Origin of the sequence: Pseudomonas moraviensis subsp. stanleyae (genome assembly GCF_036283065.1) — a bacterium.
GTDB classification, from domain to species: Bacteria; Pseudomonadota; Gammaproteobacteria; order Pseudomonadales; family Pseudomonadaceae; genus Aquipseudomonas; species Aquipseudomonas stanleyae.
Map to the genome: position 1 here is coordinate 286397 of NZ_JAADJI010000008.1, position 57671 is coordinate 344067.

Annotated in this window: 50 protein-coding genes; 25 read left to right on the forward strand and 25 right to left on the reverse strand. The window is 61.1% G+C overall.

Going from position 1 to position 57671, the window contains the following annotated elements; translation table 11 throughout:
- Positions 1-55 precede the first annotated feature (55 nt).
- Positions 56-2347, forward strand: coding sequence for a beta-glucosidase BglX (bglX, locus tag GXB78_RS16645; RefSeq protein WP_329516167.1), 2292 nt, complete (start codon positions 56-58; stop codon positions 2345-2347).
- 98 nt (positions 2348-2445) lie between these two features.
- On the opposite strand, the gene GXB78_RS16650 is transcribed toward bglX, so the two are convergent.
- The 5 genes from GXB78_RS16650 to GXB78_RS16670 form a co-directional block, all read right to left on the reverse strand.
- Positions 2446-3603, reverse strand: a complete 1158-nt coding sequence (locus GXB78_RS16650) for a phospholipase D-like domain-containing protein (protein ID WP_329516168.1) — start codon at positions 3601-3603, stop codon at positions 2446-2448.
- Position 3604: 1 nt separating this feature from the next.
- A complete protein-coding gene (locus tag GXB78_RS16655; RefSeq protein ID WP_329516169.1) occupies positions 3605-4195 on the reverse strand; it encodes a YceI family protein in 591 nt (196 codons plus the stop codon).
- A 171-nt stretch (positions 4196-4366) separates the two neighbouring features.
- A complete protein-coding gene (locus GXB78_RS16660) occupies positions 4367-4663 on the reverse strand; it encodes an amidase (RefSeq protein ID WP_136492115.1) in 297 nt (98 codons plus the stop codon).
- Positions 4660-5739 (reverse strand): serine hydrolase domain-containing protein, encoded by a 1080-nt coding sequence (locus GXB78_RS16665; protein WP_329516170.1) that lies wholly within the window; start codon positions 5737-5739, stop codon positions 4660-4662. The genes GXB78_RS16660 and GXB78_RS16665 overlap by 4 nt, the downstream gene beginning before the upstream one ends.
- Before the next feature lie 167 nt (positions 5740-5906).
- Positions 5907-6785: an acyl-CoA dehydrogenase middle domain-containing protein gene (locus tag GXB78_RS16670; protein WP_329516171.1), complete on the reverse strand. Its 879-nt coding sequence runs from the start codon at positions 6783-6785 to the stop codon at positions 5907-5909.
- A 153-nt stretch (positions 6786-6938) separates the two neighbouring features.
- Between GXB78_RS16670 and olsB the strand changes: the two genes are divergently transcribed.
- Both olsB and GXB78_RS16680 read left to right on the forward strand, forming a co-directional pair.
- A complete protein-coding gene (gene olsB / locus GXB78_RS16675) occupies positions 6939-7694 on the forward strand; it encodes an L-ornithine N(alpha)-acyltransferase (RefSeq protein ID WP_042608179.1) in 756 nt (251 codons plus the stop codon).
- Complete coding sequence (locus GXB78_RS16680) at positions 7694-8488, forward strand: lysophospholipid acyltransferase family protein (protein ID WP_329516172.1); 795 nt, start codon at positions 7694-7696, stop codon at positions 8486-8488. The genes olsB and GXB78_RS16680 overlap by 1 nt, the downstream gene beginning before the upstream one ends.
- 104 nt (positions 8489-8592) lie before the next feature.
- Here GXB78_RS16680 and GXB78_RS16685 read toward each other — a convergent pair whose 3' ends face one another.
- Positions 8593-9177: an acyl carrier protein phosphodiesterase gene (locus GXB78_RS16685; protein WP_329516173.1), complete on the reverse strand. Its 585-nt coding sequence runs from the start codon at positions 9175-9177 to the stop codon at positions 8593-8595.
- A 168-nt stretch (positions 9178-9345) separates the two neighbouring features.
- Here GXB78_RS16685 and GXB78_RS16690 point away from each other — a divergent pair, with 168 nt between their 5' ends.
- The 3 genes from GXB78_RS16690 to GXB78_RS16700 are packed head-to-tail and all read left to right on the forward strand — an operon-like array spanning position 9346 to position 11930.
- Positions 9346-9648: an ArsR/SmtB family transcription factor gene (locus tag GXB78_RS16690; protein ID WP_016771327.1), complete on the forward strand. Its 303-nt coding sequence runs from the start codon at positions 9346-9348 to the stop codon at positions 9646-9648.
- Positions 9649-9682: 34 nt separating this feature from the next.
- On the forward strand, positions 9683-10849 hold the full coding sequence (locus GXB78_RS16695; protein ID WP_329516174.1) for an MFS transporter: 1167 nt from the start codon (positions 9683-9685) through the stop codon (positions 10847-10849).
- Positions 10850-10880: 31 nt separating this feature from the next.
- Positions 10881-11930, forward strand: a complete 1050-nt coding sequence (locus tag GXB78_RS16700; RefSeq protein WP_329516175.1) for an alkene reductase — start codon at positions 10881-10883, stop codon at positions 11928-11930.
- A gap of 480 nt (positions 11931-12410) precedes the next feature.
- Here the strand turns inward: GXB78_RS16700 and emhR are convergent, their stop codons facing one another.
- Positions 12411-13043, reverse strand: a complete 633-nt coding sequence (gene emhR / locus GXB78_RS16705; RefSeq protein WP_329516176.1) for an efflux system transcriptional repressor EmhR — start codon at positions 13041-13043, stop codon at positions 12411-12413.
- 267 nt (positions 13044-13310) lie between these two features.
- Between emhR and emhA the strand changes: the two genes are divergently transcribed.
- The 4 genes from emhA to GXB78_RS16725 all read left to right on the forward strand — a co-directional run bounded on the left by emhA (position 13311) and on the right by GXB78_RS16725 (position 20794).
- Positions 13311-14468 (forward strand): efflux RND transporter periplasmic adaptor subunit EmhA, encoded by a 1158-nt coding sequence (gene emhA, locus GXB78_RS16710; protein ID WP_329516177.1) that lies wholly within the window; start codon positions 13311-13313, stop codon positions 14466-14468.
- Positions 14469-14471: 3 nt separating this feature from the next.
- A complete protein-coding gene (emhB, locus tag GXB78_RS16715; RefSeq protein ID WP_329516178.1) occupies positions 14472-17636 on the forward strand; it encodes an efflux RND transporter permease subunit EmhB in 3165 nt (1054 codons plus the stop codon).
- Positions 17633-19093 (forward strand): efflux RND transporter outer membrane subunit EmhC, encoded by a 1461-nt coding sequence (emhC, locus tag GXB78_RS16720; protein WP_329516179.1) that lies wholly within the window; start codon positions 17633-17635, stop codon positions 19091-19093. The genes emhB and emhC overlap by 4 nt, the downstream gene beginning before the upstream one ends.
- A 441-nt stretch (positions 19094-19534) precedes the next feature.
- A complete protein-coding gene (locus tag GXB78_RS16725) occupies positions 19535-20794 on the forward strand; it encodes an OprD family porin (RefSeq protein ID WP_329516181.1) in 1260 nt (419 codons plus the stop codon).
- A gap of 158 nt (positions 20795-20952) precedes the next feature.
- Here the strand turns inward: GXB78_RS16725 and pcaC are convergent, their stop codons facing one another.
- The 11 genes from pcaC to pcaR form a co-directional block, all read right to left on the reverse strand.
- Positions 20953-21345 carry a 4-carboxymuconolactone decarboxylase gene (gene pcaC, locus GXB78_RS16730; protein ID WP_024011942.1) on the reverse strand — a complete coding sequence of 131 codons (393 nt, stop codon included), beginning with the start codon at positions 21343-21345 and terminating at the stop codon, positions 20953-20955.
- 10 nt (positions 21346-21355) lie between these two features.
- The gene (gene pcaD, locus GXB78_RS16735) at positions 21356-22147 is read right to left on the reverse strand and encodes a 3-oxoadipate enol-lactonase (protein ID WP_329516182.1); all 792 of its coding nucleotides are present in this window, start codon (positions 22145-22147) and stop codon (positions 21356-21358) included.
- An 11-nt stretch (positions 22148-22158) separates the two neighbouring features.
- Entirely contained in the window at positions 22159-23523 is a 1365-nt protein-coding gene (locus GXB78_RS16740) for a 3-carboxy-cis,cis-muconate cycloisomerase (RefSeq protein WP_329516183.1), read from the reverse strand.
- A 45-nt stretch (positions 23524-23568) separates the two neighbouring features.
- Positions 23569-24864, reverse strand: coding sequence for an MFS family transporter (locus GXB78_RS16745; RefSeq protein WP_329516184.1), 1296 nt, complete (start codon positions 24862-24864; stop codon positions 23569-23571).
- A gap of 191 nt (positions 24865-25055) precedes the next feature.
- Positions 25056-25622, reverse strand: a complete 567-nt coding sequence (gene pcaG / locus GXB78_RS16750) for a protocatechuate 3,4-dioxygenase subunit alpha (RefSeq protein WP_329516185.1) — start codon at positions 25620-25622, stop codon at positions 25056-25058.
- A 1-nt stretch (position 25623) separates the two neighbouring features.
- Entirely contained in the window at positions 25624-26328 is a 705-nt protein-coding gene (gene pcaH / locus GXB78_RS16755; protein WP_042608189.1) for a protocatechuate 3,4-dioxygenase subunit beta, read from the reverse strand.
- A gap of 36 nt (positions 26329-26364) precedes the next feature.
- Complete coding sequence (gene pcaF, locus GXB78_RS16760) at positions 26365-27570, reverse strand: 3-oxoadipyl-CoA thiolase (RefSeq protein ID WP_329516186.1); 1206 nt, start codon at positions 27568-27570, stop codon at positions 26365-26367.
- Positions 27567-28349, reverse strand: coding sequence for a CoA-transferase subunit beta (locus tag GXB78_RS16765; protein WP_329516233.1), 783 nt, complete (start codon positions 28347-28349; stop codon positions 27567-27569). The genes pcaF and GXB78_RS16765 overlap by 4 nt, the downstream gene beginning before the upstream one ends.
- Positions 28346-29203 (reverse strand): CoA transferase subunit A, encoded by an 858-nt coding sequence (locus tag GXB78_RS16770; protein WP_073475850.1) that lies wholly within the window; start codon positions 29201-29203, stop codon positions 28346-28348. The genes GXB78_RS16765 and GXB78_RS16770 overlap by 4 nt, the downstream gene beginning before the upstream one ends.
- 266 nt (positions 29204-29469) lie before the next feature.
- Positions 29470-30816, reverse strand: a complete 1347-nt coding sequence (locus GXB78_RS16775) for an MFS transporter (RefSeq protein ID WP_329516187.1) — start codon at positions 30814-30816, stop codon at positions 29470-29472.
- A 293-nt stretch (positions 30817-31109) separates the two neighbouring features.
- Positions 31110-31952 (reverse strand): pca regulon transcriptional regulator PcaR, encoded by an 843-nt coding sequence (gene pcaR, locus GXB78_RS16780; RefSeq protein WP_016771343.1) that lies wholly within the window; start codon positions 31950-31952, stop codon positions 31110-31112.
- 630 nt (positions 31953-32582) lie between these two features.
- Between pcaR and GXB78_RS16785 the strand changes: the two genes are divergently transcribed.
- Positions 32583-32783 carry a hypothetical protein gene (locus GXB78_RS16785; RefSeq protein ID WP_008080067.1) on the forward strand — a complete coding sequence of 67 codons (201 nt, stop codon included), beginning with the start codon at positions 32583-32585 and terminating at the stop codon, positions 32781-32783.
- A gap of 371 nt (positions 32784-33154) precedes the next feature.
- Entirely contained in the window at positions 33155-34630 is a 1476-nt protein-coding gene (locus GXB78_RS16790) for an inorganic phosphate transporter (RefSeq protein WP_329516188.1), read from the forward strand.
- Between the two features lie 1582 nt (positions 34631-36212).
- Here GXB78_RS16790 and ccoM read toward each other — a convergent pair.
- The 3 genes from ccoM to GXB78_RS16805 form a co-directional block, all read right to left on the reverse strand.
- Entirely contained in the window at positions 36213-36326 is a 114-nt protein-coding gene (gene ccoM, locus GXB78_RS16795) for a cytochrome c oxidase subunit CcoM (protein WP_329516189.1), read from the reverse strand.
- A gap of 144 nt (positions 36327-36470) precedes the next feature.
- A complete protein-coding gene (locus tag GXB78_RS16800) occupies positions 36471-36695 on the reverse strand; it encodes a hypothetical protein (protein WP_329516234.1) in 225 nt (74 codons plus the stop codon).
- Between the two features lie 32 nt (positions 36696-36727).
- On the reverse strand, positions 36728-37069 hold the full coding sequence (locus tag GXB78_RS16805) for a hypothetical protein (protein WP_024011931.1): 342 nt from the start codon (positions 37067-37069) through the stop codon (positions 36728-36730).
- Between the two features lie 252 nt (positions 37070-37321).
- Between GXB78_RS16805 and rapA the strand changes: the two genes are divergently transcribed.
- Positions 37322-40168, forward strand: coding sequence for an RNA polymerase-associated protein RapA (gene rapA / locus GXB78_RS16810; protein WP_329516190.1), 2847 nt, complete (start codon positions 37322-37324; stop codon positions 40166-40168).
- A gap of 154 nt (positions 40169-40322) precedes the next feature.
- On the opposite strand, the gene GXB78_RS16815 is transcribed toward rapA, so the two are convergent.
- Entirely contained in the window at positions 40323-41672 is a 1350-nt protein-coding gene (locus GXB78_RS16815) for a spinster family MFS transporter (protein ID WP_329516191.1), read from the reverse strand.
- Between the two features lie 301 nt (positions 41673-41973).
- Between GXB78_RS16815 and GXB78_RS16820 the strand changes: the two genes are divergently transcribed.
- Both GXB78_RS16820 and GXB78_RS16825 read left to right on the forward strand, forming a co-directional pair.
- A complete protein-coding gene (locus GXB78_RS16820; RefSeq protein WP_329516192.1) occupies positions 41974-42342 on the forward strand; it encodes a YkgJ family cysteine cluster protein in 369 nt (122 codons plus the stop codon).
- A 150-nt stretch (positions 42343-42492) separates the two neighbouring features.
- Positions 42493-44775 (forward strand): putative bifunctional diguanylate cyclase/phosphodiesterase, encoded by a 2283-nt coding sequence (locus GXB78_RS16825; RefSeq protein WP_329516193.1) that lies wholly within the window; start codon positions 42493-42495, stop codon positions 44773-44775.
- On the opposite strand, the gene GXB78_RS16830 is transcribed toward GXB78_RS16825, so the two are convergent.
- On the reverse strand, positions 44666-45562 hold the full coding sequence (locus GXB78_RS16830) for an NAD(P)-dependent oxidoreductase (protein ID WP_329516194.1): 897 nt from the start codon (positions 45560-45562) through the stop codon (positions 44666-44668). The genes GXB78_RS16825 and GXB78_RS16830 overlap by 110 nt on opposite strands.
- A gap of 196 nt (positions 45563-45758) precedes the next feature.
- Between GXB78_RS16830 and GXB78_RS16835 the strand changes: the two genes are divergently transcribed.
- Positions 45759-47957, forward strand: coding sequence for a hypothetical protein (locus tag GXB78_RS16835; protein ID WP_329516195.1), 2199 nt, complete (start codon positions 45759-45761; stop codon positions 47955-47957).
- Between the two features lie 282 nt (positions 47958-48239).
- Here GXB78_RS16835 and GXB78_RS16840 read toward each other — a convergent pair whose 3' ends face one another.
- On the reverse strand, positions 48240-48545 hold the full coding sequence (locus tag GXB78_RS16840; protein ID WP_329516196.1) for a DUF2288 domain-containing protein: 306 nt from the start codon (positions 48543-48545) through the stop codon (positions 48240-48242).
- Between the two features lie 351 nt (positions 48546-48896).
- Between GXB78_RS16840 and GXB78_RS16845 the strand changes: the two genes are divergently transcribed.
- The 9 genes from GXB78_RS16845 (at position 48897) to GXB78_RS16885 (ending at position 56634) form a co-directional block, all read left to right on the forward strand.
- Positions 48897-50024, forward strand: a complete 1128-nt coding sequence (locus GXB78_RS16845; protein WP_329516197.1) for a branched-chain amino acid ABC transporter substrate-binding protein — start codon at positions 48897-48899, stop codon at positions 50022-50024.
- Positions 50025-50253: 229 nt separating this feature from the next.
- On the forward strand, positions 50254-51177 hold the full coding sequence (livH, locus tag GXB78_RS16850; RefSeq protein ID WP_016771355.1) for a high-affinity branched-chain amino acid ABC transporter permease LivH: 924 nt from the start codon (positions 50254-50256) through the stop codon (positions 51175-51177).
- On the forward strand, positions 51174-52430 hold the full coding sequence (locus GXB78_RS16855) for a high-affinity branched-chain amino acid ABC transporter permease LivM (protein ID WP_016771356.1): 1257 nt from the start codon (positions 51174-51176) through the stop codon (positions 52428-52430). The genes livH and GXB78_RS16855 overlap by 4 nt, the downstream gene beginning before the upstream one ends.
- Positions 52427-53194: a high-affinity branched-chain amino acid ABC transporter ATP-binding protein LivG gene (gene livG, locus GXB78_RS16860; RefSeq protein WP_016771357.1), complete on the forward strand. Its 768-nt coding sequence runs from the start codon at positions 52427-52429 to the stop codon at positions 53192-53194. Before GXB78_RS16855 ends, livG begins: the two co-directional genes overlap by 4 nt.
- Positions 53195-53896, forward strand: a complete 702-nt coding sequence (locus tag GXB78_RS16865) for an ABC transporter ATP-binding protein (RefSeq protein ID WP_003222380.1) — start codon at positions 53195-53197, stop codon at positions 53894-53896.
- 291 nt (positions 53897-54187) lie between these two features.
- A complete protein-coding gene (locus tag GXB78_RS16870; protein ID WP_329516198.1) occupies positions 54188-54493 on the forward strand; it encodes a BufA1 family periplasmic bufferin-type metallophore in 306 nt (101 codons plus the stop codon).
- A 25-nt stretch (positions 54494-54518) separates the two neighbouring features.
- A complete protein-coding gene (gene bufB / locus GXB78_RS16875; protein WP_329516199.1) occupies positions 54519-55406 on the forward strand; it encodes an MNIO family bufferin maturase in 888 nt (295 codons plus the stop codon).
- A complete protein-coding gene (locus GXB78_RS16880) occupies positions 55403-56161 on the forward strand; it encodes an HvfC/BufC N-terminal domain-containing protein (protein WP_329516200.1) in 759 nt (252 codons plus the stop codon). Before bufB ends, GXB78_RS16880 begins: the two co-directional genes overlap by 4 nt.
- Positions 56158-56634, forward strand: a complete 477-nt coding sequence (locus GXB78_RS16885) for a DoxX family protein (RefSeq protein ID WP_329516201.1) — start codon at positions 56158-56160, stop codon at positions 56632-56634. The genes GXB78_RS16880 and GXB78_RS16885 overlap by 4 nt, the downstream gene beginning before the upstream one ends.
- 98 nt (positions 56635-56732) lie before the next feature.
- Here the strand turns inward: GXB78_RS16885 and GXB78_RS16890 are convergent, their stop codons facing one another.
- Complete coding sequence (locus GXB78_RS16890) at positions 56733-57647, reverse strand: LysR family transcriptional regulator (protein WP_329516202.1); 915 nt, start codon at positions 57645-57647, stop codon at positions 56733-56735.
- Positions 57648-57671 lie beyond the last annotated feature (24 nt).

The window sequence follows — 57671 nt, forward strand, 5'->3', positions numbered from 1 at the left end:
CTACATTTTGGCTGGCCGGTGTTGCATCACCGTTTGGGCCCTTGAGAAAAAATTCATGAAGAAGCTGTGTTTGCTGGGTCTGTTCGTCAGCCTGGCCAGTCATCAGGTACTGGCCGCCACGACCCCGGTACCTCTGGAGAACAAGGACGCTTTCATCAGCAACCTGATGAAACAAATGACCCTCGACGAGAAGATCGGCCAGTTGCGCCTGATCAGCATCGGCCCGGAAATGCCCCGCGAGCTGATCCGCAAGGAGATCGCCGGCGGCAACATCGGTGGCACGTTCAACTCGATCACCCGCGCGGAAAACCGTCCGATGCAGGACGCGGCCATGCGCAGTCGCCTGAAGATTCCGATGTTTTTCGCGTACGACGTGATCCACGGTCACCGTACGATTTTCCCGATTCCGCTGGCCCTCGCCTCGAGTTGGGACATGGACGCCATCGGCCAGTCCGGTCGCGTCGCGGCTAAAGAAGCCGCCGCCGACAGCCTCGACATCACCTTCGCGCCAATGGTCGATATCTCCCGCGATCCGCGCTGGGGCCGCAGCTCCGAAGGTTTCGGTGAGGACACCTACCTGACCTCGCGCATCGCCGGCGTCATGGTTCGCGCCTATCAGGGGGCCACGCCGAGCGCTGCCGACAGCATCATGGCCAGCGTCAAACACTTCGCCCTGTACGGCGCGGTCGAGGGCGGTCGCGACTACAACACCGTCGACATGAGCCCGGTGAAGATGTACCAGGATTACCTGCCGCCCTACCGCGCCGCGATCGATGCCGGCGCTGGCGGTGTAATGGTCGCGTTGAACTCGATCAACGGTATTCCGGCCACCGCCAATACCTGGCTGATGAACGATCTTCTGCGCAAGGACTGGGGCTTCAAGGGCCTGGCGGTCAGCGATCACGGCGCGATCTTCGAACTGATCAAGCACGGTGTCGCCCGCGACGGTCGCGAAGCGGCGAAGCTGGCGATCAAGGCCGGCATCGACATGAGCATGAACGACACGCTCTACGGCAAAGAGCTGCCGGGGCTGCTCAAGTCCGGAGAGATCGAACAGAAAGACATCGACAACGCCGTGCGCGAAGTGCTCGCGGCCAAGTACGACATGGGTCTTTTCAAGGACCCGTACCTGCGCATCGGCAAGGCTGAAGATGACCCGGCCGACACCTACGCCGAAAGCCGCCTGCACCGCGCCGAAGCTCGCGAAGTGGCGCGGCGCAGCCTGGTGCTGCTGAAGAACCACAACGAAACCCTGCCGCTGAAGAAAGACGCGAAAATCGCCCTGGTCGGCCCGCTGGCCAAGGCGCCGATCGACATGATGGGCAGTTGGGCCGCCGCCGGGCGTCCGGCGCAATCGGTCACCTTGTTCGATGGCATGAGTGCGGTGATCGGCGACAAGGCCAACCTGATCTACGCCCGTGGCGCCAACATCACTGGCGACAAGAAGGTCCTCGATTACCTGAACTTCCTCAACTTCGATGCCCCGGAAGTGGTCGATGACCCGCGCCCGGCCAACGTGCTGATCGACGAAGCGGTGAAAGCTGCGAAAGACGCTGACGTGGTCGTTGCAGCGGTGGGCGAGTCCCGTGGCATGTCCCACGAATCCTCGAGCCGCACCGACCTGAACATCCCGGAAACCCAGCGCGAACTGATCCGTGCGCTCAAAGCCACCGGCAAACCGCTGGTGCTGGTATTGATGAACGGCCGCCCGCTGACGATTCTCGAAGAGAACCAGTCGGCCGACGCGATTCTGGAAACCTGGTTCAGCGGCACCGAGGGCGGCAACGCCATCGCCGACGTGCTGTTCGGCGACTACAACCCGTCGGGCAAACTGCCGGTGACCTTCCCGCGCTCCGTGGGCCAGATCCCGACCTACTACAACCACTTGAGCATCGGTCGGCCGTTCACGCCGGGCAAGCCGGGCAACTACACCTCGCAGTATTTCGATGACACCACCGGTCCGCTGTTTCCGTTCGGTTATGGCCTGAGCTACACCACGTTTGCCCTGAGCGACATGGCGCTGTCGTCGACCACGCTGAACGCCACTGGCAAGCTCGACGCCAGCGTCATGGTCAAGAACACCGGCAAGCGTGACGGCGAAACCGTGGTGCAGTTGTACATCCAGGACGTCACCGGTTCGATGATCCGCCCGGTGAAAGAACTGAAGAACTTCCAGAAGATCATGCTCAAGGCCGGCGAACAGAAAGTCGTGCACTTCACCATCACCGAGGAAGACCTCAAGTTCTACAACGCCCAGCTCAAATACGCGGCCGAGCCTGGCAAGTTCAACGTACAGATCGGCCTGGATTCACAGGCGGTGACGCAGCAGAGTTTTGAATTGCTGTAACCCTTAAAAGCAAAAGATCGCAGCCTTCGGCAGCTCCTACAGGGTGTACACCATCCCATTGTAGGAGCTGCCGAAGGCTGCGATCTTTTGATCTTGCTCTACCCGCGGCGGTCGAGGATATTCACCACCAACCGATCCACCCACCCCCACAGCCGCTGCTTGATCCGCCGCCACAACGGCCGGCGCTGCCACTCTTCCAGGCTTACCAGCTGACTCAAGCCGAAGTCGTTCACAAAGCTCGCCTGCACCGCTGCCGTCAGCGCCGGGTCGAGGGCCTCCAGATTCGCCTCCAGATTGAAACGCAGATTCCAGTGATCGAAGTTGCACGAGCCGATGCTCACCCAATCGTCGATCAGAACCATTTTCAGGTGCAGGAAGCACGGCTGGTATTCGAAAATCTGCACCCCGGCCTTGAGCAGGCGCGGGTAATAGCGATGCCCGGCATAACGTACTGACGGATGATCGGTGCGCGGCCCGGTCAGCAGCAGACGCACATCGACACCGCGTGCAGCGGCCTTGCGCAGCGAGCGGCGGATTTGCCAGGTGGGCAGAAAATAGGGCGTGGCCATCCAGATGCGTTGCTGGCCGCTGTTCAAGGCGCGGAACAGGGATTGCAGAATGTCGCGGTGCTGACGCGCATCGGCGTAAGCCACACGGCCCATGCCCTCGCCCTTGTCCGGAACGCGGGGCAGACGCGGCAAACCGAAATGCGCGGCCGGGCGCCAGGCGCGGCGGTAACGGTTGGCAATCCACTGCCGATCGAAGAGCAATTGCCAATCGAGCACCAACGGGCCACTGATCTCGACCATGACTTCGTGCCATTCGCTGACATCATGGCCCGGCGTCCAGAATTCATCGGTCACGCCCGTGCCGCCGACCACTGCCAGACATTGATCGACCAGCAGCAATTTACGGTGATCGCGGTAGAAGTTGCCGACCCAGCGCCGCCAGCTCAGGCGATTGTAGAAACGCAGCTCGACGCCCGCCTGGGTCAGGCGCTGCCGCAGTGTCAGGGTAAACGCGAGGCTGCCGTAATCGTCGAACAGACAACGCACGCGCACCCCGCGCTCGGCCGCCGCGACCAGTGCCTGGACGATGGCATCGGCGCAGGCACCGGCCTCGACCAGATACAGCTCCAGTTCGACCTGCTCTTTAGCGTCAGCAATGTGCTCAAGCATGCGCGGAAAGAATTGCGGGCCGTCGATCAACAATTCGAAACGGTTGCCGTCACGCCAGGGAAACACCGCACCGCGCATGTCAGCGCGCCGTGAAGATCAGCACCGCACCCACCGGCACCGACAGACTGATGGCCGACAGATCGGCCAGTTTGCGCAGGCTTTCCAGGCCCGGCGCCAGATCGAAATCCTCGGCATTGATCACCAGCGGTTCCAGCGTCACCACTTGAAAGCGCCGGTCATCCAGCCGCGTGGCAAGCAACTCGGCCGGGTATTCGTGCTGCTTGCCGTGCAGGCTGACGGTCAGTGGCAGGCGTAATTCCAGCTGCGCGCCGGGGGCCAGATCGTTGATCGGGCGCAGGTCGATCTGGGTGGTGATGGTCGCTTCGGGAAACTGCGCAATCTGGAACAGTTCCTTGCGCATGCGCTCATCACGCAGCGGAATGCCGCTGTTGATCGATTCGAGCTCGACTTCGACTTCGGCGCGACCGTTGGGATCGACCTTGCCGTGCAGCACCAGAAAGCGCTGCACTTCCGACACGCTGGCATTTTTGGTGCTGACGAACGACAGCCGCGACGACTCGCCGTCCAGATACCAATTGGCCTGGGCCGGCAGTGCAGCGGCGGTCAACAGCAGACTGGCGAAGACTGTATAGAGGGAGCGGTTGAACATTGAACACTCGTGGGGGCGATAAACCTGCACGAACCTTAACCGCCCGCCAAGTTATTGCAAGCCCTGTGGGAGCGAGCCTGCTCGCGAATGCAATGCTCGCCGCACGGCATGTATTGCGGCTTGCGACGATTTCGCGAGCAGGCTCGCTCCCACAGGGGGTGATCAGATAATTCAGGGATTCAAGCGGCAGCCCTGGCGCTCGCTCAGCCATTGCGCGCTGTTGCTGCGGCCCATGCCGCTGACGGTGATGGTTTTGCTCGATGGGTCATCGGTAAAGCCGCTGGTTGGCAGCCATTGTTTGACATAGCCCCGGCAATACCCGGCATCGTTGTTCATCACATACCGGCACGAGCAATACTCCTTAGCGGTGTAGGCGCTGATGATGTCCGGGAACGCCCAGAGATTTTCCCGTTCATACCAACCCCAACCGAGCAGCACCACCAGCAGCAACAACAGAAAGCGCTTCATGGCCGCACCGCCTGCAACACCCGCTTGAGCAGTTCGTTGTGCTTATAGCTGCCATCGCGATCATCGGCGTAACGCACGATCACCAGTTTTTCACTGGGCATCACGTACAACGCCTGGCCCCAGTGGCCGAGGGCGGCGAAGGTGTCGGGTGGTGCGTCGGGCCATGGCGATGGTGCGTCATCGACAGGCCGATTGAGCCACCAATGGCCGCCGGGCACGGCTTCGTCCTGCTGCGCCTTGTAACCGGCAAAGGGTTTGAGGTTGAACGCGAGCCAATCCTCGGGCAGCAACTGCCGATCGTTCCAGCGCCCGCCGCGCGCCATCAGCAGACCGACCCGCGCCAGATCTCGCGCGGTGAGATAGGCGTAGGACGAGGCGACAAAGGTGCCGCGGGCATCGCTTTCCCACACGGCGTGGCGAATGTCCAAGGGTTCGAACAGTGCTGTCCACGGATAGTCGGCATAACGCTGCGGCCCCACGATAGTTTTCAGCGCGGCGGCGAGCAGATTGCTGTCGCCGCTGGAATAACGGAAAGCCTGACCCGCTGCGGCGTAAGCGTCGTGGTTCGCAGTGAATGCCGCCATGTCGCGATGACCCCGGGTATAGAGCATCGCTACCACCGAAGATTTCAGCGGGGCGTATTCGTAGTCTTCCTGCCAATCCAGACCAGACGCCCAGTTGAGCAGATGGCCGAGGCTGATCGCCGGGTGTTTTTCCAGCGCCGGGTAGAACTTCAGCGCCGGATCGTCGAGCTTGAACCGGCCCTCGCCGTAGGCCACACCGAGCACCGTAGCCAGCAGGCTTTTGCTGATCGACCAGGTCAAATGCGGGCTCTGAGCGGAGCTCGGGCCGGCGTAGCGTTCATAAACGATCTGGCCGTCGCGGATGATCAACAAGGCGTCGGTGCGGATGCCCTTACGGGTGGCGTCGTCACGGGGCGCGAAGGCGTAACTCTCCAGCGCCGCGACGGCCGGACCGGTGATCTGCGCGGCAGCGGGCCATTGTTCGGCGGGCCATTGTTCGGCCTGGGCGGTGAGGCTGATCAGCAGCAGGAACAGGGACAGGCCTTTGAACATGGTTGAGGCTCTGGGGTTGGTCTGCTGAGATTAGGTGGCGTTGATGACAGATGTGTGGTGTTTTTGAGGCCGCCTTCGCGAGCAGGCTCGCTCCCACATTTCGACTGTGTTTCAACTGAAGAAACACGGTCCCCCTGTGGGAGCGAGCCTGCTCGCGAAAGGGCCAGTCAGACTTGCGCCAGAGCCTTGGCCAAGCGCTTCGCCCTCGCCCCCGCCGCCAACTGCATCACGCCCTTGTCCCGCCGCCACATCTGCGCCCATTCCACCGGACCATCCGCCAGCGCCTGTTCCACCTCCCCCGCCAGCGCTTCAAACTGCGCAAACAACCCGCCCAACAACACGTGCCCGGCCGGGTTGTTCGGCGCTTGCCGACTGGCCTCGGCGCACCCGGCCAGCAGCGCCAGCAAACGCAGTTGCAGGGTCTGCGGCCAGTCGCTGTCCTGGCCGACGCCATACAGCCATGCGGTCATGGCGCTCAAGACATAGACATCTTCAAGGCTGCGGAACGGTTTGATGTATGCGTCCCAGCCATCGCCGGCGAGCAGTTCGCACAGGGCGCCGTCGAGGTGCAGGCGACCGTGGCTGATGTCCGGCATCAATGGCAAGGCGGGCAGTTTTTCCACCTTCACACCGGGCTCGCCGGGATACACCACCGCCAGACTCAGGCGCGGTGCCTCGCCCGGCCCTTCACTGCGTGCCGCCACCAGCAGCCAGTCGGCGGCATCGCCTGCGGTGACGAAATCCTTGCGCCCGCTCAGGCGCAAATCGCTCAGCCGCGTGTGCATGTCCGCCGGGCGCAGGCTGCGCTGTTCGGTTGCACACAAGGCGCCGAGGCTCAGCGGCGCGCTCGGCCACAACATGCGCAGCGCCGCCTGATAACCGACCAGAAACGCCAGCCCCGGCGTCGCCATCCGCCGCCCGCCGGCCACCGCCAATTCGAACGGCGTGACGTTGCCCAGCGTCTGCAACAACATCGCGAAACCCTCGGCCAGATCGGCAACGGCGGGCAAGCGTTCACGGTGGTGCAGCAGATCGGGCCAGGGCATAAGCGCCTCCTTGTGGGCTGTCATATAAGCATCACCGAACGTTCATGGCGATGACACCGGGGCTACATAGCCTGACTTTGCACAACACGGCTGCATAAAGAAAGTCGATCGGCTGCAACCCACGACGGGTTCAAGGCCCGTACGGAGATTCACATGACGCAAATCGCCCGCATCAGCGACACCGGCAATGAACGCCGCCTGCAAGCCGAACGCCTGGTCGGCGCCGAAGCCTTGCAGCAAGCCCAGGCCCTGCGCTTCGCCGTTTTCAGCGGCGAGTTCAACGCCAAATTGAAAGGCGCCGAACTGGGTCTGGACATGGATGATTATGATGTTCACTGCAGCCACATCGGCGTGCGTGATCTGAACACCGGGCGTCTGGTCGCGACCACGCGTCTGCTCGATCACACCGCCGCCAGCAGCCTCGGCAAGTTCTACAGCGAAGAAGAATTCAGCCTGCATGGCCTGGCGCATCTGCAAGGCCCGATCCTGGAAATCGGCCGCACCTGCGTCGATCCGGCGTACCGCAACGGCGGCACCATCGCCGTGCTCTGGGGCGAATTGGCCGAAGTGCTCAATCAGGGCGGCTACAGCTACCTGATGGGTTGCGCGAGCATTCCGATGCAGGACGGCGGCATTCAGGCCCACGCGATCATGCAGCGTTTGCGCGAACGTTATCTGTGCACCGAACACCTGCGCGCCGAGCCAAAAAATCCGCTGCCTACGTTGGATATTCCGTCCAACGTCATCGCCGAAATGCCGCCGCTGCTCAAGGCTTACATGCGCCTCGGGGCGAAGATCTGCGGCGAGCCCTGCTGGGACGAAGACTTCCAGGTCGCCGACGTGTTCATCCTGCTCAAGCGCGACGAACTCTGCCCGCGCTACGCCAGGCACTTCAAGGCGGCCGTGTGATGAGCCGGTTGCGGGTGTACGCGCGAATCGCGCGAGTGCTGCTGGTGGTGACGCTGGGGCTGACCATGGCCAGCGTCTTCGGCATGTTCGAACGCATCGGTCTGGCGCACTCGATGGAGCGGCGCCAGCGCTGGTCGCGCTTCTTCATGGCGCGCCTGAGCAATGCCCTGCCCTTTCGCGTGACGGTGCACGGCGAGTTACCGAAACAGCCGATGCTGTGGGTCAGCAATCACGTGTCGTGGACCGACATTCCGCTGCTGGGCATGCTCACGCCGCTGTCGTTTCTGTCCAAGGCTGAAGTGCGCACCTGGCCGGTGGCCGGCTGGCTCGCGGCGAAGGCTGGCAGTCTGTTCATCCGCCGTGGTTCGGGCGACAGCCAGCTGATCCGCAAGCAGATGACCCGTCATCTGCAAACCGACCATGCGCTGCTGATGTTTCCCGAAGGCACCACCACCGACGGCCGTTCGCTGCGCACCTTTCATGGTCGCCTGCTGTCGGCGGCGATCGATTCGCAGGTGATGCTGCAACCGGTGGCGATCCGTTACCTGCGTGATGGTGAGATCGATGCGCTGGCGCCGTTCATTGGTGACGATGATTTGCTCTCGCACCTGATGCGCCTGTTCAGCCATGACTGCGGCGATGTCGAAGTGCATCTGCTCAAGCCGATTGCCTGTCAGGGCCGCGAGCGCGCGGCGCTGGCGTTCGAAGCGCAGCAGGCGGTGCAGAAGGTGTTGTTTGGCGAGGTCGCAAAACCTGCAGAACCGCGTCGCACAGGCGACCTGATAGCCGCCTGAAACACAAATCCCCTGTGGGAGCGAGCCTGCTCGCGAAGGCGGCGTGTCATTCAGCATCTATATTGGCTGAGACACCGCATTCGCGAGCAGGCTCGCTCCCACATTCAGATCTTCAGTGGATCAGAGTTTTGGGCAAAATCCTGCAGCTGCGGGTAAAACAAACTGAAGTCTTCACTCAACGGCTCATACAACCGTCGCAACTCCGCCATCGCTCCCGCCAACTCTTCAGGCCTCGTCAACCGCCGCGAGATCCCGCGCAGGACCTGCTCCAGCACGGCAAATTCGCGATACGAACCCAGCCAGTCATTGGCAACCATATGCGGTGCGATCTTCGCCAGCCGTTCCGGCAATTGCCGTTCTCGGGACAACACTTGATAGACGTCTGCGGTGAACTGCTCCAGCGGCCGGTCGGCATACAGTGTCCAGTCCCGCGCCAGGCAGTGATCGAAAAACACATCGAGGACGATCCCGGCATAGCGCCGGCGCGTTTCGGTAAACCGCCCCAGGGCAATGTCCACCAGCGGATGGCGATCAGTGAACACGTCGATCCGCCGATGCAGGGCAATCGCCGCCTCCACCTCCGGGTCGAACTGGCCTTGCAGCCGACCTTTGACGAAGTCGCCATACAGGCTGCCAAGTAATTGACCGGGGCGCTGGCCGCCGAGATGCAAATGCGCGAGATAGTTCATGGGCGCAGCTTAGCACCGCGTCCGGTCATCCAGCACGCTCATATCGTTATAACCCGATATAGCGATTTACAAGATCCTCAGACTATTTTCATATTGGTATATCGCGATCCAACGATTTAAAGTTCGCTCCATCGCGATATATCGCCACTGCCATCACGAGCCCAAGCCATGAACCTCGACCTCGACGAAATAATAAAAGCCCTGGCGCACCCAGTACGGCGAGACATCCTCAACTGGCTGAAAGACCCGAAAGGCGAATTCCCCGAGCAGTTGCACAACCACGAATACGGAATTTGCGCCGGGCAGATCGATCAGCGTTGCGGCCTGTCGCAATCGACCGTGTCGGCGCACTTGGCGACGTTGCAACGGGCCGGGCTGATCAGCAGCCAGAAGGCCGGGCAGTGGCATTTCTTCAAACGTAACGAGGACGTCATCCAGGCGTTTCTCAGCACCCTCAGTAAAGAGCTCTGACCCTTAACTTCAGCCAGCCGACAAGGAAACCTGCATGCCCCTTTCGCTCCTCATTCTGGCCCTGAGCGCCTTCGCCATCGGCACCACCGAGTTCGTCATCATGGGCCTGCTGCCCGACGTGGCGGCGGACCTCGGTGTGTCGATTCCCGGTGCCGGCTGGCTGGTCACCGGTTACGCCCTCGGCGTGGCCATCGGTGCGCCGTTCATGGCGCTGGCCACCGCGAAGCTGCCACGCAAGGCCGCGCTGGTGGCGTTGATGGGCATCTTTATTGTCGGCAACCTGCTCTGCGCCATCGCCAGCGACTACAACGTGCTGATGTTTGCCCGGGTGGTCACGGCGCTGTGTCACGGTGCGTTCTTCGGCATCGGTTCAGTGGTGGCGGCCGGTCTGGTGGCGCCAAACAAACGTGCCTCGGCGGTGGCGTTGATGTTCACCGGTCTGACCCTGGCCAATGTGTTGGGCGTGCCGCTGGGTACCGCATTGGGTCAGGAAGCCGGCTGGCGTTCGACGTTCTGGGCGGTGACCGTTATCGGTGTGATCGCCCTGATCGGCCTGATCCGCTTCCTGCCGGCCAAGCGTGATGAAGAGAAACTCGACATGCGCGCTGAACTCGCCGCGCTCAAAGGCGCCGGCATCTGGCTGTCGCTGAGCATGACCGCGCTGTTCGCCGCCTCGGTCTTCACCTTGTTCACCTACGTCGCGCCGCTGCTCGGCGAAGTCACCGGCGTGTCGCCACGTGGCGTGACCTGGACGCTGATGCTCATTGGTCTGGGCCTGACGGTCGGCAACATCATCGGCGGCAAACTTGCCGACAAAGGCATGGCCGCCACGCTGATCGGCGTGTTCATCAGCATGGCCGTGGTGTCCACGGTGCTGAGCTGGACCAGCGTCGCGCTGATCCCGACTGAAATCACCCTGTTCCTCTGGGCCACCGCCTGTTTCGCCGCCGTGCCGGCGTTGCAGGTCAACGTGGTGACCTTCGGCAAGGCTGCGCCAAATCTGGTCTCGACCCTGAACATCGGCGCCTTCAACGTCGGCAACGCCCTCGGCGCCTGGGTCGGCGGCAGCGTTATCGCCCAGGGCTACGGCCTGACCAGCGTGCCGCTCGCAGCCGCCGCACTGGCAGTGCTCGCCCTGCTGGTGACCCTGATTACTTTCCGCCAGAACGGCAATGCCGAGCTGGCCGCTGCTTCCCACTGATCAACTTCCTTATTAAGAGAGGCTTTTAGACATGGCGACTATTTTCGACCCGATCAAACTCGGCGACATCGAGCTGAACAACCGCATCATCATGGCCCCGCTGACCCGCTGCCGCGCCGACGAAGGCCGTGTACCCAATGCGCTGATGGCCGAATACTACGTACAACGCGCGTCCGCTGGCCTGATCCTCAGCGAAGCCACTTCGGTAACGCCGATGGGCGTCGGCTACCCGGACACCCCGGGCATCTGGTCCAACGATCAAGTACGTGGCTGGGCCAACGTGACCAAGGCGATTCACGGCGCCGGCGGCAAGATCTTCCTGCAACTGTGGCACGTTGGCCGCATCTCTCACCCTTCGTACTTGAATGGTGAAGCACCGGTTGCGCCAAGCGCCATCCAGCCCAAGGGCCACGTCAGCCTGGTGCGCCCACTGGCCGACTACCCAACCCCGCGCGCCCTGGAAACCGCTGAGATCGCCGACATCGTCGACGCCTACCGCACCGGTGCCGAAAACGCCAAGGCTGCCGGCTTCGACGGCGTGGAAATCCACGGTGCCAATGGTTACCTGCTCGACCAGTTCCTGCAAAGCAGCACCAACCAGCGCACCGACAACTACGGTGGCTCGCTGGAAAACCGTGCGCGCCTCTTGCTGGAAGTGACCGACGCGGCGATCGAAGTCTGGGGCGCCGGCCGCGTGGGTGTGCACCTGGCACCGCGTGCCGACTCCCACGACATGGGCGATGACAACCTCGCCGAAACCTTCACCTACGTTGCCCGTGAACTGGGCAAGCGCGGCATCGCGTTCATCTGCTCGCGGGAAAAAGAAGGTGCCGACAGCCTCGGCCCGCAACTGAAAGAAGCCTTCGGTGGCCCGTACATCGCCAACGAAAAATTCACCAAGGAAAGCGCCAACGCCTGGCTGGCCGCTGGCAAGGCTGACGCGGTGGCGTTCGGTGTGCCGTTCATTGCCAACCCGGATCTGCCAGCACGTCTGAAGGCCGATGCGCCATTGAACGAGCCGCATCCGGAGACTTTCTACGGCAAGGGTCCGGTGGGTTATATCGACTATCCGACGTTGTAAGCACGCTGTAGCGCAGAAATGAAAAAGCCCCGGTCTTGGAAGAGTCCGGGGCTTTTAGTTGTTCGGCCTGGGGCTTGTAGCGTGGCACCCGGCGTAGCCCCTCACCCCAGCCCTCTCCCGAGGGAGAGGGAGCCGATTGGTGCGGGTTTCGAAACCGGCGTTCGGCGGGATGTTCCAGGTCGGCACAGCTTGGGCAAACAACCCGGCCGGTCCACTTCCATTGGGGAGAGGCCGCCGATTTGCGGAGCTTTCAGAACCTGAGTTCGGCGGGGATATTCCAGGTATCTTGAAAGAGCAGCCCGGTCGGTCCCCTCTCCCTCTGGGAGAGGGCCAGGGTGAGGGGAAGGCGGCGAAACACGGTTTCACAAGAGCTACACAATTTCCCTACAAAATGCATGGCTCGCTACGTTTAAACTCCCCGCCGCGATCATCAGCCATGGCGGCTGATTGACATGCCACCAGGCAATTGCGCATTTTGTTTCATTTGCGCAGGCTCGGGCTCAGGCGCAGCATGTCCAGCCCGGTATCGACCCAGCGTTCAGCCTCGGCGTGCAGCTCGAAGCTGTCCGGGGCCAGCAGCCAGCCGTACAGCAGGCCGTCGATGTAGGCATGAATGCTGATGGCCGCGCGGGCGGTGTCGAGGTCTTGCGGCAACTGGCCGCGATTCACTGCATTACGCAAGGTCAGGCCGATGCGCAGGTTGCAGTCGAGGCTGGCCGTCCGGCGCTGCTGGCGCAGATCGCACATTTCATCGGTGAACTCGCACTTATGAAACAGAATTTCGTTGATGCGCCGGGTTTTCGGGTCCAGTGCAACTTGATGAAACAAATGAATCAGCAATTGCCGCATGCATCCCAGCGGGTCCGGTTCGTCCTCGCTTTCGCTGGCCTTGGCCAGTTCATCCAGCGGTTCGTGCAAGCTGTCGAGCATGGCCTGGACCAGATCGGCCTTGTTGCTGAAATGCCAGTAGATAGCGCCGCGCGTCACGCCGGCGAGGGTCGCGATGTCCGCCAGGGTGGTGCGGGCAACCCCCCTTTCATAGAAGGCTTTCTCGGCCGCTTCCAGAATCTGGCTGCGGGTTTCCTGAGCTTCCTCTTTGGTACGACGGACCATGGCAGTAAAACCTCAAACAGGATGTTTCAGGGATGGCTGAATATCCGCTGAATAAAGAGGGGGCGATCTCTCGTGAATCGGCTCCCCGGGCCTACAATTTCAAACCTTGCGCCGAAGTTTGTATCAGGGTGGGTACACGGCGCAGGTGTTTACAAACAACCATGAACGTAAGTATATTACTTAGCAAGCTACTTATCCACCCGGTGCCCGATTTTTACTCTTTCACACTTCTTGTGCGCTTCTCGCGCGCCTGACCCGAGGATCTTCATGCAATTCAAGCCAGCTGTTACCGCTCTGGTCACTGCCGTCGCCCTGGCATCGCTGCTCAGCGGATGTAAAAAGGAAGAAGCGGCCCCTGCCGCTCCGCCCCCTCAGGTCGGCGTCGTTACCCTGCAACCACAAGCCTTTACCCTGACCTCGGAACTGCCGGGCCGCACCAGTGCGTTCCGCATGGCGGAAGTTCGCCCGCAGGTCAACGGCATCATCCTCAAGCGTCTGTTCAAGGAAGGCGCCGACGTCAAGGCCGGCCAGCAGCTTTACCAGATCGATCCGTCGATCTATGAAGCTACGCTGAAAAGCGCCGAAGCCGATCTGCGTTCGACCAAGTCGATCTCCGACCGCTACAAACAACTGGTCGATGAACAGGCCGTGAGCCGTCAGGAATACGACACCGCACTGGCCAAACGCATGCAATCGGAAGCGGCGCTGCAGAGCGCGCAGATCAACGTGCGTTACACCAAGGTCTACGCGCCGATCTCTGGCCGTATCGGCCGGTCTTCGGTGACCGAAGGCGCACTGGTCAGCAATGGTCAGACCGATGCGATGGCTGTGATTCAGCAACTCGATCCGATCTACGTCGACGTCACCCAGTCGTCGGTGGAACTGCTGGAGCTGCGCCGCGAACTGGAAAGCGGCCGTCTGCAAAAGGCCGGCGACAACGCCGCGGCGGTCAAGCTGACCCTGGAAGACGGCAGCCAGTACAAGCTCGACGGCAAGCTGGAATTCTCCGAAGTCTCGGTTGACCAGACCACTGGCTCGGTGACCCTGCGCGCAGTGTTCCCGAACCCGGATCACACCCTGTTGCCAGGCATGTTCGTCCACGCCCAGTTGCAGGCCGGCGTCAACAGCGCGGCGATTCTCGCGCCGCAGCAAGGCGTGACCCGCGACCTCAAAGGCACCCCGACCGCACTGGTGGTCGGCGCCGACAACAAGGTCGAGCTGCGTCAGCTCAAGGCCAGCCGCACCGTCGGCAGCCAGTGGCTGATCGAAGACGGCCTGAAAGCCGGCGATCGTCTGATCACCGAAGGGCTGCAGTACGTCAAACCGGGCGTCGAGGTCAAAGCGACCGAGGCGACTAACGTCGGCACCAAGAACCCGGCCCCCGCACAGGCAGCTGACAAAGCCGCCGGCGGCAAAGGGGAGTAACCCATGTCAAAATTCTTCATCGACCGTCCGATTTTCGCCTGGGTGATCGCCCTGGTGATCATGCTGGTCGGGGCACTTTCGATCCTGAAATTGCCGATCAACCAATACCCGAGCATTGCGCCACCGGCCATTGCGATCCAGGTGACCTACCCGGGCGCATCCGCACAAACCGTGCAGGACACCGTGGTCCAGGTCATCGAGCAACAGCTCAACGGTATCGACAACCTGCGTTATGTGTCGTCGGAAAGTAACTCCGACGGCAGCATGACCATCACCGCGACCTTCGAGCAAGGCACCAACTCCGACACCGCGCAGGTTCAGGTCCAGAACAAGCTCAACCTGGCCACCCCGCTGCTGCCGCAGGAAGTGCAGCAACAGGGTATCCGCGTGACCAAGGCAGTGAAGAACTTCCTGCTGGTAATTGGCGTGGTGTCGCGTGACGGCAGCATGACCAAGGACGACCTGTCCAACTACATCGTCTCGAACATGCAGGACCCGATCTCGCGGACCGCCGGTGTCGGTGACTTCCAGGTCTTCGGTGCGCAGTACGCGATGCGCATCTGGCTCGACCCGGCCAAGTTGAACAACTTCAACCTGACCCCAGTCGACGTGAAAAACGCCATTGCTGCGCAGAACGTCCAGGTTTCGTCCGGTCAGCTCGGTGGCTTGCCTGCCGTGCAGGGCCAGCAACTGAACGCGACGATCATCGGCAAGACCCGTCTGCAGACCGCTGAGCAGTTCAAGGAAATCCTTCTCAAGGTCAACAAGGACGGTTCGCAGGTTCGCCTCAAGGACGTGGCTGAAGTCGGCCTCGGCGGTGAGAACTACGCGATCAGCGCTCAGTTCAACGGCAGCCCGGCTTCCGGTCTGGCGGTGAAACTGGCCAACGGCGCCAACGCCCTCGACACGGCCAAGGCTCTGCGCACCACCATCGACAGCCTCAAGCCGTTCTTCCCGCAAGGCATGGAAGTGGTGTTCCCGTACGACACCACTCCGGTGGTGACCGAGTCGATCAAAGGCGTGGTGCACACCCTGGTCGAAGCGATCGCGCTGGTGTTCCTGGTGATGTTCCTGTTCCTGCAGAACTTCCGCGCCACCGTCATCACCACGATGACCGTGCCAGTGGTACTGCTCGGTACGTTCGGCATCCTCGCCGCCGCCGGTTTCAGCATCAACACCCTGACCATGTTCGGCATGGTACTGGCCATCGGTCTGCTGGTGGACGACGCCATCGTCGTGGTGGAAAACGTCGAGCGGGTGATGAGCGAAGAAGGCTTGTCACCGAAGGAAGCGACGAAGAAATCCATGGGCCAGATCCAAGGCGCACTGGTCGGTATCGCCCTTGTGCTCTCGGCGGTACTGCTGCCGATGGCGTTCTTCAGCGGCTCCACCGGCGTGATCTACAAGCAGTTCTCGATCACCATCGTGTCGGCCATGGCCCTGTCGGTACTGGTTGCCCTGATCTTCACCCCGGCGCTGTGCGCGACCATGCTCAAGCCGATTCCGAAAGGCGAGCACGGTACCCCGAAGAAAGGTTTCTTCGGCTGGTTCAACCGCAACTTCGACCGTGGCGTACGCAGCTACGAGCGCGGCGTCGGCAACATGCTGACCCGAAAGGCTCCGTACCTGCTGGCGTACCTGCTGATCGTCGTGGGCATGATCTGGCTGTTCACCCGCATCCCGACCGCGTTCCTGCCGGAAGAAGACCAGGGCGTTCTGTTCGCTCAGGTGCAGACCCCGGCCGGTTCCAGTGCCCAGCGCACGCAGGTGGTCGTGGACGAAATGCGTGAGTACCTGCTGCGTCCGAACAAGGACGGCGGTGAGGCGGACGCGGTGGCTTCGGTGTTCACCGTGACCGGTTTCAACTTCGCCGGCCGTGGTCAGAGCTCGGGTATGGCGTTCATCATGCTCAAGCCGTGGGGCGAACGTAACGCCGATAACAGCGTGTTCAATCTCGCTGCGCGGGCCCAGCAACACTTCTTCAGCTTCCGCGACGCGATGGTGTTTGCCTTCGCCCCGCCAGCGGTTCTGGAATTGGGTAACGCCACCGGTTTCGACGTATTCCTGCAAGACCGTGCCGGTATCGGTCACGAAAAACTGATGGAAGCGCGCAACCAGTTCCTCGGCATGGCAGCGCAAAGCAAGGTGCTGACCCAGGTGCGTCCGAACGGCCTGAACGATGAGCCGCAGTTCCAGCTGGAAATCGATGACGAGAAAGCCAGTGCCCTCGGCATCACCATCAGCGACATCAACAACACCCTGTCGATCGCGCTGGGCAGTAGCTACGTCAACGACTTCATCGACCGTGGCCGGGTGAAGAAAGTCTACGTGCAGGGCCAGCCGGACTCGCGCATGAGCCCGGAAGACCTGAAGAAGTGGTACGTACGCAACGCCGAAGGCACCATGGTTCCGTTCTCGGCATTCGCCAAGGGCGAGTGGGTCTACGGTTCGCCGAAGCTGGCGCGTTACAACGGTGTGGAAGCGGTCGAGGTCCTCGGGGCTCCGGCGCCGGGCTACTCCACCGGTGAAGCGATGGCTGAAGTCGAGGCGATTGCCAAGAAGCTGCCGGCCGGTGTCGGTATCTCCTGGACCGGTCTGTCCTACGAGGAACGTCTGTCCGGCTCGCAAGCGCCAGCGCTGTACGCCCTGTCGCTGCTGATGGTGTTCCTGTGTCTGGCGGCGCTGTATGAAAGCTGGTCGATTCCGATCGCGGTCATGCTCGTGGTACCGCTGGGGATCATTGGTGCGCTGATGGCGACCAGCCTGCGCGGTCTGTCCAACGACGTGTACTTCCAGGTGGGCCTGTTGACGACCATCGGCCTGGCGGCTAAAAACGCCATTCTGATCGTCGAGTTCGCCAAGGAACTGCATGAACAGGGACGCACCCTGCGTGAAGCGGCAATCGAAGCCTGCCGCATGCGTCTGCGCCCGATCATCATGACCTCGCTGGCCTTCGTCCTCGGTGTGGTACCGCTGGCGATTTCCACCGGTGCCGGTTCGGGCAGTCAACATGCGATCGGTACCGGCGTGATTGGCGGTATGCTCACGGCCACGATCCTGGCGATCTTCTGGGTCCCACTGTTCTTCGTTACTGTGTCGTCGATCGGTCAGCGTAAAAAGACCGACGCGGATGAGACTACTGAAACTCCTAAAGAGGCTGGCCAATGAGCAAGTCGCTACTCTCCATCGCAGTCGCCGCCTTCGTGCTGAGCGGTTGCTCGCTGATACCTGACTATCAGCAGCCTGAGGCTCCGGTCGCAGGCCAGTATCCGCAGGGGCCGGCGTATTCGCCGGCCCAGGCTCCGGCGCAAGCCGCTGCCGAACAGGGCTGGAAGCAGTTTTTCCATGACCCTGCCCTGCAACAGCTGATCCAGGTCGCCCTGGAAAACAACCGCGACCTGCGTGTCGCGGCGCTGAACATCGACGCTTACGCGGCGCAGTACCGCATCCAGCGCGCCGACCTGTTCCCGGCGGTGTCGGCCAATGCTGCCGGCAGCCGCCAGCGTCTGCCGGCCCGTGCTTCGCAGACCGGCGACTCGATGATCAGCAGCTCCTACTCGGCTACCGTCGGCGTCAGCGCCTACGAACTCGACCTGTTCGGTCGGGTGCGCAGCCTGAGCGAGCAAGCGCTGCAACAATACTTCGCCACCGAAGAAGCACGTCGCAGCACGCAGATCAGTCTGGTGGCCAACGTCGCCAATGCATACCTGACCTGGCAGGCGGACAAGGAACTGCTCAAGCTGACTCAGGACACCCTCGGTGCCTTCGAAGAAAGCTACAAGCTGACCAGCCGCAGCAACGAAGTCGGTGTGGCTTCGGCGCTGGACCTGGCGCAATCGCGCACTTCCGTGGAAAACGCCCGGGCACAACTGGCGCGTTACACCCGCCAGGTCGCGCAGGACGAAAACAGTCTGACCCTGCTGCTTGGCACCGGTATTCCGGCCAACCTGCAAGCGGCCAAACCGCTGTCTGATGACCTGCTCAGTGACGTGCCGGCCGGTCTGCCTTCGGATCTGCTGCAACGTCGTCCGGACATTTTGCAGGCCGAGTACAACCTGAAGGCGGCCAACGCCAACATCGGCGCGGCCCGTGCAGCGTTCTTCCCGAGCATCAGCCTGACCGCCAACGCGGGCAGCCTGAGCCCGGACCTGTCCGGTCTGTTCAAGGGTGGTTCGGGGACGTGGCTGTTCCAGCCGCAGATCAACCTGCCGATCTTCAATGCCGGCAGCCTGCGCGCCAGCCTCGACTACGCCAAGATCCAGAAGGACATTGGCGTGGCGAACTACGAGAAGTCCATCCAGACCGCCTTCCAGGAAGTCGCCGACGGCCTCGCCGCCCGCCAGACCTACACCGAGCAGCTGCAAGCGCAGCGTGACTTCGTTCAGGCCAACCAGGATTACTACCGCCTGGCCGAACGTCGCTACCGCATCGGCGTCGACAGCAACCTGACCTTCCTCGATGCCCAGCGTCAGTTGTTCAGCGCGCAACAGGCGCTGATCACCGACCGTCTCGCCCAGCTGACCAGTGCGGTCAACCTGTACAAGGCCCTGGGCGGCGGCTGGAATGCGCAGACCGCGCAGAACGAACCGCTGAAAGAAGAAGCGCCGAAGATGAAGCTGTTCTGATCCTCGGCTGAACACATCAAGCCCACCATTTTTGGTGGGCTTTTTGTTGCCTGCCATAAAACTGCGTTGTCTTGTCTGGCCTCATCGCTGGCAAGCCAGCTCCCACAATGTTCTGTGGTGTACCCAAATTTGTGAGCGATGCAAATATCTGTGGGAGCTGGCTTGCCAGCGATGAGGCCCTCACATTCAGCCAAAAACCGGCTGAATCTTGCGTTCGATAACCGCCCAGAACCCGCTTTCAGCAATTGAACCCGTACACACAGGCCCTTCACCATTCGCCTCAGAAAACCAATAACAACAAGGTTCGACACCATGTTCCAGCGCCCTGCCCCGCCCGGCTGACCGCCACTGCTCCATCTCAAACCAGCATTTCCCGCCTGCGCCGCACCCGCCGCGACAGCGCAGCCGTTCGCCCTAAAAAAACAAGAGAGACCCAAGTCCATGACAGTTTTCCCTGTGCCCTACGCATTGCCCGGTGTGATCGCCCTGGCCATCGCCGGTCTGCCCTTGCCCGCCAGCGCCGAAGAAGGCGGCTTCGTTGAAGGCGCGAAGGTCAACCTCAACCTGCGCAACTTCTACATCAACCGCAACTTCACCGACCCGACCAAGGCCCAGGGCAAGGCTGAGGAGTGGACGCAGAGTTTCATTCTCGACGCCAAATCCGGCTTCACCCAAGGCACCGTCGGTTTCGGCATGGATGTGCTCGGGCTGTATTCGGTCAAGCTTGATGGCGGCAAAGGCACGGGCGGTACGCAGTTGTTGCCGCTGGACCATGACGGGCGCCCGGCGGACAACTTCGGTCGCACCAACGTCGCGTTCAAGGCCAGACTCTCGCAGACCGAAGTCAAGGTCGGCGAGTGGATGCCAGTGCTGCCGATTCTGCGTTCGGACGATGGTCGTTCATTGCCGCAGACTTTTCGTGGCGGCCAGATCACTTCGAAGGAAATCGCTGGCCTGACCCTCTATGGAGGCCAGTTCCGCGCCAACAGCCCGCGCGACGACAGCAGCATGAGCGACATGTCGATGACCGGCAAAGCCGCGTTCACCTCTGATCGTTTCAACTTCCAGGGCGGCGAATATCTGTTCAACGACAAGCGCACGCAGATCGGCGTGTGGAACGCGCAACTCAAGGACATCTACAGCCAGCAATACCTCAACGTGCTGCACAGCCAGCCACTGGGCGACTGGACGCTGGGCGCCAACCTCGGTTTTTTCTACGGCAAGGAAGATGGCAGCGCCCGCGCCGGCGATCTCGATAACAAGACCTGGTACGGGATGTTTTCCGCCAAATACGGCGGCAACACGTTCTACGTCGGCCTGCAGAAACTCACCGGCGACAGCGCGTGGATGCGGGTCAACGGCACCAGTGGCGGCACCCTGGCCAACGACAGCTACAACGCCAGTTATGACAACGCTCAGGAACGCTCCTGGCAACTGCGCCACGACTACAACTTCGCCGCCATGGGCATCCCCGGCCTGACCCTGATGAACCGCTACATCAGTGGCGACAACGTGCACACCGGGACGATCACCGACGGCAAGGAATGGGGTCGCGAATCGGAACTGGGTTACACGGTGCAGAGCGGCACGTTGAAGGATTTGAACGTCAGATGGCGCAACTCGACCATGCGCCGGGATTTCAACAACAACGAGTTTGACGAGAATAGGTTGATCGTCAGCTACCCGATCAGCCTCCTGTAAACCACCGATCACGTGTAGGAGCTGCCGAAGGCTGCGATCTTTTGATGTTGATTTTTTAAAAACAAGATCAAAAGATCGCAGCCTTCGGCAGCTCCTACACGGGAATGCATTCCAAGGTGGGAGCGAGCCTGCTCGCGAAGGCGATGGCTCAGGCAACATCAATCCCGGGATTCAACCCCCAATTCATCCCAAACCGATTCCGCCAGATGAAACGTCGCATTCGCCGCCGGGATGCCGCAGTAGATCGCGCTCTGCATGATCACTTCCTTGATCTCGCCACGGCTCACGCCGTTATTGGCCGCGGCGCGCAGGTGCAGTTTCAGTTCGCCTTCGCGGTTCATGCCGATCAGCATGGCGATGGTGATCAGGCTGCGGGTGTGCCGGGGCAAGCCCGGGCGGGTCCAGATGTCGCCCCAGGCGTGGCGGGTGATCATCTCCTGGAATTCCGAGTTGAACTCGGTCAGCGTGGTCAGGCTGCGATCGACGTGGGCATCGCCCAGCACCGCGCGGCGGACTTGCATGCCTTCGTCGTAACGTTGTTTCTCGTCCACAAATTCTTCCTCACTGAGCCTGCAGAAACGCCAGCACTCGGTCGCTGAAATCGGCGCCGGCCTGCACGTTGGACAAATGCGCCGCATGGAACTCGGCGTACTCGGCGCCGCGCACGTGGTCGCGAATGAAGTGCCCGCCGGACGGCGGCGTCACCGCATCTTCGCTGCCGGCAATCACCAGCAATGGCACATTGATCGAAGCCAGCTGTTCACGGAAATCGGCATCGCGCACGGCGGCGCAGTTGGCCGCATAGCCTTGAGGATTGGTCGCGGCAAGCATGTCGGTAATCTTCTTTGCCGCCTCGGGATGCGCCGCCGAAAAGTCCGGGGTGAACCAGCGCGCGATCGAAGCATCACGCAGCGCGACCATTGCCGCCGGGCCGTCGCGCAATACGGTTTCAATGCGTGGATCCCACACCGATGGATCGCCGATTTTCGCCGCCGTGTTGCAGACGATCAGTTTGTGCAGACGATGCCCGGCGTTGATCCCCAGCCACTGGCCGATCAGCCCGCCCATCGACAGTCCGCAGAAGTGCGCACGCTCGATGTGCAGCGCATCGAGCAGACCGAGCACGTCGTGGCCCAGTTGCTCGATGCTGTACGGCCCTTCGGTGACCAGCGATTGTCCGTGGCCGCGAGTGTCGAAACGCAACACGCGAAAATGCTCGGTGAACGCCGGCATCTGCGCGTCCCACATATGCAGGTCGGTGCCCAGCGAGTTGGACAGCACCAGCACCGGCGCATCGGCAGGGCCCTCAATTTGGTAATGCAGTTCGCCATCGGCGAGTTGAACGAAAGCCACAGCCTTCTCCTTCAGACAGTCAAAGCGTTGTGTTCGGCCACCGCGCGCTCGACCCAGCCTTGCGCCTGACCGAGGTAATGCGCGGGGTCCAGAAGATCATCGAGTTCGGCGCCACTGAGTTCGGCGGTGACTTGCGGCTCGTCAGCGAGCACGGCGCGCAAATGGCGTTGCTCGGCCACCGCGCGTTTGCAGCATTGTTCGAGCAGATGATGCGCCGTGTCGCGGCCGACTCGTTGGGCGAGCACGATGCTCACCGCTTCGGCCAGCACCAGACCTTGGGTCAATTCGAGATTGCGGGCCATGCGTGCCGCATCGACTTCCAGACCATCGGCCAGCAAGCGCGCCTGTTGCAACGAACCGGACACCAGGCAGCAGATCTCCGGCAGGGTTTCCCATTCGGCGTGCCACAAACCGAGGCTGCGTTCGTGCTCTTGGGGCATGGCGCTGAACAGCGTCGACACCAGCCCCGGCACCCGCGTGGCCGCACCAATCAGCACCGCCGCGCCGACCGGGTTGCGTTTGTGCGGCATGGTCGACGAGCCGCCCTTGCCCGGTGCCGCTGGCTCGAACACTTCCGCCGCCTCGGTCTGCATCAACAGGCTGATGTCGCGGCCGAATTTGCCGAGGCTGCCGGCAATCAAGCCAAGCACCGCGCCGAACTCGACGATGCGATCGCGCTGGGTGTGCCACGGTTGCTCGGGCAAGGTCAGTTGCAGCTCTTCGGCCAAGGCCTCAGCGATTGGCAACGCCTGCTCCCCCAGCGCCGCGAGCGTGCCGGACGCGCCGCCGAATTGCAGCACCAGCAGCCGTGGCTTGAGTTCTCGCAGACGCTGGCGGCTGCGCGTGACGGCGCCCAGCCATCCGGCGATTTTCATGCCCAGTGTCACCGGCGTGGCGTGTTGCAGCCAGGTGCGCCCGGCCAATAGCGTGGTGGCGAAGCGTTGCGCCTGAGCGGCTAGGGAGTCGGCCAGTTGCGCCAGTTGGTTTTCGATCAGCGCCAACGCCTGGCGCAGTTGCAGGACCAGCCCGGAATCCATCACGTCCTGACTGGTCGCGCCCAAATGCACATAACGCTCGGCTTCGGCTTCGCTCGCGGCAATCTGTTTGCCCAAAGCCTTGACCAGCGGAATCGCTGAATTGCCGGCCGTGGCAATCGCCTCGCCCAACGCCCCGAAGTCATACAGACCCGCGTCGCACGCTGCAGCAATCGGCGCCACGGCAGATGAAGGAATCAGCCCGACCCGCGCCTCGGCCCGGGCCAGCGCCGCTTCGAAATCGAGCATCGCCTGCACCCGGCCCTGATCGCAGAACACTTCGCGCATATCGTGGGCGGTGAAGTAGGCATCGAACAATTGATTGCCCGGTCGCTGAGTCATAAACAGTCCTTGCCGGCGCGGGCCTGATCGCCCGCGCACATGAGTTTACAGATCGTGGTGCAAATACTTCGCCTGCCTGGGCAACCGCAGGCTGAACAGGAAAGCGACCGCCATCATCGCCGTGACGTACCAGTAGAAGGCGTTTTCCATGCCGCCGGCCTTGAGGCTCAAGGCAACGAATTCCGCCGAGCCGCCGAAGATTGCATTGGCCACTGCGTAAGCCAGACCGACACCAAGCGCGCGGACTTCCGGCGGGAACATCTCGGCTTTCACCAGACCGCTGATCGAGGTGTAGAAACTGACGATCGCCAGCGCCAGGGTAATCAGCACGAAGGCGAGGAACGGGCTGCTGATGCTTTTCAGGCTGAGCAGAATCGGCACGGTGAACAGCGTGCCGAGCGCGCCGAACCAGAGCATCGAATTACGCCGGCCGATCTTGTCGGCAAGCATGCCGAACAGCGGCTGCATGCACATATAGAGGAACAGCGCGCCGGTCATGATGTAGCTGGCGGTCTTGGCGTGCATGCCGGCGGTGTTCACCAGGTATTTCTGCATGTAGGTGGTGAAGGTGTAGAAAATCAACGAGCCGCCAGCGGTGTAACCAAGCACGGTGATGAACGCCGCTTTGTGGTCGCGGAACAGCGCGGTGATGCTGCCAGCGTCCTTGTGCGCGCGGGTTTCTTCGTTGGTGGTTTCTTTCAGCGAACGACGCAGGAACAGCGAAATCAGCGCCGCCACCGCACCGACCACGAACGGAATCCGCCAGCCGTAGGCACGCAGGTCTTCTTCAGTGAGAAATTGTTGCAGCACCACCACCAGCGACACCGCCAGCAGCTGTCCGCCAATCAGCGTCACGTACTGGAACGAGGCGAAGAAACCGCGCTGGCCCTTGAGCGCGACTTCACTCATGTAAGTCGCGGTGGTGCCGTACTCGCCGCCGACCGACAGGCCTTGCAGCAAGCGCGCGAACAGCAACAGCACCGGCGCCCAGACGCCGATGTCCTTGTAGGTCGGCAGACAGGCAATCAGCAGCGAGCCGAAGCACATCATCAGAATCGAGATGAGCATCGAATTCTTGCGCCCGTGCTTGTCAGCGACGCGGCCGAAGATCCAGCCGCCAATCGGCCGCATCAGGAACCCGGCAGCGAACACGCCGGCGGTGTTGACCAATTGCACAGTCGGGTTGTCGGAGGGGAAGAACGCCGGGGCGAAATAGATCGCGCAGAAGGCGTAGACGTAGAAGTCGAACCATTCGACGAGGTTGCCGGACGAAGCGCCGACAATGGCGAAGATGCGCTTGCTGCGCTCTTCCCCGGTGTAATGGGAGGTGGGCGTTGTCATTGTTTTTTCACTCGAAAGGGACAGTCACAGTCTAGACATACTTTGCAACAGTCCCGTTCCACATCCGGTATTGATCGTTCCCCTGTGGGAGCGAGCCTGCTCGCGAAGAGGGAGTGCCAGACGACATGTGTGCTGGTTGACCCACCGCTTTCGCGAGCAGGCTCGCTCCCACAGGGGATGGACGGTGTTCTTCAATAATCGAAGAACACCGTCTCGGCATCGGTGCCCTGCAGAACCACATTCCACTGGTAGACACCCGAGGCATCCTGCTTGGCCAGCAACGTTGCGCGACGCTCTGCCGGCACACACTCCAACAACGGATCAGCAACGTTCGCCGGCTCACCCTCAAAATAAATCCGCGTCAGCAAATGCTTGACCAGACCACGGGCAAACACCAGCACCACCAGATGCGGCGCCTGGGTCGAGCCTTTCAGGCCGGGCACGGTGCCGGGTTTGATCGTGGTGAAACGGAAGCGCCCTTCCGCGTCCACCGGCACCCGGCCGAAGCCCTCGAAATTTGGGTCGAGCGGTTTGTCCTGCTGATCTTCCGGGTGGTCGTACTTGCCAGCGGCGTTGGCCTGCCAGACTTCGAGCATGGCGTCGTTGACGACATCGCCATTGCCATCCACAACCTGGCCGCTGATCGCCACGCGCTCGCCAAGGGTCAGCTCATTGGCCAGGGTTTCACGGTTCAGCCAGGTCAGGCCGATGTGGTAATACGGCCCGACGGTGTGGGACGTGGTCGCATAGAGGGTCATCTTATTTCTCCATCGGCGTGGCTTCACGCCCACGCAGCACGATGTCCCAGCGGTAACCGAGGGCGTAGGACGGAATGGTTTTTTCCAGATCGAAACTGGCGATCAGGCGTTCCTTGGCCGAGGTGTCCGGCACGCAGTTGTAGATCGGGTCATACGCCAGCAACGGGTCGCCGGGGAAGTACATTTGCGTGACCAGTCGGGTGAGGATGCTCGGCCCGAACAGGGAAAAATGGATGTGCGCCGGGCGCCAGGCGTTGTGGTGGTTGCCCCACGGATAGGCGCCGGGCTTGATGGTCTGGAACTGGTACCAGCCGTCGGCATCGGTGACGGTGCGGCCAGTGCCGGTGAAGTTCGGGTCCAGCGGCGCGTCGTGCAGGTCGCGGGCATGGTTGTAGCGGCCGGCGGCGTTGGCCTGCCAGATCTCCACCAGAATCCCCGGCACCGGTAGGCCGTCTTCGTCGAGCACGCGGCCGTGAATGATGATGCGCTCGCCCAACGGCTCGCCAGCGTGCTGCGCAGTCAGATCGTTGTCTTTCTCGGCAACATGTTCGGCACCAATGGTCGGCCCGGTGATTTCCGAGAGTGAATGGGGCAGGTACACCAAAGGCTTGGACGGCGAGCGCAGGTTGGTGGATTGATACGTCGGGTGCAGGTAGTCAGGCTGAGTGCCTGCCTGTGGGCGACGGTAACCAGGCTTGTCAGTCATTTCGCTTTCCTCAGTTCTTGTAAGTGCCGCAGCGCGTCAGACGCGTTCGATGGCCAAGGCCAGACCCTGGCCGACACCGACGCACATGGTCGCCAGACCTTTCTTGCCAGCGGTCTTTTCCAGATGATGCAACGCGGTCAGCACCAGCCGCGCACCGCTCATGCCCAACGGGTGACCGAGAGCGATCGCGCCGCCATTCGGGTTGACCTGCGGCGCATCGTCGGCCAGCCCCAACTCGCGCAGCACCGCCAGGCCCTGGCTGGCAAACGCCTCGTTGAGTTCGATCACGTCGAAATCGCTGACCGCCACGCCGAGGCGCTCGGTCAGTTTGCGCACCGCCGGCACCGGGCCGATGCCCATCACCCGCGGTGCGACGCCGGCGCTGGCCATGCCGAGCACTTTCGCGCGGGCGGTCAGGCCGTGTTTTTTCACCGCTTCGGCTGACGCCAGAATCAGTGCCGCGGCGCCATCGTTGACCCCGGAGGCATTGCCGGCGGTGACGGTTTTGTCCGCGCCGTTGACCGGTTTCAGCTTGGCCAGCGCTTCAATCGTGGTGTCGGCACGCGGATGTTCGTCCTGGCTGACCACGGTTTCGCCCTTTTTATGAGCGATGCGCACTTCGACGATTTCTTCCGCGAAGTAACCGGCGGCCTGAGCGGCAGCAGTACGTTGCTGACTGCGCAGGGCAAAGGCGTCCTGATCTTCGCGCGAGACTTTGTAGTCGTCGGCGACGTTGTCAGCGGTCTGCGGCATCGCATCCACGCCGTACTGCGCCTTCATCAGCGGGTTGATGAAACGCCAGCCGATGGTGGTGTCTTCCAGTTTCATGTTGCGCGAGAACGCCGCGTCCGCCTTGCCCATCACGAACGGCGCGCGCGACATCGACTCGACGCCGCCGGCAATCGCCAGCTCCATCTCGCCGCTGGCGATGGCGCGGAATGCGGTGCCGATGGCGTCCATGCCCGAAGCGCAGAGGCGATTGAGCGTCACGCCCGGCACGCTGTCCGGCAGACCGGCGAGCAGCAATGCCATGCGCGCAACGTTGCGGTTGTCTTCGCCGGCCTGGTTGGCGCAGCCGAGGAACACTTCATCGACGGCGTTCCAGTCCACCGATGGATTGCGCTCCATCAAGGCTTTGATCGGCACGGCGGCCAGGTCATCGGCGCGAACGGCAGACAGTGCGCCGCCGAAACGGCCGATAGGGGTGCGAATCGCGTCGCAGATATACACGTCACGCATCATGCTTCTCCCGGTGCCTGACCATGGGCGGCGGCGGTGCGCGCTTCAAGATCACGCAGCGCCGTCAGCTCGACTTCGGTCGGCTCAGCGGTGGTTTCAACAGAGTCGGCAAAACGGATCGCCCAACCGGTGGCGGCGACCACTTGCTCGCGGGTCACGCCCGGATGCAACGCGGTGACCACGAACTCGTTAGTGCCCTCCTCCGGTTCCATGATGCACAGGTCGGTGATGATCCCCACCGGGCCGGCACCCGGCAGGCCCAGACGTTTGCGCGAATCGCCACCCTCGCCGTGACCGACGGAGGTGATGAAATCGAGTTTGTCGACAAACGAACGCGCCGACTGTTTAAGAATGATCAGCACGCTTTTCGCCGAACCGGCAATTTCCGGCGCGCCACCGGCACCCGGCAGGCGCACTTTCGGCGCATGGTAGTCGCCGACCACGGTGGTGTTGATATTGCCGAAACGGTCGACCTGGGCGGCGCCGAGAAAACCGACGTCGATGCGCCCGCCCTGCAGCCAATAGCGAAAAATCTCACCGGTCGGCACGACAGTGTCGGCGGTCTCGGCCAGCTCGCCGTCACCGATCGACAGCGGCAGCACGCTCGGCTTGGCGCCAATCGGGCCGGATTCGTAAATCAGCACTACGTCCGGCGATGAAGTCAGGCGCGCAAGGTTGGCGGCTTTCGACGGCAGGCCGATGCCGACGAAGCATACCGAGCCGTTCTTCAGGCGACGGGCCGCAGCGACGGTCATCATTTCATTGGTGGTGTAAGTCATTATTTGGCCTCCGAAGCAGCGGCCAACTTGGCCTGGAATTCGCTGAAGTCAGCGCAGCCATGGATGTATTCGTTGATCCACGCGGTAAACGTCTCACGGTCGCGAGCGATCGGGTCCCACGCCTGATAGAAACGATTGTCACGCTCGGTGTAACCGTGGGCGTAGGACGGATGCGCGCCACCCGGCACATGGCAAACCGCGCTCAAGGCCCAGGTCGGCAGTACGCAGGCGTTCATCGGTGCGTTGAGGTCGTCGACGATTTCTTCCACGGTGACGATGCAACGCTTGGCGGCCAGCGCAGCTTCTTTCTGCACACCGAGAATGCCCCAGAGCAACACGTTGCCCTTGCGGTCGGCCTTCTGCGCGTGGATCACGGTGACGTCGGGACGTACCGATGGCACCGCCGCCAGCACTTCGCCGGTGAACGGGCAGGTCACGGTTTTGATCAGCGGATTGACCTTTGGCAGGTCGGAACCGGCGTAGGCACGCAGCACCGCGAACGGCAGGCCGGATGCGCCGGCAACGTAAGCGTTGGCGAGGTCGGCGTGGCTGTGCTCTTCGATTTCCAGCGGGTGCGGCCATTGCTTCTCGACCGCGTCCCGCAGACGGTGCAGCGAGCCCACGCCCGGGTTGCCACCCCAGGAGAAAATCAGTTTGCGCGCGCAACCGGCGCCGATCAGTTGGTCGTAGATCAGGTCGGGCGTCATCCGCACCAGCGTCAGATCTTTCTTGCCTTGACGAATGATTTCATGACCCGCTGCCGTAGGGATCAGGTGAGTGAAGCCTTCGAGGGCGACGGTATCGCCGTCGTTGACGAATTGCTTCACCGCGTCGTGCAGCGAAAGGATCTCAGCCATGGAGCGGGCTCCTGTTCTTGTAAGGAATCGCCAGTGATAAAAAGGCGCGAGGTTCGGCGCCGGAGTCACTGAAGATTAAGCCTGGGAAAATCGCCAAACAATCCGATAATCGACTGAGTGTTCGTTTATCGAACGGATTGTTGTTCACCTAACAATCAGATCAAAAGCTTCGCGAGCAGGCTCGCTCCCACAGGGAAATGCATTCCAGAGTGGGAGCGAGCCTGCTCGCGAAGAGGCCGGCATGTTCAATAAAGATTCATGCCCGGTCAGGTCGCATCCGCATGACTGACCATGCCCTTGATCAGCACCGCCGCCGTGGCCAGACCGGCCGGGATCACCAGTGCGGTCAGCACCTGCTCGAAATTCCAGCCCAGGCCCAGCAACGTCGCGCCCATCCACGCGCCGAGAATCGCGCCAAAGCGGCCGATGCCGAGCATCCACGACACCCCGGTCGCGCGACCCTGGGTCGGGTAGAACCGCGCTGCCAGCGACGGCATCGCCGATTGCGCGCCGTTGACGCACATGCCCGCCACCAGCACCAGCGTCGCCAGCAGGGTGATGTTGCCCAGACTCTGCCCTACCGCGTAGGCAAACACCCCGGCGAGCAGATAGAAAATGCCGATGACCTTGTGCGGATTGAAGCGGTCCATCGCCCAGCCCACTCCGACCGCGCTCAACACGCCGCCAAACTGGAACAAGGCACCGATGAACGCAGCCTGCTCCATGCTCGCGCCACTGTCGCGCATCAGCGTCGGCAGCCAACTGGTCAGCAGGTAGACGATCACCAGACCCATGAAATAGGTCAGCCACAACAGCAGCGTGCCGGTGCTGTAAGCGCCGGAGAAGATCACCGCAAAGACATTGCGTGCCTTGACGGTTTTCTGTTCCGGCACGCTGAAGCTCGCAGCCTGGGCGACGGTAATCGGATCGATCGGTGCGAGGGTCTTGCGTACTTTGTCGGTGCCACGGTTGCGCACCACCAGGTAACGCGCCGATTCCGGCAGCCAGAACACCAGCACCACAGCCAGGATCAGCGGCAGGATCCCGCCGATCATCAGCAATGCGTGCCAGCCGAATGCCGGGATCAGTTTTGCCGAGATGAAACCACCGCCGGCCATGCCGAGGTTGAAGCCGCAGAACATGCTCGTCACCAGCAGCGACTTCTTGCGCTCCGGGGTGTATTCCGAGAGCAGCGTCGTGGCATTGGGCATGCCCGCGCCGAGGCCGAGACCGGTCAGAAAGCGCAACACCAGCAGTTGTTCGACGTTGGTGCTGTACGCCGAGGCCAGGCTGAAGCCGCCGAACAGAATCACCGCACCGACGAGTACGACTTTGCGCCCGAAGCGGTCAGCCAAAGGGCCGGAGCCGAGTGCACCGAAGACCATGCCGATCAGCGCGGCGCTCATCACCGGACCGAGGCTGGCGCGATCGATGCCCCAGTCCTGCGACAGCGCCGGGGCGATGAAACCCATGGCGGCGGTGTCGAGGCCGTCGAGAAATACGATCAGGAAACACAAAATCACCACTCGCCACTGATAGCGCGAGATTGGTTGGGCGTTGATGAAGGTCTGCACATCGAGGCAGTTACCCACAGCGGACTGAGGCTGGTTCATTATTTTTATTCCACGCAAAAAACGCAGTCGAACGGCGGCCGGCCAGAGCACGGCACGGTCACAAGAATAGAAGGTTGTAATCAGGCGTTGCGCGGGACCCGGCAACAACGGGTGAAACACAGACAGACGGAAATCGGGCGCATGATGAGTTGCCTCTTGTCATTATTATAGGGTCGACAGTCCGGCGGGCTCATTCACATCAGCGCCGGATGACGCTGCCGCGACATTAATGATCCGGGGGTTTTAGCGTCAATTCGATAAACGCAACACTGTGCGTTTATCGAACAGGTTCATCAGGCAAACAACTGCGCACTGAGGTCGCGACTGGCGCTGAGCAGGCCCGGCAGAAAGCGCTGCTCCAGCTCGGCACGGCTGACCCGCCCGGCGTGGGTGCTGACATTCAGCGCTGCGACCACTTGCCCGGAGGCGTCGTACACCGGCACGGCGATCGAGCGCAGGCCCTGTTCCAGTTCCTGATCGACAATGCACCAGCCCTGCTGACGCACCTGCTGCAGGCATTCGAGCAAAGCGTCGGGGGTGTGAATGGTGCGACTGGTCTTGGCCACCAGTTCAGCGTGGTCGAGGTATTCGCCCAGGGATGTGTCGTCCAGCGCGGCCAGCAGAATCCGCCCCATCGACGTGCAATACGCCGGCAGCCGCCCACCGACCGAAAGGTCGACCGAGATCAATCGTTGAGTGGTCGCCGAACGAGCGATATAGAGAATGTCATCGCCCTCCAGCGTCGCCATGTTGCAGGCTTCGTGCAATTGCTCGCTCATGCGGTCGAGATAGGGCTGGGCGGAAACCGCCAGTGGCGTCGAGGACAGATAGGCATGGCCGAGGGTCAGCACCTTGGGCAGCAACGAATAGGTGCGACCGTCGGTGGTGGCGTAGCCGAGCTTGATCAGCGTGTGCAGGCAACGGCGTACGGCAGCGCGGGGGATCTCCGTACGATGGCTGATCTGTGCAATGGTCAGGTGGCGCTTGCGCTCCTGAAATGCCTGCACCACCGCCAGGCCACGGGCCAGCGAAGTCATGAAATCCGGATCACCGGTCAGCGCCTGAATGCGCTTGGCCGGCGAGGCAACGATGGGCGGCGCCACCGACGTGAAGGAGTTGCGCATTTGATCGTTCATTTCTTGTCCTTGTCCGGCACGCATCAATGCCTAGTCAAACGGCTCGCCGCGCGATGCACAAGCACCGGGAAGCCAACATTGGGCGATTATCGAACCGCCGACCGATAATCGCAATCCGGCACAGCGGGCTCTTTGCTTGCCTTGAAGCCACTTAATCGATTCTGCGCGCAACTTAGTTGTTCGAGTTAATGGCGCCAAAAACAGAACGCCTGTTCTATAACGCTGTCTTTACACTTAACTAGCGAAGAAACTTGCCAGCCACAAAACCATCACACATTCAGAACCGTTTTTAACTTGGCAAAGATAGTCATTCCCGAATCGACCGCTATAATGCACCTTGGTCACGGCGCTTTAATCAAAAGCCGCGACTTGCTGAAACGAGGCCCTTCGTCTCAGCTCCGGCCAGCGCCCGGCGCTCATTACTCATGCAACGCCAGCGCTCGCTGAAACAGGAAACTGATGCTGCGTCAGTTTTAATCTGGTGCCGTAGCCGCCTGTAACACGGAAGTCTTGATCGCCTCTGCAATGTCACCCTGCCTGATCAGGCTGTGGATGACTGGCGGGGGCGCGCAATTGACTCGTTGCAGTGTGTTTCACCGGATATTCAATTCAACTCATACAGGTAGCACCGTGACGAAAGACGAACTGCGCGCGGAACTAGAGCGCCAGGAACAACGTTACAAGGAAGTTTACGGCGGGGAAGTCACCACCTACGCCGCTCAGCCGGAACCGGAACGCAAGGCATGGCGCAAGCGCCCTACCGTTCAGGATCAGGTGTTCAAGCAGGAAATCGAAAAGATCGAAAAGGAACTCAAAGCCGAAGAGCCATGAGTCACGGCGGTTGAGCATTCGAAAGTCGGCGTCCACCTCGACTACAGCGCGGTGGCAGGACGACACCTCGCGCGCCCGCTACCCGCGGGCAGCGGCTGCATCGCTATTGTGTGGCTCAAGAACGAACGTCCCACAGGTTTCAGAGATATTTCAGACAAACGTTTGAGCCGATGCGGTGTCGGAAAAACCACCTTAAAAATCATATTTATCCAATAAAATCAAAGAGTTGAAAAACCCTGCGGACTGCTCGGTTTTCACGCCCTGCAACAAATTAAATCGAAGAAGCGTGTGACCAGTGAGCAGACGGGGCATCGATTTCCTGTCTTTTCTGGCATAATCGCGCCCCCTTACGACCGGGTCAGAAAACCTTCATGATCGATTTATTCAGCGGACTGGATGCTTGGGTGCTTGTGAGCCTCTTGCTCGCCCTGACGTTTGTCCTCGCCTTCGAGTTCATCAATGGATTTCATGACACCGCTAACGCGGTAGCCACTGTTATCTACACCAAAGCCATGCCGCCGCACCTGGCGGTGTTCTTTTCCGGTGTGTTCAATTTCCTCGGCGTGCTGCTGGGCGGCGTGGGTGTGGCGTATGCCATTGTCCATCTGCTGCCGGTTGAGCTGCTGATCAATGTGAACACCGGCCATGGCCTGGCGATGGTGTTCTCGTTGCTCGCCGCGGCAATCGCCTGGAATTTGGGCACCTGGTACTTCGGGATCCCGGCTTCCAGCTCGCACACCCTGATCGGCTCGATCCTCGGTGTCGGCCTGGCCAACGCACTGATCAACGACATCCCGTTGAGAGATGGCGTGAACTGGCAGAAAGCGATCGACATCGGCGCCTCGCTGGTGTTTTCGCCAATGGCCGGCTTCCTCATCGCCGCGCTGGTGCTGATCGGCCTGAAGTGGTGGCGCCCGCTGTCGAAGATGCACAAGACGCCGGAACAGCGCCGCAAGATCGATGACAAAAAGCATCCGCCGTTCTGGAATCGCCTGGTCCTGGTGATCTCGGCCATGGCCGTGAGCTTCGTGCACGGTTCCAACGACGGCCAGAAAGGCATCGGCCTGATCATGCTGGTGCTGATCGGTATCGTACCGGCGCAGTTCGTACTCGATCTGAACAGCACCACCTACCAGATCGAACGCACCCGCGACGCGACCCTGCACCTGAGCCAGTTCTACCAGCGCAACGCCGATTCGCTGGGTGAGTTCCTGGCCCTGGGCAAGAGCGTGGAAGGCGACCTGCCGGAGAAATTCCGCTGCAACCCGCAGCAGACCGAACCGACCATCACCGCCCTGCTGCACACCCTTAAAGGTGTAGCGGACTACCATGCGCTGTCGTCGGAAAGCCGCATCGAAGTGCGTCGCTACCTGCTCTGCCTGGACGACACGGCGAAGAAGGTCGGCAAATTGCCTGGCCTGGAAGCCCGTGAAAAGGCTGACCTGGACAAGCTGCGCAAAGACCTGACCACCACCACCGAATACGCGCCGTTCTGGGTGATTCTGGCGGTCGCCCTGGCACTGGGCCTGGGCACCATGGTTGGCTGGAAACGCGTGGTGCTGACCATTGGCGAGAAGATCGGCAAGCAGGGCATGACCTATTCGCAGGGCATGTCGGCGCAGATCACCACGGCCAGTCTGATCGGCATGGCCAACATTTTCAGCCTGCCGGTTTCGACCACTCATGTGTTGTCTTCGGGTGTGGCCGGGACCATGGTTGCCAACAAGAGCGGTCTGCAGGGTGGCACAGTGAAGACTATTCTGCTGGCCTGGGTGTTGACCCTGCCGGCGACTGTGGCGCTGTCGGCCGGATTGTTCTGGTTGGCTTCGAAGGCGTTGGGTAGTTGATCGATTGCTGCTTGTGAAGGAGGCGCGATTCTTTGGAATCGCGCCTTTTTTTTGGTTTTGAGATTGTGTGTATATCCGTTGCTGCGGTAAGGGCTTCTTATGGTTTCGCTCTTACAGCGAGTCACCTTTTCCAAACGCCGAAAAGGTAACCCAAAAGGCTTTGCCCCGGCGTACGGCCCGCTCGCTGGGGCTCGGGGTACCTTCGTTACGGGACCGATCCGGGCGCAGCGCCTCCGGTTTGCTTCGCTGCACCTCCTCTCGCTGTGTACGACTGCGTCGTACGGTCGCTGCGCTCCCACGCCCGGATCGATCCCGTAACGAAGCCTGCCGAAGGGGCAAAAGATCAAAAGCCAGAGCAAGAGCAAAAGCAAAAGCCAAATCAAGAGCCCCTCACCCTAGCCCTCTCCCAGAGGGAGAGGGGACTGACCGAGTTGTACATCCGAAGTACGGCGACCTGAGATACCGAGTCGAATGCAATATGCAGAAGATCAAAAGCCTCCTCACCCTAGCCCTCTCCCAGAGGGAGAGGGGACTGACCGAGTTGTACATCCGAAGTACGGCGACCTGAGATACCGAGTCGAGTGCAATATGCAGAAGATCAAAAGCCCCCTCACCCTAGCCCTCTCCCAGAGGGAGAGGGGACTGACCGAGGTGTATAGGCGAAGTACGCCGACCTGAGATACCGAGTCGAATGCGAATATGCAGAAAATCAAAAGCCCCTCACCCTAGCCCTTTCCCGGAGGGAGAGGGAACTGACCGAGTTGTACAGGCGAAGTACGCCGACCTGAGATACCGAGTCGAATGCAAATATGCAGAAAATCAAAAGCCCCCTCACCCTAGCCCTCTCCCGAAGGGAGAGGGGACTGACCGAGGTGTTTAGGCGAAATACGCCGACGTGCGATACCGCGTCGAATGCAAATATGCAGAAAATCAAAAGCCCCCTCACCCTAGCCCTCTCCCGGAGGGAGAGGGGACTGACCGAGGTGTTTAGGCGAAATACGCCGACGTGCGATACCGCGTCGAACACAGATTTTGAAAAGCCCAAAAATCGGCCCCCTCTCCCTCGGGAGAGGGCTGGGCGGGCGGCGTTCCGATGAGGGGCGAATCCAACACAGATCCAAAGCAGACCACACGCTTTTCACCACTCAAAACAATGAGCGCAAGCTCGAGTACCGCTTTTGATCTTGATCCACGGGCGACGTCGGAAGGCTGAGTGGAGGGATTGATCCGGGCGTGGGAGCGCAGCGACCGTACGACGCAGTCGTATACAGCGGAAGGAGGTGCAGCGAAGCAAACCGGAGCCGCTGCGCCCGGATCGATCCCGCAGCGAAGGAACCCGAGCCTGCGAGGGCCGAACGCAGGAGCAAGCCTTTTTGGGTACTTTTTTCTGGGCCGGCATTCCGGGCGTCTGGAAAAAGTGCCTCGCCGTAAGGGCGAAACCGTAAGCCGCCGCAGCAAAACATCCAGATATTCACCCACACCAACCAGAGCCTGGTCGGCCCAAAGGCCGCCAAGGCACAAAAAAAAGGGGCAACCGAAGTCGCCCCAAAATGCCTTGCGTGCCCATCAAATCCAGAAGAACTCACTTGCGCCGCTTATGCGCATCCCTCCAGATAAAAAATCCAAACCCTGCAAAAAACAGCACCATGAGCCCCACCGTCAGAACCCCGGCAAACACCACGTTATCGAAAAACATGACTGGCCTCCTGGCCCTGCTTTGCTGCGATGGATTCAAATTAGCAAACACACAGACGCGCACATTGACCAGGATCAATATCCGCAACGAAGGGAATTAAAGGAGGGGAAATAACTGACCTGCATCAATGGATGCAGCGGGAGATCAACGCTTTTTCGGCTTGTTCTTCGACTTTTTCTTGGCTTTTCCCAACGGCATCGCCTGCTCAAAAGCCTGGCGCACTTCGTTCAGGCGCTTTTCGTTGAGGTCATGCACACGCTTGGCGCGTTCGGTGCTGAGGTCGATCAGTTTGTCGTCTTGGCTCATGGCGTTCGGCACATCGCAAAAGAGATAACAGCTGCCGATCACCGGCAGGATTGCGCCAATCATGCCGCCTGGCGCACGCGCTGACCAGTCACAGCTCAAATCTCGATGTCGACCCACAAGCCCTGACGCGGCTGATCGTCAATCAGCGGCACAACCGGCACGGTGTTGTCGGCGTTCAGCTCAGTGCCCGGCACGGCCAGATGCTCTTCAGGATCCTCATCCGCCTCGCGGCGCCGACGATCACGTTCCTGTTGGCGGCGCTGTTCCTCGCGTGCCAGCAGCCGATCCTCTTCCGGATCGCGCTTTTGCAGGTCGATCGTGCTTTCGTTGGAGCTTTCCTGCACCGGCACCACCGGCGGGATGTCCGGACGCTGGCGGATCGGATCCTGCTGGGAAGTGATCGGCACAGCGCTCAAGGGGAGCATCGGTGGCAACATATAAAGGTCTCCTGTCTGCAGGCTATCGGCTGGGGTGCAGGCGCCTTGAGCCGCCTGTCGCAATTGTGTGATGCACCTCGCACCCGTAGGAGCTGCCGCAGGCTGCGATCTTTCATGGGACAACGCAAAACCCAAGTGTTCCCACAGATCAAAAGATCGCAGCCTTCGGCAGCTCCTACCCCAGTATTCCTTTGGCCTCAGGGTCGCATTCCGTTAAGATAGCCCGCTTTTTCAAGGTGGGAGTCAGGCAGCATGGCGCAGCAGTATCAACCGGGGCAACGCTGGATCAGTGACAGCGAAGCAGAGCTTGGTTTAGGCACCGTTCTGGCACAGGACGGCCGCTTGTTGACCGTGCTTTACCCGGCCACTGGCGAGACCCGCCAGTACGCGCTACGGAATGCGCCCCTGACCCGCGTGCGGTTCTCGCCCGGCGACTCCATCACCCATTTCGAAGGCTGGAAGATGACTGTGCAGCAGGTCGACGACGTCGACGGGCTGATGGTTTATCACGGCCTCAACGGGCAGAACGAAGTCGTCACCCTGCCGGAAACCCAGCTGTCGAACTTCATTCAGTTCCGGCTGGCCAGCGACCGTCTGTTCGCCGGGCAGATCGACCCGCTGCCATGGTTCTCCCTGCGCTACAACACCCTTGAACACACCAGCCGCCAGTTGCAGTCCTCGCTGTGGGGCCTGGGCGGCGTGCGTGCGCAGCCGATCGCGCACCAGTTGCACATCGCCCGCGAAGTCGCCGACCGTATCGCCCCGCGAGTACTGCTGGCGGACGAAGTGGGTCTGGGTAAAACCATCGAGGCCGGTCTGGTCATCCACCGCCAGTTGCTCTCGGGCCGCGCCAATCGCGTGCTGATCCTGGTCCCGGAAAACCTCCAGCATCAATGGCTGGTGGAGATGCGCCGCCGCTTCAATCTGCAGGTTGCGCTGTTCGACGAAGAACGCTTTATCGAAAGCGATGCCACCAACCCGTTCGAAGACACGCAATTGGCGCTGGTCGCGCTGGAGTGGCTGGTCGATGACGAGAAGGCGCAGGACGCCTTGTTCGCCGCCGGTTGGGATCTGCTGGTGGTCGATGAAGCGCACCACCTCGTGTGGCACGAAGACAAGGCCAGCGCGGAATACTCGCTGGTCGAGCAACTGGCCGAAGTGATTCCCGGCGTGCTGCTGCTCACCGCGACCCCGGAACAACTCGGTCAGGACAGCCACTTCGCCCGTCTGCGCCTGCTCGACCCGAACCGTTTCCACGACCTGGCCGCCTTCCGCGCCGAGAGCGACAACTATCGCCCGGTCGCCGAAGCCGTGCAGGAACTGCTCGACAAGGGCCGCCTCTCGGCCGAAGCACACAAGACCATTCACGGCTTCCTCGGCAACGAAGGCGAAGCCCTGCTGACCGCGGTCAACGATGGCGACACAGAAGCCAGTGCGCGCCTCGTGCGTGAACTGCTCGATCGCCACGGTACCGGCCGCGTGCTGTTCCGCAACACCCGCGCCGCCGTGCAGGGTTTCCCCGAGCGCAAACTGCATCCGTATCCGCTGCCGTGCCCGGACGAATACCTCGAACTGCCACTGGGCGAACACGCCGAGCTGTACCCGGAAGTCAGCTTCCAGGCGCAGCCGGATGCCAGTGAAGAAGAACGCTGGTGGAAATTCGATCCGCGCGTCGAGTGGCTGATCGATCAGCTGAAAATGCTCAAGCGCACCAAAGTGCTGGTGATCTGCGCCCACGCCGAAACCGCGATGGATCTGGAAGACGCCCTGCGCGTGCGCTCCGGCATCCCGGCCACGGTGTTCCACGAAGGCATGAATATCCTCGAGCGTGACCGCGCCGCTGCCTACTTCGCCGACGAAGAGTTTGGCGCGCAGGTGCTGATCTGCTCGGAAATCGGCAGTGAAGGTCGCAACTTCCAGTTCGCTCACCACCTGGTGCTGTTCGATCTGCCGTCGCACCCGGACCTGCTCGAGCAGCGCATCGGGCGTCTCGACCGGATCGGCCAGAAGCACATCATCGAACTGCACGTGCCGTACCTGGAAACCAGCCCGCAAGAGCGCCTGTTCCAGTGGTATCACGAGGCGCTCAACGCCTTCCTCAACACCTGCCCGACCGGCAACGCCTTGCAGCATCAGTTCGGCCCGCGCCTGCTGCCGCTGCTCGAAGAAGCCGATGACGGCGAGTGGCAAGCGCTGATCGACGAAGCACGCGCCGAGCGTGAGCGTCTCGAAGCCGAGCTGCACACCGGCCGCGACCGTCTGCTGGAACTCAATTCCGGCGGCGCTGGCGAAGGTGAAGCGCTGGTCGAGGCGATCCTTGAGCAGGACGACCAGTTCGCCCTGCCGATCTACATGGAAACCCTGTTCGACGCGTTTGGCATCGACAGCGAAGACCATTCGGAAAACGCCCTGATCCTCAAACCGAGCGAGAAGATGCTCGATGCCAGTTTCCCGCTGGGCGACGACGAAGGCGTGACCATCACCTACGATCGCAACCAGGCGCTGTCGCGCGAAGACATGCAGTTCATCACCTGGGAACACCCGATGGTGCAGGGCGGCATGGATCTGGTGCTGTCCGGCTCGATGGGCAACACCGCCGTCGCGCTGATCAAGAACAAGGCCCTGAAACCGGGCACCGTGTTGCTGGAATTGCTCTACGTCAGCGAAGTGGTCGCACCGCGTTCGCTGCAACTGGGGCGCTACCTGCCACCGGCGGCGCTGCGTTGCCTGCTCGACGCCAACGGCAATGACTTGTCGCCACGGGTGTCCTTCGAAACCCTCAACGATCAACTGGAAAGCGTGCCCCGCGCCAGCGCCAACAAGTTCATCCAGGCCCAGCGCGATCAACTGACGCCACGGATCAACGCTGGCGAAGAAAAAATCGCCCCGCGTCACGCCGAACGTGTGGCCGAAGCGCGCCGCCGTCTGGCCGCCGACACCGACGAAGAACTGGCGCGCCTGACCGCGTTGCAAGCGGTCAACCCGACCGTGCGCGACAGCGAACTGGAAGCCTTGCGCACTCAGCGTGAGCAGGGTCTGGCGATGCTGGATAAAGCCGCGTTGCGCCTGGAAGCGATTCGGGTACTGGTGGCGGGTTAAACCGCCCTGCTCCACCGCTGAAAACCAAGAGGCCCGCAGTGATGCGGGCCTCTTTTATTTCAGAAGCAAAAGCAAAAGATCGCAGCCTTCGGCAGCTCCTACAGGGGAAACGCATTCACATGTAGGAGCTGCCGAAGGCTGCGATCTTTTGTTCTTAAGCAGTCGCCGCAGAAATTTCAGGCTCAACCACCGCCACCAACCCGTCCTTCATCCGCTGCGCATCCCGGACAAAACACCGCGATGCGAGAAACAGAAAGACCATGGTCAAAAACAGCGCCACCGGGATCAGGTACATCGCGTCATGCAGGCCGACAGCCTTGAACGCCTCGGTCATCTGTTCCGCCCCCGCCGACAGCATCGCCGTGTGCGCGAAGTGATCCGACAGACCACCCACCACCACTGGCCCTAACCCGCCCCCCAGCAAATACAGACCGGCAAAGAACAACGCCATCGCCGTCGCCCGCAGGCGCGGTTCGACCACGTCCTGAATCGCCGTGTACACGCAGGTGTAGAAGTTGTAGGCGAACAACCAGCCGACGCTGAACACCGCAACGAACACGCCGACCTCGACGCGTCCGGCATGCAGCGCCCACGCTGTGCACAAGGTTGAAATAATCAGGCTGAACGCGGCAAACAGCAGTCGGCCGCTGGCGAAACGCTGGTGAATCTTGTCGGCGATCCAGCCGCCGACAGTCAGCCCGACCAGTCCGGTGACGCCGACGATCACGCCCGTGGCCACCGCCGCTTCCTGCAATGGCATGAGGAAATAGCGCTGCAGCATCGGCACCAGAAACGAGTTGCAGGCATACGTCGCGAAGTTGAAGCACAGCCCGGCCATCACCAGCCACAGGAAGGTCGGCACGGCGAGGACGCGGCGGATCGGCTTGTCGACTTTCTCTTGCGAGACCTGCACGGATTCCGCCGCACCGCGCTTGGGCTCTTTGATGAAGAACATGAAAATCGCCAGGATCAGCCCCGGCACGGCGGCGATGAAGAACGGCGCGCGCCAGCTGTCAAAGGCCTTGACCATCGCGCCGATGGTGAAGAACGCCAGCAGCAGCCCCAGCGGCAGGCCGAGCATGAAGATGCCCATCGCTCGCGCCCGACGGTGTGCGGGAAACAGGTCACCGATCAGCGAGTTCGCCGCTGGTGCGTAACTGGCCTCGCCGATGCCGATGCCCATGCGCACGATAAGGAAACTCCAGAAACTGCCGACCAGACCGTTGACGGCGGTCAGCGCGCTCCACGTCGCCAGGCCCCAGCCCATCAGTTTGCTGCGCGAGCCGGTGTCGGCCATGCGCCCCAGCGGCAGGCCGGCAATCGCATAAACCACGGTGAACGCGGTGCCGATGATGCCCAGCTGAAAGTCGCTGAGGTGCCATTCCATGCGGATCGGTTCGATGATGATCGCCGGAATGGTGCGGTCGAAGAAATTGAACAGGTTGGCGAGGAACAGCAGGAACAGAATGCGCCAGGCATTCGCCGCTTGGGTCGAGTTCTGCATGGGTCCGTCTCTTTATTGTTATGAGGGCTTCACTGCCAGCGCATCGAGCCCGGAACCTGCAATCTAGTCAGCCGCGCGGGGGCTGTCTGTCATCATTCGTCAGCCTGATATCGGCCCATCGCACTGTAACGAAACGTAAGCCCTTGATAAGTCAGGAATCCCCCGCCATACGGGGCTTTCGCGGCAAAATCCGGCGACAAAAAAATAGTTTCGCGCCCCCCTTCCCAACGCCATGGCAAAGCCTAGAATGTCCGCCGGATCCGTCCGGATCTTCCGATCAATCCCTTTGATACCCCCGCCCATGTCCGAAGCCAGTCCGTGTCTGAATTGCGGTGCCTGCTGTGCCCATTTTCGCGTGTCGTTTTTCTGGGGTGAGTGCTCATCCTCCGGCGGCACGGTGCCCGATGAACTGGTCACCCAGATCACCCCGAGCCGAGTGGCAATGATCGGCACCGACCGCAAACCGGCGCGTTGCCTGTCCCTGGCGGGCGAGGTCGGCAGTGCGGTCGCCTGCACGATCTATGACAAACGCTCAAGCACCTGCCGCGAGTTCGAGGCGTCGTGGGAGAACGGCGAGCACAACCCTGACTGCGACAAGGCCCGCGCCGCGCACGGCCTGCCGTCCTTGTCGCCACAATGGAACGACCTGCCGCTGGAGCGCATTGCCTGAGCCTTAGCGCGAATGGCTATGAGGCTAATGTCAAAATCATTACCACCAATGTGCCACTACCGCTTGCAGCCGGAAAACCGCCTCTATACTCCTTGCATTCGCCTGCGTTGATTGACGCACGGGCCAAATGAATCCGAGATGGGGCACGCTATGGAGTGGCTTGGTTTGCAGTTTGTTACCGAGCTGCCGGCGAGCGGGCAGATTCTCCTCGATTGCAGTCACAACCCGCTGTTGGTGATGGTGGCCTATCTGGTCGCCTGCGCGGCGAGCTTCGCCACCCTCGACATGGCAGAGCGCGTAGTGCATGCCGAAGATCCGGGCTCGCGGCGCATCTGGCGCTGGATCGGCGCGACCTGTCTGGCCGGCGGCATCTGGGCCATGCACTTCATCGGCATGCTGGCGTTCCAGACAGCGATCGACATTCAGTACGACCTCGGCGTCACCCTCTTTTCATTGCTGATCGCGCTGATCGCCTCCTGGCTGGCCATGCAAACCCTGAGCGAGGTGCAGCCGAGCGCGTTGCATTGTCTGAAGACCGCGTTTGTCATTGGCCTGGGCATCGCCGGCATGCATTACGTCGGCATGGCGGCGATGAAGTCGAGCGCCACCGCCTACTATCAACCGGGGCTGTTCGCGCTGTCGGTAGCGATCGCCATCGGCGCCAGTTTCGCCGCGCTGTGGGTGGCGCGCTATCTGAGTGAAGGCAGTGGCGTGGCGCATCAGTTGCTCAAGTACAGCGCGGCGCTGATTCTCGGCGCCGGCATCATCAGCATGCACTTCACCGGCATGGCTGCGCTGGATCTGGTGCTTCCCGAAGGCGCCGTGGCAGCCAGCGGCGGCGACACCGCGCATCTGCAACTGGGCCTGACCGTAGCGCTGATCATCCTGCTGATTCTCGGCAGTGCGATCAGTGCCGCCCTCGCCGACAAGAAGTTGCAGAACAAGGAAAACGATCTGCGCCGGGTCAACGCCCTCCTCAGTCAACTCGATCAGGCGCGCATGTCCCTGCAGCAAGCGGCCAACTATGACGCGCTGACCAACCTGACCAACCGCCGTGGCTTCAACCAGCTGTTCGCCGAGAAACTCAGCCAGAAAACCAGCGAAGGCGGCATGCTCGCGGTGATGTTTCTCGACATCGACCACTTCAAGCGCATCAACGACAGCCTTGGCCATGACGCTGGCGACGCGCTGCTCAAAGTCATCGCCCAGCACATCAAGAGCTCGGTGCGCAGCCACGAAGACGTGGTCGCGCGGTTCGGCGGCGACGAATTCTGCATCCTCATCAGCCTGCGCGACCGCGAGGAGGCGCGCGGTATGGCGCAGCGCATCATGCACAAGATGAAGGAGCCGATCGAACTGGCGGGCCGGCGCATGGTGATGACCACCAGCATCGGCATCAGCCTGTTTCCCGAAGACGGCAGCACCTGCGAAGAGTTGCTCAAGCACGCTGACCTGGCGCTGTACCAATCCAAGGGTGCCGGGCGCAACGGCTTGCATTTCTTCAACTCCAGCCTGAAGACCCGCGCCAGTTGTGAACTGCAACTGGAAGAAGAACTGCGCGGCGCGCTACGGGAAGACAACGCGCTGATGCTCTACTACCAGCCGATCTTCGAACTGAAAACCGGACGCGTGACCAAGCTCGAGGCACTGATTCGCTGGCAGCATCCGGTCCACGGTTTGCTCATGCCCGATCGCTTTATCGGGATTGCCGAGAACAACGGTCTGATCGCCGAGCTGGACAACTGGGTGCTGCGCCGCGCCTGCAAGGATCTCGGCGAGCTGTCGCGGCATGGGTGTGCAGAATTGAAAATCGCCTGGAACTGCTCGCCGCTGAATCTGGCGCGGGGAGAGCTGGCCGAGGAAATCGAGCAGGCGTTGCGCACCGCCGGTGTAGCGCCGGAACGCCTGGAACTGGAGGTCACCGAAAACGCCTTGATGGGCAACATCGCCAACACCCTGGTGCTGCTGCGGCAGATTCGCGCCCTCGGCGTGTCGCTGTCGATCGACGATTTCGGCACCGGCTATTCGTCGCTGGCCTACCTCAAGCGCCTGCCGCTGAACACCTTGAAGATCGACCGCTCGTTCATCCTCGATATCCCCACCGCTACGGCGGACATGGAGATCGTCCAGGCGATCATCGTCATGGCCCACACCCTGCATCTGCAAGTGGTCACCGAGGGCGTCGAAAGCCTGGAGCAATACGAGTTTCTCGAGCGTTCGGGCTGCGATTTCATTCAGGGCTATCTGCTCAGCCGCCCGGTGCCGCTGGACGAACTACGCGCGGTGCTCGATGAAATCAACCAGCGCAAACCAGTCCTCGGGGTCAATCCTCTGAGTCTGGCGCGCGATACATTTGCACCAGCGTCGCTGGATCCTGCGCTAAAAATCCTTGCGCCCCATGCAGGCGCATCAGTTGTGCGGCCAATCCGCTGATGGGCGTCGCCGAACCCTGTTCGCGAGAGAACTTCACCGCCGTGTCGAGATCCTTGAGCAGCGTGCGCACGTGCCATTTGATCGGCTCGAAACGGCTCTCGGCCATTTGCGGAGCGAGAATCTGCAACGGCTTCGAATCGGCAAAACCGCCGGCCAGCGCCTCGGCGATCAGACTGGCATCGACCCCGGCGTGCTCGGCCAACGCCACCACTTCGGCGATCACCAGCGCATTGCAGGCGACGATCATCTGGTTGCAGGCCTTGGTCACTTGCCCGGCGCCAACGCCGCCCATGTGCGTGACGCGCTGGCCGAGATTGAGCAGCACCGGGCGCACGCGCTGAAGATCCGCCGGCGCACCACCGACCATGATCGCCAGGCTGCCGGCCTCGGCCCCCGCCACGCCGCCGGACACCGGTGAGTCGAGCCAGGCCATGGCGGTTTTCTCGGCCAGCGCTGCGGCCATCTCGCGAGTCGCGGTTGGTTCCAGGCTGGAAAAATCCACCAGCAACTGGCCGCTTTTCGCTCCTTCGGCGATACCGCCAGCACCAAACACTACGTCACGCACAACGGCGGTGTCGGCCAGGCACAGCATGACGATGTCAGCGTGCGCACACAGTTCGGCGGGGCTCGCCACTTGCCGGGCGCCGGCCGCAACCAGTGGCGCGCACTTTTCCGGGTTGCGGTTCCACACGGTCAGCGGGTAACCCGCGGCCAGCAGACGCTGGCACATGGGCAGGCCCATCAGGCCGATTCCGGCAAACCCCAACGAAGGTAGCGTTGACATCATTTTGCCTCTTTTCCATTAAAGATCAGCGAATCATGGCCGATTCATCAACGATCAGGAAAGGATTCCGCCCGGCGATCACACAAGCGAACACCACGACGCCCGGGCCGTATTCGCGCACACAAGACGCGAGATCTTATTCCGTGAGGTTCGCCCGCACTGTTCGGCGAGCCAACCCAGTCCAGGTAAATGGCGCACCATGACCTCTAAAAACAACTCCGCCAGTGCAACAGCCGATCTGACCCTGAGCCCCGCTGCGAACAGCTCGCCATTATCGAAACCCGCGCAGCCTTCGCGCCCGCTGTCGACCCAGCAATACCTGTACTTCACCGAAACCAACACCGACCGCATCCTCGATAACCTCGACGGCCTGCGCGATTCGGTGTTCCCGCGCCCGGCGCATCAGGAAGGCGACAACGAGCAGCACAACGATCAGGAATTCCCTTCGGTGTGCCTGATCGGCCTCGGTCGCTGCGGCTCCAACATCGCCCTCGATGTGGCGGAGCTGGTGTACAACGCGCGCAAGTTCTACCTCAACGAATTCAACAACGAAGACCGCCCGACCGACCGGCGTCTGGCCGACAAGGGCTACAGCCCGGCGCAGTGGATCAAGAACAACCTGCGCATCGGCACCAGCAAATCGACCAAACCGGTATTCCTGGTCGAACCGCTGGTGATGCTCGGCGACCTCGACAAGGACATCGCCGGGCGCATCCGTTTTTCGCGCAAGGGCGAGAAAAGCGGCTTCCTGCGCGACTACAGCAAAATGAAGATCATGGACTTGTCCGAAGTCCACGCCGGTGGCGCCGGCAACGCGCCGATCCTCGGCCAGTACCTGGCGAAGATCATCCTCAACAAGGACACCCAGCGCTTCTCCAGCCCCGACTGGAAAATGATCCACTCGTACCTGATCGACAGCTGCGGGATCAAGGCCAACCAGTCGCGCCTGTACTTCTCGATTTTCAGTGCCGGCGGCGGTACCGGTTCGGGCATGGCCTCGGAGTTCGGTCTGGCGCAGCAGCACTCGTACATGAACAAGACGTTCGACACCAAGCCGATGGACGAGCACGACGGCAAGAGCGGGCATTCGTTTGTGTTCGAACCGATCTTCACCAGCGGTATCTGCGTGCTGCCGAACATTTCCGATCACCGCAGCGAAATGTCCGAAGCACTGCACATCAACGCCGGGCGCCTGCTGTGCAAATACCTGTCGGAGGAATGGGATTTCTCCTACAACTTCGCCAACGAAGACAGCAGCGAAGCCAGCGTCATGGGGCGTATCCGCCCGTGGAACGCGATGATGCTGATCTCCAACGACATCATGCGTTACGCCGAAGAAAGCGATGACGGCAATATCCAGAACATTGATGTCAATGCCATGGAGAAGCACGCCAACCAGTACATCTCGCAGCAGATCTTCAACATTCTGACGGCGCAGGCAGTCACCACTGACTACGACCAGAACTACTTCCGCCGCGCCGGCATCGACATCGGCGAAACCATTCGCCTCGATGCCAATGACCTGTTCATGAGTCTGGCCGGCCCGGTAGCGATTGCCTATGCCGAATCGGTGGTGCCGGAAACCCCGCCGCCGAGCAGCGACAAGTTCAAGGTCTTCGATAAAGAGCCGCAGCGCCTGAACATCGACGACCTGTTCTTCCGTTCGATCGACCTGCCGCACTTCAACAAGGTCACCCAGGCCATCGAAGGCATCAGCCTGTTGCCGATCGAATCCAAGCGTTATCGCGCTTCGCTTGAGCAGTACAAGAATTCCGGTTACGACGCCGCCGCGCTGCACGACCTGCACTTCTTCAAGAACTGCTCGTCGGTGGTCTCGATCGTTTCGCTGCCGAAGGACTACAAACTGTCGTACATGGACCTGAACCGGTTGAAGACCCACCTCAACAGCCTGTTCCCCAACACCACGCTCAAGCGTTACGCGCTGGTGATCGGCGCTTCGGCCAACCTGTCGCTGACCACCCTGATCGCCAAGAGCCCGTGCCTGTCGGACGACTTCCTGACCTTGATCGTGGCGTTCATCAAGCGCTGCTTCGCGAAGAACCCGTACCGTTTCGACGAGACGCTGGACAACTCGATTCTGGATTTCATCATTCAGGAAGACTTCGACGAAGCGCGGATCGACGACCTGCTCAACGAATTCGAAAACCCGGCGAAGATCCTCGACACCAACTGGTACGCGATCAAACCGATGTACGAGAAGAAGTACCGCGAACTGATCAACGACAAGGACAAGTTCGTCTCGATCAATGACATCCGCCTGTCGCGTGATTGCGTGAAGAAGTCGATCAAGTACCTGCGCGAGATCTACCGCCACCGGATTGGCAAGACCAAGGTGATTTCGCTGAATAACCATACCGGGAAGACGTTCTCGGTCTGATCAAAACCGAGTAGCCCCCTTCGCGAGCAGGCTCGCTCCCACAGGAAAGTGCATTCCAATGTGGGAGCGAGCCTGCTCGCGAAGGCGCCCTCAACTTCATCGACAAATTCAGCTCTACGAACATCCAGAAACAATTAAGCGACCGCCCGGCCGCTCAATAAACTGTTCCCGTTACGTTTACGTCACCGTGATGCGTGGTGTTTCTCCACGGCAAGGTGCCATCACGCTACTCCGCTACACACTTGCGGCGTTGCAACGCAGGCACCAAAAAGGTGCGGACGATCAAGTCGTCGCCCTTTCCTGGATCAGAATCCACGGCGAAACCACTACAGCCCAGAGCTGCGGATCACGTTCGAAAATATCCAGCGCCCGCGTTTCAGACAGCTTGGCGACCTTGTCCTCGGCCAGCCAGGCCGCGACTTTCTCGCCTTCGTCCGAGGCCACGGCCTCGGCGGCGGCGATCAAATCCAGGTCAGGGTCGACCCACAATAGGGCACCCTTGGCGAAGAACGGCTCCAGCTCTTTCCAGGTAATAGATGCCGTTTCACCAAGCAGCTTGGCATAGAGGGTGCTAGGTTCTTGATTCATGGGAGCTGTCCGGAAAAGAAATCGACGCGAATGATAACGTCGGTGGTCCGTCAGAAAAACCCGGTTGCAAATCGCTGCACCGAACGAAAAGAGCAGGAACGCCAGGGATTGCTGTCTTTTGGGATATATGCCCCCGATTGCCCCGCCGCAATTCTGTCTCTTTCATTCAAAAATGCGACACCCCCAAGTTTTGCCCCGTGGCGCCCGCTTCCCAGTTGATCAAGCGGCGCTCTACACTGTACCGGTACAGTTGCCGGGGCATTTTCCGGAGGGTATCGCAAAGATATCTGACCCGGTTCTGCTGCTACGGCGCCAGAACTCTAAAAAATACAACAGTAAGAGTGGAGCACTATGACTAAGGCTACTAAGCAGATTTCAAAACTGTTTGCCGCTATGGTTCTGGCCGGGGTTGCCAGCCATTCGTTCGCAGCTGACACCATCAAAATCGGTATCGCCGGCCCCAAGACCGGTCCAGTAGCCCAGTACGGCGACATGCAGTTCAGTGGCGCGAAAATGGCCATCGAGCAGATCAACGCCAAGGGCGGCGTCAACGGCAAGCAACTGCAAGCCGTTGAATACGACGATGCCTGCGATCCGAAACAAGCGGTAGCGGTAGCGAACAAAGTCGTCAACGACGGCGTCAAGTTCGTGGTCGGTCACCTGTGCTCCAGCTCCACCCAGCCCGCTTCGGACATCTACGAAGACGAAGGCGTGATCATGATCACCCCGGCTGCCACCAGCCCGGACATCACCGCCCGTGGCTACAAAATGATCTTCCGCACCATCGGTCTCGACAGCGCCCAGGGCCCTGCCGCTGGCAACTACATCGCCGATTACGTGAAACCGAAAGTGGTTGGCGTGCTGCACGACAAACAGCAGTACGGTGAAGGTATCGCCACCGCCGTCAAATCGACCCTCGAGAAGAAAGGCACCAAGGTTGCCGTCTTCGAAGGCGTCAACGCTGGCGACAAGGACTTCTCCGCAATTATCGCCAAGCTCAAGCAAGCCAACGTCGACTTCGTCTACTACGGCGGCTACCACCCGGAGCTGGGCCTGATCCTGCGTCAGGCTCAGGAAAAAGGCCTGAAAGCCAAGTTCATGGGTCCGGAAGGCGTGGGTAACGACTCGATCACCCAGATCGCCAAGGACGCGTCCGAAGGCCTGCTGGTGACCCTGCCGAAGTCTTTCGACCAGGATCCGGCCAACGTTGCTCTGGCTGACGCCTTCAAAGCCAAGAAGGAAGATCCGAGCGGTCCGTTCGTGTTCCCGTCCTACTCGGCGGTGACCGTGATTGCCGAAGGCATCAAAGCGGCCAAGTCCGAAGACGCGACCGAAGTGGCTGAAGCCATCCACGCCGGTTCGTTCAAGACCCCGACCGGCGACCTGAGCTTCGACGCCAAGGGCGACCTGAAGGACTTCAAATTTGTCGTGTACGAGTGGCACAACGGCAAACCTAAAACCGAAGTTTCGCCTCAGTAAGGCCTTGCCCGACTGACTGCCAATAAAGCCCACGGCGTGCCGTGGGCTTTGTTTTGCGAATGTAAGGGCCGCGCTGGCGTGATCCGCCAGTCTGCCCACCTGAAAATCTCAAAACCGTCATCAGCGGTTCGCTGGCAAAACCCGGATTCGAAGTGGATAGAGATCCACGGGGCCGGGCGGGAAAATGACTCCACCAGTGAAATGCGTACAGGTTTTTAGGAGCGCTGTAATGCCTGACCTCTATCACTTCTTCCAACAGCTGGTTAACGGCCTCAACGTTGGCAGCATGTATGCCCTGATCGCCATCGGCTACACGATGGTCTACGGCATCATTGGAATGATCAACTTCGCCCACGGCGAGGTGTACATGATCGGTTCCTACGTGGCCTTCATCGCCATCGCCGGGCTGACCATGATGGGACTCGACAGTGTCCCGCTGTTGATGACCGCGGCGTTCATCGCCAGCATCGTCGTCACCAGTTCCTACGGTTACAGCATCGAACGGATCGCCTACCGCCCCCTGCGCGGCAGTAACCGTCTGATCCCGCTGATTTCCGCCATCGGTATGTCGATCTTCCTGCAGAACACCGTTCTGCTGGCGCAAGACTCCAAGGACAAAGCTATTCCCAACCTGATCCCGGGCAACTTCGCCTTCGGTCCGGGTGGCGCACAAGAAGTGCTGATTTCCTACATGCAGATCGTGGTGTTCGTCGTGACCCTGATCGCCATGCTCGGCCTGACCCTGTTCATCTCCCGCTCTCGCCTGGGCCGCGCCTGCCGCGCCTGTGCCGAGGACATCAAGATGGCCAACCTGCTCGGCATCAACACCAACAACATCATCGCCCTGACCTTCGTCATCGGTGCTGCGCTGGCAGCTGTTGCAGCAGTGCTGCTGAGCATGCAATACGGCGTGATCAACCCGAACGCCGGTTTCCTCGTCGGCCTCAAGGCCTTCACCGCTGCGGTACTGGGCGGCATCGGCAGCATCCCCGGGGCCATGCTCGGCGGTCTGGTGCTGGGTGTAGCGGAAGCGTTCGGTGCCGATATCTTCGGCGACCAGTACAAGGACGTCGTCGCGTTCGGCCTGCTGGTTCTGGTGCTGTTGTTCCGTCCGACCGGCATTCTGGGCCGTCCGGAGGTTGAGAAAGTATGACTAGGAATCTTAAACAGGCACTGTTCAGTGCCTTGCTGGTGTGGGCGGTGGCCTACCCGGTACTCGGACTGAAACTGACCATCGTCGGCATCAATCTGGAAGTGCACAACACCAGCCCGGCCGTCCTCGCGACCATCGCGATCTGCTCGGTGCTGATGTTCTTGCGCGTGCTGTTCAACCAGCAGATCAGCAAGGCCTGGCGCTCCTCGCCGGGCATGCCGCTGATCCCGGCCAAGGCCAGCAACTTCCTGACCCTGCCGACCACCCAGCGCTATTTCATCATTGCGCTGATTCTGATCGCCCTGGTCTGGCCGTTCTTCGGCTCCCGTGGCGCGGTGGATATCGCCACGCTGATCCTGATCTACGTGATGCTCGGCCTGGGCCTGAACATCGTCGTCGGTCTGGCCGGTCTGCTCGACCTGGGTTACGTCGGTTTCTATGCCGTCGGCGCCTACAGCTACGCGTTGCTGTCGCACTACTACGGCCTGAGTTTCTGGATCTGCCTGCCGATTGCCGGCCTGATGGCGGCGACGTTCGGCTTCCTGCTGGGCTTCCCGGTGTTGCGTTTGCGCGGCGACTATCTGGCGATCGTGACCTTGGGTTTCGGCGAGATCATCCGTCTGTTCCTGCGTAACCTGACCGATATCACCGGCGGCCCGAACGGCATCAGCAACATCGAGAAACCGACGTTCTTCGGCCTGACCTTCGAGCGCAAAGCCGCCGAAGGCCTGCAGACGTTCCACGAGTATTTCGGCCTGCAATACAACTCGATCAACAAGGTGATCTTCCTTTACCTGGTTGCGCTGTTGCTCGCACTGGCCGCGTTGTTCGTGATCAACCGTCTGCTGCGCATGCCGATCGGCCGTGCGTGGGAAGCGCTGCGTGAAGACGAAATCGCCTGCCGTGCGCTGGGCCTGAACCCAACCGTGATCAAGCTCTCCGCGTTCACCCTCGGTGCTGCGTTCGCCGGTTTCGCCGGCAGCTTCTTCGCCGCGCGTCAGGGTCTGGTGACCCCGGAATCGTTCACCTTCATCGAGTCGGCGATCATTCTTGCCATCGTCGTGTTGGGCGGCATGGGCTCGCAACTGGGTGTGATTCTGGCGGCGATCGTGATGATCCTGTTGCCGGAAATGATGCGTGAGTTCAGCGAGTACCGCATGTTGATGTTCGGTGCGCTGATGGTGCTGATGATGATCTGGCGTCCACAAGGTCTGCTGCCGATGCAACGCCCACACATGGAGTTGCGCAAATGAGCCGCGAGATCCTTAAAGTCGAAAATCTGAGCATGCGCTTCGGCGGCTTGCTGGCGGTCAACGGCGTGGCGCTGACCGTCAAGGAAAAACAGGTAGTTGCCCTGATCGGCCCGAACGGCGCCGGCAAGACCACCGTGTTCAACTGCCTGACCGGTTTCTATCAGCCTACCGGCGGCAGCATCCTGCTCGACGGTGAACCGATCCAGGGCCTGCCGGGCCACAAGATCGCCCTCAAGGGTGTGGTGCGTACCTTCCAGAACGTGCGTTTGTTCAAGGACATGACCGCGGTCGAGAACCTCTTGATCGCCCAGCATCGTCACTTGAACACCAACTTCCTGTCCGGCCTGTTCAAGACCCCGGCGTTCCGCAAAAGCGAGCGCGAGGCCATGGAGTTTGCCGAGTACTGGCTGGAAAAGGTCAACCTCAAGGAGTTCGCCAACCGCACCGCCGGCACCCTCGCCTACGGCCAGCAACGGCGCCTGGAAATCGCCCGCTGCATGATGACCCGCCCGCGGATCCTCATGCTCGACGAACCGGCCGCCGGCCTGAACCCGAAGGAAACCGAAGACCTCAAGGCGCTGATCGGTGTGCTGCGCGAAGAGCACAACGTCACCGTGCTGCTGATCGAACACGATATGAAACTGGTCATGAGCATTTCCGACCACATCGTCGTGATCAACCAGGGCACACCGCTGGCCGACGGCACGCCGGAACAGATCCGCGACAATCCTGAAGTGATCAAAGCCTACCTGGGGGAAGCGTAAATGCTGCAGTTCGAAAACGTTTCCACCTTCTACGGCAAGATCCAGGCCCTGCACAGCGTCAACGTCGAAGTCCGTCAGGGCGAAATCGTGACGCTGATCGGCGCCAACGGTGCCGGCAAATCCACGCTGCTGATGACGCTGTGCGGTTCGCCGCAGGCGCACAGCGGCAGCATCCGCTACATGGGTGAGGAACTGGTCGGCCAGGACTCGTCGCAGATCATGCGCAAGAGCATCGCTGTGGTGCCGGAAGGTCGTCGGGTGTTTGCCCGTCTGACCGTTGAAGAAAACCTGTCGATGGGTGGATTTTTCACCGACAAGGGCGACTATCAGGAACAGATGGACAAGGTTCTCGGACTTTTCCCACGCCTGAAAGAACGCTTCAACCAGCGCGGCGGCACCATGTCCGGCGGCGAACAGCAAATGCTCGCCATTGGTCGTGCGCTGATGAGCAAGCCCAAGCTGCTGTTGCTCGACGAGCCGTCGCTGGGCCTGGCACCGATCATCATCCAGCAGATCTTCGACATCATCGAACAGCTGCGCAAGGACGGGGTGACGGTGTTTCTGGTCGAGCAGAACGCCAACCAGGCACTGAAAATCGCCGACCGCGCCTACGTGCTGGAGAACGGCCGCGTGGTCATGCAAGGCACCGGTGAAGCGCTGCTGACCGACCCGAAAGTACGCGAGGCGTACCTCGGCGGTTGAATGTTATCGCTGGACAAAAAAACGGCCTTCGGGCCGTTTTTTTTATTTCCTGAGTATCACCAAGCTAACCCTGTGGGAGCGAGCCTGCTCGCGAAAGCGGTCTGTCATTCAACATTATGGGTGCCTGACACACCGCCTTCGCGAGCAGGCTCGCTCCCACAGAGATACAGCTGAATCCGAAATTTTTATAAATTTCTCGCCCCGCGTGTAACGCATCCCGCCACCCGTTCTCTAGAGGGACAAGCAAGCGCAGACCGCTTGCAGAAACCCTGATAAATCTGGAGAAACATCATGACTGCAACCACCCGTACCTTGTCCGCCACCGCCCTGGTTCTGGCCCTCGGTTCCGCTCTCAGCATCGCCACTGTCACCACCGCCCAGGCCGCCGATGCCAACATGGAAAAATGCTTCGGTGTAGCCCTCAAAGGCAAGAATGATTGCGCCGCAGGTGCCGGCACCTCCTGCGCCGGTACGGCGAAAATGGACTATCAGGCCAACGCCTGGAAACTCGTTCCGAAGGGCACCTGCGCCACCACCGAAAGCAAAACCTCGCCGACCGGTTTCGGTCAGCTCGAAGCCTTCAAAGCCAAGTCCTGATCCACGGCCTGCCTGAGTGACGCCCATGTTCAGTCATCACGAACCGTCCCTGCCGCGCACTCAGGCAGCTCGCACCGAGCTCCCTGCCCGCGCCGGGCTGGGGCTCAAGACCGGGCACTTCCTCGAAGTGCTCGGCTGCGTACCGGACCTCGGTTTCTTCGAAGTCCACGCCGAAAACTACATGGTGGCCGGCGGCCCGTTTCATCATTTTCTCGGTCTGATCCGCGAGCAGTACCCGCTGTCATTGCACGGCGTGGGGCTGTCGATCGGTGGCGAAGGCCCGCTGGACAACCAGCACCTCAAACGCCTTGCCGGGCTGATCGAGCGCTATCAGCCACAAGCCTTTTCCGAACATCTGGCCTGGTCGAGCCACGGCCCGGTGTTCCTCAATGATCTGCTGCCACTGGCCTACGACACGCCGACGCTGAACCGCGTCTGCGCGCACATCGACCAGGTGCAGAACACCCTGAAACGACCGATGCTGCTGGAAAACCCGGCGACTTATCTGGCGTTTCAGCATTCGACGATCGACGAAGCCGAGTTCATCGCCGAAGTGATCAGGCGCAGCGGCTGCGGCCTGTTGCTCGACGTCAATAATGTCTACGTGTCGTGCGTCAATCATCAGCGTGATCCACTGGCCTATCTCAATGCGTTACCGCTGCACGCAGTCGGCGAGATACATCTGGCCGGCTTCGCTGAAGATTGCGACAACCTCGGCGATCGCTTGCTGATCGATGATCACGGCGCGCCGATTGATCAGGCCGTCTGGGATCTGTACCGGCAAGTGCTGCAACGTATCGGCCCGGTGGCAACGCTGATCGAACGTGACAATCACGTGCCGGCCTTCGACGTGTTGCTCGCCGAAGCGCAGCAGGCCGAGACGCTGTTGCGTCGAGCGGAGCGTGCGGCATGACCACGCAAGCGGACTTCGCCGCCGCCCTGCTCGATGTGCACCTGCCCTGCCCCAAGGGCCTGGGCAGCCGCAACGGCGCCGATCCGTCGCGACGTTTTGCGGTGTATCGCAATAACGTGCAGAGCTCGCTGATCAGTGCCCTCGCCGACAGTTATCCGGTGGTGCTGCAATTGGTCGGCGAAGAATTCTTCCGCGCCATGGCGGCGATTTTCGTACGCGGCCAGCCGCCACAAAGTCCGGTGATGAGCCGCTACGGCGAGGACTTCGCCGACTTCATCGGGCAATTCGAACCGATCGCCGGTGTGCCCTATGTCGCCGATGTCGCGCGACTCGAATATTTGCGCACCCTCGCCTATCACGCCGCGGATGCGCAGCCGATCCGGCCTGAACAAGTCAGCGCTGCGCTGGCCGATCCGCAGTCGCTGAGTGCGCTGTGTTTCGAACTGCATCCCTCGCTGCACCTGCTCGACTCTGCTTTTGCGGTGGTGGCGATCTGGGCCGCGCATCAACAGGAGCCAAGTCTGGCCGGCATTGGCCTCAATCAAGGCCAGCATGCCCTGGTGCTGCGCAACGGTCTCGACGTTGAAGTGTTTGCTCTTGAGCCGGGGGCGAGCGTGTTTATTCGCTACCTGACCGAGGGCTCGCCATTGCTCGCGGCGGCAGAAAACAGCCCGCCGTTCGACCTCGCCCAAACCCTCGCGCTGCTGATCGCGCACAACGCGATCACCCGGCTGAATTACAAGGAGTTGCCATGAACACTTTTATCCTGCGCATCATCGCGCTGTTGGAAAAAACCCCGCACAGCCTGATTGCCTTCATCGCGCGTTTTTCCATCGCTGCGGTGTTCTGGAAGTCCGGGCAAACCAAGGTCGAAGGGCTGGCCATCGACTTGATTGAGGGGACTTTCGATTTCGGCTGGCCGCGTTTGGCCGACTCGACGATTCCGCTGTTCCAGAGCGAATACAACCTGCCGCTGCTGTCGCCGGAATTTGCCGCACATATGGCGGCGTTTGCCGAGCATGTATTTCCGCTGCTGATTGTGCTCGGTCTTGCCACCCGGTTTTCGGCGCTGGCTCTGCTCGGCATGACCCTGACCATTCAACTGTTTGTCTACCCGGATGCCTACCCGACCCACGGCACTTGGGCGGCGGTGTTGCTGTACCTGATGGCAACCGGCCCAGGCAAGTTGTCGATCGACCACCTGATTGCCCGCCGTCTCCAAGACTGACCTGAAACTGTAGGAGCTGCCGGAGGCTGCGATCTTTTGATCTTGATTCTAAAAATCAAAAGATCGCAGCCTTCGGCAGCTCCTACACAAGTTCGGTGTCAGCGCTGGAGTCGATCCAGCGCCTCGCCACTGCGCTTGAACCAGCCCATCAGATAATCCGCGAGCACCTGCGTGCGTTTCGGCAATCCGCCCTGATACGGATGCACCAGATACATCGGCATGCGCCGAGTCTGGTAATCGCGCAGCAACCAGCGCAAGCGGCCGTCAGCCAGTTCGGTTTGCAGCAGATACGAGGGCAAGCGCGCGATGCCGGCGCCGGTCAACGCGGCTTTTTTCAGCAGGCTGTAATGGTTACTGGCGAACGGGCCTGACACCCGCACCCGCAGCAGTTCGTGCTGCTGGTGATACAGCCACTCCTCCCGGCCGCTGTAATGGCTGTTGAGCAGGCAACGATGCTCGGCCAGGGCCTGCGGCGTCTGCGGTTCGCCGAAACGTTCAAGGTAGGCCGGGCTGGCGCAGGTCATTTCGTGCCATGCCAACAGCGGCTTGGCCACCAGCCGCTCGTCATTCGCCACATCGGCGCGGATCGCCAGATCAAAACCATCGCGGGACAGATCGCGATAACTGTTGTTCAGCTCCAGCTCGATCTGCACTTCGGGGTATTGCCCGGAAAATTCCAGCAACAAGCCATCGAAGAAGGTCTCGCCGAGCGATACCGGAACCGTCATGCGCACGGGGCCGGCCATATCGTCCTTCAAACGCGCCAACGCCTGCCGTGCACGTTCGACCTGAACCACCAGCGCTTGCGCCTGCGGCAACAGCGCGGCGCCCGCCGCCGTCAGGCTCAAACGTCGGGTGGTGCGTTGCAGCAACACCACACTGAACTGCGCTTCGAGCTGGCTGATGCGCTTGGACAACTGGCCCTTGCTGCAGCCCAACTGCTGCGCCGCGAGGGTAAAACTGCCGGCCTCGATCAGCACGGCGAATGCGGCGAGGTCATCCATTTCGCTCATGGATTGTTTCCAACTGAAAACCAA

Coding starts and splice junctions, on each gene's coding strand:
- GXB78_RS16680 (WP_329516172.1), top strand. CDS start 7,694: ATGAGCCGGTTGCGGGTGTACGCGCGAATCGCGCGAGTGCTGCTGGTG.
- pcaR (WP_016771343.1), bottom strand. CDS start 31,952: ATGAACGATCAAATGCGCAACTCCTTCACGTCGGTGGCGCCGCCCATC.
- GXB78_RS16740 (WP_329516183.1), bottom strand. CDS start 23,523: ATGACTCAGCGACCGGGCAATCAATTGTTCGATGCCTACTTCACCGCC.
- GXB78_RS16820 (WP_329516192.1), top strand. CDS start 41,974: ATGTCCGAAGCCAGTCCGTGTCTGAATTGCGGTGCCTGCTGTGCCCAT.
- GXB78_RS16665 (WP_329516170.1), bottom strand. CDS start 5,739: ATGTTCAAAGGCCTGTCCCTGTTCCTGCTGCTGATCAGCCTCACCGCC.
- GXB78_RS16830 (WP_329516194.1), bottom strand. CDS start 45,562: ATGATGTCAACGCTACCTTCGTTGGGGTTTGCCGGAATCGGCCTGATG.
- emhA (WP_329516177.1), top strand. CDS start 13,311: ATGCAATTCAAGCCAGCTGTTACCGCTCTGGTCACTGCCGTCGCCCTG.
- GXB78_RS16725 (WP_329516181.1), top strand. CDS start 19,535: ATGACAGTTTTCCCTGTGCCCTACGCATTGCCCGGTGTGATCGCCCTG.
- GXB78_RS16815 (WP_329516191.1), bottom strand. CDS start 41,672: ATGCAGAACTCGACCCAAGCGGCGAATGCCTGGCGCATTCTGTTCCTG.
- GXB78_RS16700 (WP_329516175.1), top strand. CDS start 10,881: ATGGCGACTATTTTCGACCCGATCAAACTCGGCGACATCGAGCTGAAC.
- rapA (WP_329516190.1), top strand. CDS start 37,322: ATGGCGCAGCAGTATCAACCGGGGCAACGCTGGATCAGTGACAGCGAA.
- GXB78_RS16885 (WP_329516201.1), top strand. CDS start 56,158: ATGAACACTTTTATCCTGCGCATCATCGCGCTGTTGGAAAAAACCCCG.
- GXB78_RS16690 (WP_016771327.1), top strand. CDS start 9,346: ATGAACCTCGACCTCGACGAAATAATAAAAGCCCTGGCGCACCCAGTA.
- GXB78_RS16835 (WP_329516195.1), top strand. CDS start 45,759: ATGACCTCTAAAAACAACTCCGCCAGTGCAACAGCCGATCTGACCCTG.
- livH (WP_016771355.1), top strand. CDS start 50,254: ATGCCTGACCTCTATCACTTCTTCCAACAGCTGGTTAACGGCCTCAAC.
- GXB78_RS16800 (WP_329516234.1), bottom strand. CDS start 36,695: ATGATTGGCGCAATCCTGCCGGTGATCGGCAGCTGTTATCTCTTTTGC.
- GXB78_RS16775 (WP_329516187.1), bottom strand. CDS start 30,816: ATGAACCAGCCTCAGTCCGCTGTGGGTAACTGCCTCGATGTGCAGACC.
- GXB78_RS16745 (WP_329516184.1), bottom strand. CDS start 24,864: ATGACAACGCCCACCTCCCATTACACCGGGGAAGAGCGCAGCAAGCGC.
- pcaH (WP_042608189.1), bottom strand. CDS start 26,328: ATGACTGACAAGCCTGGTTACCGTCGCCCACAGGCAGGCACTCAGCCT.
- GXB78_RS16870 (WP_329516198.1), top strand. CDS start 54,188: ATGACTGCAACCACCCGTACCTTGTCCGCCACCGCCCTGGTTCTGGCC.
- pcaF (WP_329516186.1), bottom strand. CDS start 27,570: ATGATGCGTGACGTGTATATCTGCGACGCGATTCGCACCCCTATCGGC.
- bufB (WP_329516199.1), top strand. CDS start 54,519: ATGTTCAGTCATCACGAACCGTCCCTGCCGCGCACTCAGGCAGCTCGC.
- GXB78_RS16890 (WP_329516202.1), bottom strand. CDS start 57,647: ATGAGCGAAATGGATGACCTCGCCGCATTCGCCGTGCTGATCGAGGCC.
- emhB (WP_329516178.1), top strand. CDS start 14,472: ATGTCAAAATTCTTCATCGACCGTCCGATTTTCGCCTGGGTGATCGCC.
- livG (WP_016771357.1), top strand. CDS start 52,427: ATGAGCCGCGAGATCCTTAAAGTCGAAAATCTGAGCATGCGCTTCGGC.
- GXB78_RS16770 (WP_073475850.1), bottom strand. CDS start 29,203: ATGGCTGAGATCCTTTCGCTGCACGACGCGGTGAAGCAATTCGTCAAC.
- emhC (WP_329516179.1), top strand. CDS start 17,633: ATGAGCAAGTCGCTACTCTCCATCGCAGTCGCCGCCTTCGTGCTGAGC.
- GXB78_RS16840 (WP_329516196.1), bottom strand. CDS start 48,545: ATGAATCAAGAACCTAGCACCCTCTATGCCAAGCTGCTTGGTGAAACG.
- GXB78_RS16685 (WP_329516173.1), bottom strand. CDS start 9,177: ATGAACTATCTCGCGCATTTGCATCTCGGCGGCCAGCGCCCCGGTCAA.
- ccoM (WP_329516189.1), bottom strand. CDS start 36,326: ATGTTTTTCGATAACGTGGTGTTTGCCGGGGTTCTGACGGTGGGGCTC.
- GXB78_RS16790 (WP_329516188.1), top strand. CDS start 33,155: ATGATCGATTTATTCAGCGGACTGGATGCTTGGGTGCTTGTGAGCCTC.
- GXB78_RS16845 (WP_329516197.1), top strand. CDS start 48,897: ATGACTAAGGCTACTAAGCAGATTTCAAAACTGTTTGCCGCTATGGTT.
- GXB78_RS16650 (WP_329516168.1), bottom strand. CDS start 3,603: ATGCGCGGTGCGGTGTTTCCCTGGCGTGACGGCAACCGTTTCGAATTG.
- GXB78_RS16670 (WP_329516171.1), bottom strand. CDS start 6,785: ATGCCCTGGCCCGATCTGCTGCACCACCGTGAACGCTTGCCCGCCGTT.
- GXB78_RS16825 (WP_329516193.1), top strand. CDS start 42,493: ATGGAGTGGCTTGGTTTGCAGTTTGTTACCGAGCTGCCGGCGAGCGGG.
- GXB78_RS16660 (WP_136492115.1), bottom strand. CDS start 4,663: ATGAAGCGCTTTCTGTTGTTGCTGCTGGTGGTGCTGCTCGGTTGGGGT.
- emhR (WP_329516176.1), bottom strand. CDS start 13,043: ATGGTCCGTCGTACCAAAGAGGAAGCTCAGGAAACCCGCAGCCAGATT.
- GXB78_RS16880 (WP_329516200.1), top strand. CDS start 55,403: ATGACCACGCAAGCGGACTTCGCCGCCGCCCTGCTCGATGTGCACCTG.
- pcaG (WP_329516185.1), bottom strand. CDS start 25,622: ATGACCCTCTATGCGACCACGTCCCACACCGTCGGGCCGTATTACCAC.
- GXB78_RS16855 (WP_016771356.1), top strand. CDS start 51,174: ATGACTAGGAATCTTAAACAGGCACTGTTCAGTGCCTTGCTGGTGTGG.
- GXB78_RS16655 (WP_329516169.1), bottom strand. CDS start 4,195: ATGTTCAACCGCTCCCTCTATACAGTCTTCGCCAGTCTGCTGTTGACC.
- GXB78_RS16695 (WP_329516174.1), top strand. CDS start 9,683: ATGCCCCTTTCGCTCCTCATTCTGGCCCTGAGCGCCTTCGCCATCGGC.
- GXB78_RS16865 (WP_003222380.1), top strand. CDS start 53,195: ATGCTGCAGTTCGAAAACGTTTCCACCTTCTACGGCAAGATCCAGGCC.
- olsB (WP_042608179.1), top strand. CDS start 6,939: ATGACGCAAATCGCCCGCATCAGCGACACCGGCAATGAACGCCGCCTG.
- bglX (WP_329516167.1), top strand. CDS start 56: ATGAAGAAGCTGTGTTTGCTGGGTCTGTTCGTCAGCCTGGCCAGTCAT.
- GXB78_RS16805 (WP_024011931.1), bottom strand. CDS start 37,069: ATGTTGCCACCGATGCTCCCCTTGAGCGCTGTGCCGATCACTTCCCAG.